The following is a 55,706-nucleotide window of genomic DNA, read 5'->3' as shown; positions in this document are numbered from 1 at the left end:
TCACAATTCGAAGCCTACCCGACCGCTTGCCGGCCATCAGCCTCCGGACTTGTCGTACCGTTTTCCACCACATTTTCGCCTCCCTCCGTTGCCTCGTCGCCGCGCAGGAAGTAAGCCCCGACGGCGCCGGCCAGTGTCGCGAAAACCGCCACCGAATACATCGCGAGCAGCACCTGCAGTACGCTCGCGAACGTGTCCGGTGCACGAAGCTCAGCCCCGGTGATAGTGGACATGGCGGCATCCAGCAGGGCCGCTGCGTAGTTCTGGTAGGAACCGACGACGTAGAGCAGCTGGCTGGAAACAAGAATGACGACGCCGGTGACCGCCGCCAGCCAGCCGATCCGGCTGGAGAGCAAGCGCCCGGCCGATCGGGAGCCGCGGATGCCTGCCGAGACGACGCCGCCGAACCGGGCAAACCGGGCGATCCGCCAGAAGCGCAGGGCCTGCAGGGCGCGGAAGAACCGCAGGAACGGCACCAGCAGGAAGATGACCTGCCACCAGTTGCGTTTCCAAAACCGTTTCTGGTCCCGGGCAATATAGGCGCGCAGCGCGAACTCGGCGACGAACACCGCCCAGAAAATCCAACCGGCCACCGTCAACGCCGTGATGAGGGTGGGATCGGTGGCGAGCAGCTGCCCGAGGACGATGAAGAGGAACAGGAAACCCAGAATGCCCATCGGCCGGTCCAGCCGGCGAGCCAGCCGTTCGGCAGCGTTGAGCCGCTCCTCAACGACCGTGGATCCAGGGGTGTCCATACGATATACAGTCGCATATCCACAGGCGGCGAAACAGTCCCGGGCGGAAAGGAAAATCGCCTTAGGATGGGCAGGTGCGTGCAACATCCTCCGCCCGGAACCGGACTCCAGCCTCGACGAGCCGGCAGATCCTGCGGCTGGCGGTGCCGGCATTCGGTGCGCTGATCGCCGAACCGCTGTTCCTGCTGGCCGACTCGGCGATCGTCGGCCATCTCGGCGTTGCCCCGTTGGCGGGACTGGGGCTTGCCTCCACCCTGCTGCAGACCGGCGTCGGGCTTATGGTGTTCCTGGCATATTCGACCACCGCCGCGGTGGCGCGCTACGTCGGTGCCGGGCGGGCGGGCGATGCGCTCGCCGTCGGCAGGGACGGACTCTGGCTGGCGGTGCTGCTCGGGGTGGTGATCGCGTCAGCCGGGTGGATTTTCGCCGAACCAATCGTGCGGCTGATGGGGGCCGACGGCGAGGTGCTGGGTTACGCCGTCGACTATCTGCGCTTCTCCATGCCCGGACTGATCGCCATGCTGCTCGTGCTCGCCGCGACCGGTGTGCTGCGCGGACTGCAGGATACGAAGACGCCGCTGGTGGTGGCGACGGTCGGCTTCGCCGCGAACATCGTGCTGAACTTCGCCCTGGTCTACGGGCTGGACCTTTCGGTGACGGGCGCGGCGCTGGGCACGAGTATTGCCCAGTGGGGGATGGCGGCCGTCTATATACGAATCGTGGTCCGGGCCGCGCGGCAGCATCACATCAGTCTCGCCCCAGACTGGCCCGGCATCCGCTCGGTTTCGCGCGTGGGCAGCTGGCTGATGCTGCGGACACTCAGCCTCCGGCTCGCGATTATCGCCACCGTGTTCGTGGCCACCGCCCAGGGTGCGGTCTCCCTGGCGGCGCACCAGTTGGTGATGACCGTGTTCACCTTCCTGGCCTTTGCCCTGGACGCGCTGGCCATCGCGGCCCAGGCCATGATTGGCAAGGAACTTGGCGCCGGGGTATCGGAAAAGGCGGCCGACGGCGATGCGCCCCAAAGCGCGGCGCAGCAGATTGTGCACGCGCTGACCCGCAAGATGATCAAATGGGGTGCCGGTTTCGGCGTCATCACAGGGGTTCTGCTGGCAGCTGTTGCACCCTTCATCGGCTGGATCTTCACCTCCGACCAGCAGGTCCAGGCCGCATTCGCCGCCGGATTACTGGTGCTCGCTGCCGGACAGCCGATCGCCGGTTATGTGTTTGTGCTCGACGGGGTCCTCATCGGAGCGGGCGACGCGAAGTATTTGGCGATTGCCGGCGTCGTCAATCTGGTTCTCTACCTGCCGTTGCTGTGGTGGGTCTTCAGCGGGGATCTCAGTGGCGGGGCCGGGATCGCCTGGCTGTGGGCGGCATTTGGCGTCGGTTATCTGGCGGCGCGCGCGCTGACTCTGGGGTGGCGGGTGCGCGACGACCGCTGGATGGTTGTCGGTGCGAGCCGCGGCTAAAGTGGATTGGATGATGGAGCGGATCTGGAAACCACTGCTGCTGCGTGCCCTGATCGCGGCCGTTTTCGGTGCCCTGACGATCTTCTGGCAGGAGCCCTCCGCCCTCGTGATGGGCATTTCCGGAGCGTTCTACCTGATCGGAACAGGCGTGGCGATTCATTGGCTGCGGGAAAAACTTCGAAGCGCGCGCGAAATTCCAGACAACCCCCTCACCTTGCGTCTGCTCAGGTTTTCGGCGGGCGTTCTCCTGGGTGGCGGTGTCGCAACTGTGACGTTCACAACCCCGGAGATCTTCTCCATCGTCGTGACCGTCGCCCTGCTGCTGGCCGGCGCCGTCGAAATTTTCCTTGGGCTGAAGCACCGCCGCACCACTGAGATCGGGCGCGACTGGCTCATCACCGGGGTGGTCAACGCCGCTACCGCCCTGATCCTGCCCGCATTGCCGCTCTTCGCCCCACTGGAACCGCACGCGTTGCTGGGTGTTCTCGGCGGCTCGGCCATCATCACCGCCGTCGTGCTGCTGCTGGCCGCGTTGGGCTACCGGCACGAGGCGCAATCGGGCAAGGCGGGTCCGTCACAGGCCGTAAACTAGTAGAGCCCGTTACAGTACTGCCGGCTCCCAGCGGCGGCGCGGGCGGAGTCGATCAACAGGAGTGATGTCAGTGGCCAGGAAACCAGGAGCGCGTTCGCGGACCTCGGTGAAGGCACCTCTGATCTTTTCGGCCGTGCTGGCTGTCATCGCCGGCATAGCGGTCACCATTTTCTCGACCGGCGGCTCCACGCAGGCGCCGCGCGTGGACCTGGGAATCACGGCCGCGGGGATCGTTTTCATCGTGGCGCTGGTGGTCGCGGCGATGCTGTCCATGAGCGAGAAGCCGAACGACCAAGAGCTCGGGCAGGGTTCCGGCATTAACCTGAGTTCGTCGAAGATCCCCGGCGGAGCGCAGAACGCGAATCAGCCGCGCAAGGACGATGGCGGCCGGTTGGCCGGTCGCTATGGCGCTACCGAACAAGTTGATGCGCCGGAAACTGGCCGCGATGCCGAGGGTAGTATGCGCAGGGTCGAGCCCGAACATCACGGCGGCGTGGACAGTGACGACGAGACCCCCGGGCCGCTGCACCCACCAAAAAAGTAAGCGGTAGCTACGCGCTGGCTCCGGCCTTACGGGCCCGGTACGCGGCTACATGGGCGCGGTTGGCGCAGTTTCCGGTGTCGCAATACCGCTTGGACCGGTTCCGGGACAGATCGACGACGACGGCGCTGCAACCTTCCGCTTCACAGATCCGCAGCCGTTCCAGTTCCTTCGAGCGGATGACGTCCACCAGGGCCATCGCGGCTTCAACGGCCATGCGCGTCTGAAGTGGATCTTCCGGGCTGGTGGCGTGCAGGTGCCAGTCCCAATGGTCGTGTTTAACGAGCTGGGGGAGCGCATTCGCCTCGGCCAGCACCTTATTCACGATCTGCACCGCCTCCGACTCGCTTGCCGTCCAGACCTGCCGCAAACGGGGGCGGAGAGCACGGACGGCCTCCAGCTCGGCCTGGTCGTGAGCGCGGCTGCCGGTGTATTCCTCTTGCTGCACGAAGTCTTCAAGCGCGGAGAGGTCCGCAAGTTGATCGCCGTCGTCGTTGAGGGTGTTGACCAACGCCGCAACCGAACGCAGCGAGACTTCTGTGTCATTAGCAAAAAGCAAATTGACTCCTGACGTGTGCTACCTTTGTGTCACTAGTGTAGATAGATTTCACTCCTGACACCAAGTGCGGGAGATCTCTGTGAAGGGAGGGAACATGAGGAACATTCCGGCACGCCTGACTGGTTCAGGACTGGGCGTGGCATTGGTCTCCGCGGCAACTTTCGGGGTGTCTGGACCGTTTGCCAAGTCCCTGTTGGAGAGCGGATGGTCGCCGGGAGCGGCCGTCGGAATCCGGCTCGGCGGCGCCGCATTGGTGCTGGTTGTGCCGATCCTCCTGACCCTCCGCGGACGCTGGTCGGTGCTTCTGCGCGGCTGGCCGATGATCGTCGCCTATGGGCTGGTCCCGATCGCCGCCTGCCAGCTCTTCTACTTCAACGCCGTCCAGCACCTTTCCGTCGGCGTCGCGCTCCTGCTGGAGTACCTGGCGCCGGTGTTAATTGTCGGCTGGTTGTGGCTGCGCACGCAGAGGGCGCCGCGTTCGCTGACCGCAGTGGGTGCCGTCATCGCGATGGCAGGACTGGCGCTGGTGCTTGATCTGTTCGGCGGCTCCGTCACCCTCAGCCCGATCGGCGTGATGTGGGGCTTGCTGGCGGCCGTCTGCCTGGCGGCATTTTTCCTGATGTCCGCGCATTCCGACGACGCGCTGCCGCCAATGGTGTTGGTGGGCGGCGGACTCGTGGTCGGCACGGCGGCAATCTTCCTCGCGGGTTGGATCGGGCTCTTCCCGATGAAGTTCGCGGCGACCCGGGTGGTGCTGGTCGGCGCCGAGGTCTCCTGGCTCGTTCCGGCGCTTGGACTGGTGCTGATCTGCGCCGTGGCGTCCTACCTGACCGGCCTGGTTGCCGTGCGGCGGCTGGGGTCGCAGGTGGCGTCCTTCATTGCGTTGACCGAAGTGCTCTTCGCAGTTCTGGCGGCCTGGCTGATGCTGGGCGAACTGCCCGGTCTGATTCAGCTGGCCGGCGGTTCGTTGATTGTCACCGGCGTCGTGCTGGTCCGGTACGACGAACTGCGCCGGCTGCGTAAGTTCACCACCGGCGCCTCGAAGGAGCCGCTCCGGGAAACGGCATCAGCTTCCACGCGTTGAGATCGATTGCCGTTACTTGCCGAAGCGGCGCAGTCGAAGGCTGTTGCTGACGACCAGCACCGAGCTGAAGGCCATTGCGGCGCCGGCGATCATCGGATTCAGCAACCCGAAGGCCGCAATCGGGATGCCGATCGCATTGTAGAAGAACGCCCAGAACAGGTTGGTCTTGATCGTCCCGAGCGTCCGGCGGGACAACTCGATCGACTCCGCCACTTTACCCAGGTCGTTGCCCATCACGGTCAGGTCGGCCGCCTCGATGGCAACGTCCGTTCCGCTGCCCATCGCGATACCGAGGTCCGCCTGGGCAAGGGCGGGAGCGTCGTTCACGCCGTCGCCGGCCATGGCTACCGTCCGGCCTTCGGCCTGGAGCTTTTTCACGGTCTCGACCTTGCCTGCGGGCAATACCTCCGCCATGACGTCGTCGGCAGCGATGCCGACGGCGGCAGCCACTTGGGCGGCGACGGCCAAGTTGTCGCCGGTCAGCAGGATGGGCCGCAGGCCGAGTTCCTTCAGCCGGGCAACGGCGGCGGCCGATCCATCCTTTACCGTGTCCTTGAGGCTGATAATGCCGGCAACCTGGCCGTCCACGGCGACCCAAATGGCGGTTGCGCCGGCGTCTTGCTGCTTCCGGAGCACGTCCTCATGCCCGGCGGTCAGCTCGATTCCGTTCTCAGTCAGCCAGCCTGCACGGCCCGCCACCACGGTATGTCCATCGACGGTGCCGCGCACCCCGCCACCGGAAGCGCTGTGGAAATCGGAGACGGGGGACAGCCGAATCTCCGCCGGCGGTTCCGATTGCCCGGTGCGGGAGCCGGCGTCGGAATCGTCGGGGAGTTCACCGTTGCGGGCGGCGTCAGCGATGGCCTGCGCGATGGGGTGTTCGCTGGCGTTTTCCACCGAGCCGGCCAGATGCAGGACCTTTTCGACAGGCAGTGGGCCAAGCGGAACGACGTCGGTCACGGAGAGCTCTCCGCTGGTGACGGTTCCTGTCTTGTCCAGCACGAGCGTGTCCACCGAGCGGGTATCTTCGAGGATCTGGGGTCCCTTGATCAGGATGCCCAGCTGAGCTCCGCGGCCGGTTCCGGTCAGCAGCGCCGTCGGTGTTGCCAAGCCCAACGCGCACGGGCACGCGATAACCAATACTGCCACGGCGGCGGTGAAGGCGGCCTGCACGTCGCCTGATTCCAGTCCCGGAGCGGCGGCGAGCAACCACAGACCGAAGGTCAAGACCGCGATGGCAAGCACTATGGGTACGAAGACGGCGCTGATCCGGTCGGCAAGCCGCGCGATGGGAGCCTTGCCGCTCTGCGCTTGGCTGACCAGTTTGGCCATTTGCGCCAGTGTGGTGTCGCTTCCAACACGCGTGGCCCGGACGTGCAGGCGTCCGCTGGTGTTGATGGTCGCGCCGGTCACGGTGTCGCCGGGGGCGACGTCGACGGGCAGCGATTCGCCTGTGATCAGGGAAGTGTCGACGGCGCTGTTTCCGTCCGTGACAACGCCGTCGGTGGCGATCTTCTCGCCGGGACGGACAACGAACGTATCGCCGGCAGCCAGCTGGCCCGACGGGATCTTGACCTCGACGCCGTCGCGGAGCACGGACGCGTCCTTGGCGCCCAGGTTCAGCAGGGCCTTGAGGGCTTCGCCGCTGCGGTGCTTGGCGTTGGCCTCGAGATAGCGCCCCAGCAGCAGGAAGGTGGTGACGACGGAGGCGACCTCGAAGTAGAGTCCGTGGGCCGACATCGGCATACCTGTATGCGCGGTCACCATTGGATTGCTGATCAGCACGTAGGCGGAGAACAGGAAGGCCGCCGCGACGCCGATCGAGACGAGCGTGTCCATAGTGGAGGAGAAGTGCCGGGCGTTGACGGCGGCCGCACGGTGGAACGGCCAGGCTGACCACGTCACGACCGGCAGGCTTAGGATGGCCGCAACCCAACCCCAGTGTGGAAATTGGGCGGCCGGAATCATCGAAATGACGAAGATCGGCACGGTGAGCAGTGCGGCGGTAATGAGCCTGGGTTTCAGCGTCGATGCCGGAACGTCGCGGTGCCCACCGTCGTCGTGCTCAGGTTCAGGCTGATGCAGTGTGGCGGAATAGCCGGCTGCATGCACGACGTCGATCAGCTGTTGGTCGCTGATGTCGCCGGAGACCGTGACCTGGGCGGATTCCAGCGGGAGATTGACCGACGCCTGTACGCCCTCGAGCTTGCCGAGTTTACGTTCGACCCGGCCGACGCAGGAGGCACAAGTCATCCCCTCGATATCCAGCTCCACCACGCGGGCGTTTTTGGACAGGGCAGTGTCGGTGTCAATCGCCATGGATATTTACGCTTCGTTCGCCACTACGAGGTAGCCGGCTTCCGCGACGGCTTCGCCGATTTCGGCGTCGGACAGCTTCTTGCTCGAGGTGATGGTGGTGGTGGAGATTCCAGACTTGTTCAAGTCGATTTCGACGTTCTCGACGCCGTCGATTTCCTTCAGCTCTTCCGTTACCGAGGCGACGCAGTGGCCGCAGGTCATGCCGGAAATGTTGACGATGGTGTTCATTGTTAGCTCCTTAGCAGGCGTGAAATGGCGTCCGAGGCTTCCTTGACCTTGGCGTCGATGTTTGCGAATTCTCCGGTGGTCTGTGATTCGGTGGCCGCACCGACTACGCAGTGGGCAATGTGCTCCTCGAGTAGTCCGATGCTGACGGCATGCAGCGCCTTGTTGATGGCGGAAACCTGCGTGAGGATATCGATGCAGTACTTGTCCTCATCGATCATCCGCGCAATGCCTCGAACCTGGCCTTCGATCCGCTTGAGCCGGCGCAGGTACGCGTCTTTGTCCGACGTGTAACCGTGATTTTCCTGGGCGTCCCCGGTGACGGGGTTGATGCCTGCATGGCTGTCCAATTCCGCCTCGGTGAAGGTTTCGGCAGGGCTTTGGTCAGTGGCGCTCATGGTGTCCTCTTTCGCTGATGCTTCTTTCACGGTATACCCCCACAGGGTATAGGTCAAGTACCCCCAAGGGGTATGTGGATAAGCATAACGAAATTGTAACTTCGCAGCGTTTCTGCTTAGTCTGGGGCAGCACCGCCTGTAGGGGTGCAGCCGGTCCGTACACCGAACCCTGTCAGCGGACCGGTCCCGTTCATAGTTATGGCAGGGGCGGAGGAACCACCAGCGGCAGCATCGCAACTGCCTGGGGGTGAAGCCGCAGTGGCATCGCAACCGGTACGGCCACCGTTCGGCCGTACCGCCGCCGCAGCGGCCGGGTCTCCTCGACCCGAATCCGACAGCTAACTTCGCAGGTGTTTGAGAGAGGACCAGTTTGATGCGCAGTAAACCCACCGGCCGCCGTGCGGCTGCTCCCGGCACTTCCTCCGCACGCGCGGCATTCGTTCCGCGCTCCAACCACTCCCCACTGCCTGGACATCGCTGGGCAGCCGCGCCGGTTCCCGCCGCGGCTGGAACCAGCCCGTGGGTCCGCAACGGCTCACTTGCGCTCGCCGTGACCGGCATCGTCGTCGCCGTCGCGCTATCGCAGATTCAGCCGCCAACAGCCGATGGAACGACGCAGGCACAGAACGTCGGCGAATCGCCCACCGCCTCCACCGCAGCAAATGTAACTTTCCATTCCGATTGGCTGACCACCGACGCTGTCATCCACGGCTACCTCGGCGGGGATGAGGTTGACGGCGGCTCCGGTGACGGACTCTTCGCCAGCAAGGCCAGCAGCGGCGAAGCGCTTTTCGCCAGCAATGACGGCACTGTCATCAACGGCAACTCCGGCGCCGACAACATTGTTGCTGCCGATGGTTCCGGAAGCGTCGTCGCCAGCGGTGCTGCTGGCAATGCCCCGGCCGCAGGCAGTTTGAAGGCCGCAGGGGGAAGTACTGCAGAATTTCAATCCACGCAACGGCCGGTAGGCGATTTAACTACGCAGGCGGCGCTGGATTCAGCCGGAGCACCAGCACCGGAACCAGCGGAGCCAAGCGGTCCAGTATCGTCGGATGAGTCCGATGGCGACGGCATCGAGGCGCAGAACAGTACCCCGGGTGATGCGTCGGCCTCGGCCTCTGGCTCAGAAACACAGACGGAAGCGACGCCGGCTCCGGCCAGCGCTAAGGGTGACGGGACTACTGCGGCTGCGACCCCCAGCGGGAGTGCTGAAACTACGCCGGCTGCCGCTCCCACTGAGAGTGGCGAATCTTCGCAGGCGACGGCTCCTGCCGAGGCTGCCGGGACATCGCAGGCATCGACGGCGGAGCCCACCAGCCCCAGCCCGGAGCCCACCAGCCCCAGCCCGGAGCCCACTGGTCCGAGCCCGGCGCCGACCACCTCCAGTCCGAGCCCGGCGCCGACCACCGCTAGTCCGAACCCGGCTCCGACCACCACCTCCACCCCCGAGCCCTCAAGCACCAGCCTGAAAACCGTGGAACCGAGTCCGGAACCCACCACCTCCAGCCCGGAGTCGACGGACGGAACTGATCGGGACAGCTGGGATGGCTACGACGGAGACGGCTGGAGCGACGGCGACAGCGCCGGCTGGGACAACCGCGACGAAACCAACCCGGACAACCGCGGCGGACAAGACTGACCTACCACTACGGGAACAACTAACTAGACGCCCACCTATGGCCTGTTCCGGAAAATCTCCTGTTTCGACACGCCTCCTGTGCCGTGAGACTCGCCACAAACCGGGTAACGAAATTGTAACTACGACTTTCATCTGTTTAGTCTTGTCTATCGCCGTTTTTGTCCGGCGCCCCTGGTCCGTCCACCGAATCCTGTCAGCGGACCAGTTCCGTTCGTATTGATGACAGGGGTGGAGGAACCACCATCGGCAGTCTGACTGCCTTGGGGTTAAGCCCGCCAGCGGCATCGCAATCGGTTTGGCTTTCTACAGCTGACCGCTGCCGCGCAGGGCCGAGTTTGGTCTCAACTCGAATCCGACAGCTAACTTCACAGGTGTCTGAGAGGACCTTTTTGTTTCGCAATAAATCAGCGGGCCGCCGCGCAGCGGATCCCGCAACTTCCCCTATGTCCGAATCAGCTCCCAGCAGCCGTTCGGGGCAGCCCGGCCGCCATAGCGCGGCATCAGCAGCACCTAAGTCTTCGCAATCCTGGGTCCATAAGGGCGCCTTGGCGCTCGCCGTAACCGGCATGATCGCCGCGGTTACCTTTCCCCAGGCCCAATCGCAGGCAAGTCAGGATCAGCTGGAAGCAGTTTCGAGCGTCGCCAGTTCCGTCACCGCTTCGACAGGTGCAAGCCTCGACTTCACACCGAACAGCCTCAAACCTGGAGCTATGGCGGACGACGACGAGGAAAAGGGTTCCAGCGTGAAGCCGGCCTCGAGCGGTTCTGACGACAAGGCTTCCGGATCCACGTTGGCGGGCAAGGATTCCGACAAGGAAAAGGCGAAGAAGGACGAAAAGCAGAAGTCCTCTTCCAAGTCCGAGGACCTGGGGGCCCCGCTGGCGTACCTCAAGCCGACATCGTCCTTCGGCTACCGCGTCAGCCCCATCACCGGTGCTGCCAGCGAGTTCCATTCCGGCCAGGACTACGCCGCGACTTGCGGCACCCCGGTCAAGAGTTCAGCTGACGGCAAGGTCGTCCAGGCCGGTTGGCACCCGTATGGTGGCGGCAACCGCGTCACGGTCAAGCACGACGACGGTCTGAAGACGACCTACAACCACATGGCGGCGATCAAGGTTAGCGCGGGCGAGTCAGTTAAGGCGGGCGAGTCCGTAGGCAATGTCGGTTCGACCGGCGCCTCCACCGGTTGCCACCTGCACTTCGAGGTGGTCGAGGGCGGCCAGACGGTAAACCCTCTCGGCTTCCTGTAACAAAACCCGGCTGCCGCACTGGCAGCGAAGCGGTCTCCGCAGTCATTACGACGACGGCGGGGGCCGCTTTCGTATGTCGGCACGTATTGAGGTAATCACCCGGTTGTGTCATTATCTGCATATGGATGCAGATAAGCAGGTATGCGGCGCCGACGTCGATAGTCAGTACGTTGAGCTGGCCGTCGAGGTTTTCTCGATGCTTGCCGATGCAACCCGGGTCCGCATTATTCTTGCGTTGCGCGATGAGGAGTTGTCGGTGAATCATCTCGCCGACATCGTCGAAAAACCGTCTGCAGCCGTGTCCCAGCACCTGGCTAAACTCCGGCTGGCGAGGATGGTCGCGACCCGACAGGTGGGAACACGGGTGTTCTACAGGCTGGAAAACGAGCATGCCCGGAAACTCGTCACCGACGCGATCTTCCAGGCCGAGCATTCGCTGGGCGGCGTTCCGCGGCATCATCACGGCGACCAGGCGGTGGGAGCATGAATCGATTGCCCGCCAACGAGCGTGTCCACGATCACGAGCACGAACATGACCACGTGCATCCGACCGGCCTGAAGGGTTTTTTCCACGGTCTTTTCGTTCCGCACAGCCATGACGTCAGCGACTCGATCGACGACGCCATGGAGTCGAGCGGTCAAGGCATCAGGGCCGTCAAAATCAGTTTGGTGGGATTGGGTGCGACGGCGGTGCTCCAGCTCATCGTCGTCTTCATCAGTGGGTCCGTGGCGCTGCTCGCCGATACGGTGCATAACTTCTCCGACGCGTTGACCGCCGTTCCGCTGTGGATCGCCTTCATCCTCGGGCGCCGTGCCGCCAACCGCCGTTACACCTACGGCTACGGAAGGGCGGAGGACCTCGCCGGACTGTTCATCGTCGCGATGATCGCACTGTCCGCCATCGTCGCCGGCTGGCACTCCATAGCCCGACTGGTCGATCCCCAGCCGCTGACCAATCTCGGATGGGTCCTCGCCGCGGGCTTGATCGGATTTGCCGGTAACGAACTGGTTGCCATCTACCGGATCCGGATCGGCCGGCGCATCGGTTCTGCAGCCTTGGTCGCCGATGGGATCCATGCCCGGACGGACGGGTTCACCTCACTGGCCGTCGTGCTTGGCGTCATCGGAGTCTGGCTCGGCTTCCCGCTGGCCGATCCCATCATCGGCCTGGTCATTACCGCCGCTATAGTCGTTCTCCTTTGGGGAACGGCCCGCGATATCGGCCGCAGGCTTCTGGATGGTGTTGATCCGGACCTGGTGGACCGGGCCGAGCGGAGCGTCAGGGCTGTCGAAGGGATCCAGGGCGTGGACCACATCCGGCTGCGCTGGACAGGCCACCAACTGCAGGTTTCGGCGTCGGTTCTCCTGTCACAGGAAACCAGCCTGCAGGAGTACGAGGACATCCGGTCACGAGTGGACCTCGCCATGCGTACTGATCTGCCGAATGTTGGCCATGTCCTTGTGGCGCCCGGCATACGGCGCTAACGGACCGGCAAGTGGTTCAGCGCCCTTAACGGTTCAGTGGGTGGGCGGTAACTTGATCACTGCAGGTTCACCGGGACGATGGCGGAAGTCCTCAATGTAAGGCAACACCACGAATACTGTGGCGGCAATGAACACCAGCTGCACCACAGAGCGTGGCAGCAGCGCCGCAGCCGGACCGTCGTCGAACGTAATATCTGCGACGGCGGCATAAACATTCGCCGGAAATATCGCCACCAGCAGGCAGCCGAGTCCCGCCGCTGCCCAAGGCGCCGTCCGGTGGTAGAGCAGGCCGGCCGCCCCGAGCAGTTCCAGAATGCCGGTCAATGTCACCAGCAGTTCCGGGAAGGGGAGCACCGGAGGCACCATCGCGACGAAATCTTCACGCAATTCACCAAAGTGCGATACTCCGGTCACAGCGAACATTGCCGCCAGCCCGCCGCGGACGCTAACATGCCAGGACTGCAGCCGTTTCACGCCGAAGAAACCCAGCAGGCGCAACAAAAGGGTAACGCCAATCAAAATCAGCAGCGGTATCATCAGGGTTCCTTTTATCCCAGCGAGGAAATCAGCTTGTCACAAGCCTTTTCACAGCGGCGGCACTGTTCGGCGCAGAATTTGCAGTGGCCCTGCTTCCCGCTGTGCTGCTCGCATTCGTCGGCGCAAGCCTTGCAGGCCGTGCGGCATGCCTCCAGGACGGCAAGCGTTATGTTGGCGTCATAGCCGGTATGCCGCGACAGCACCTTCCCGGTGGCCAGGCAGATGTCCGAGCAATCCAGATTCGTGCGGATGCACTTCGCCATCTCAGCGACCATGTCTTCACTGAGGCAGGCGTCGGCGCAAGCGGTGCAGGTCTGGGCACATTCAAAACAGGCGGCAATGCAGTTGGTCAGCTTCTTCCGGTTGATGTCGCCGAGGTCCTTTGGATAAGCATCCAGCATCTCTTTTACGTGGGTCACGACTGTTACTCCCGTCCCTGATAGGAAAGAGGCGGCACGGCGAACTGCCAGCCGTCACAGTTCCACAGTAGGCTTATCAGTTTTCAGATTCCAGCCCTTATTCAGTTTGCGGAGCGAGACCCGGTTAGAGGGTTTCGAGCAACTGCTGCATCTTCCCGATCTCAGCCTTCTGGGCGGAAACGATGTCCTCCGCAAGTTCCACCGCCGCCGGGTTCGACCCCTGCTGGATTTCCTGTTTGGCCATCGCGATGGCGCCCTTGTGGTGCTCGATCATCTGCTTCAGGAACAGCCGTTCCGCCTCGGTCCCCTGGACGGCTTCGAGTTCCTCGAGCTGCTCTGCCGAGAGCATGCCTTCCATGGCCTTGCCGTCCCCGCCCATATCGTGGCCCATGCCGTGGCCGCCGACCGGAACCGGTTCGTCCCAAGCTTTCAGCCAATTGGACATCCGCTGGATCTCCGGCCCCTGGGCAGCCTTGATCTGTCCGGCCAGCTCGCGGATTTCCGGGCTTATGCTCTCCTTTTCCAGTATCATTCCGCTCATCATGACTGCCTGCTCATGATGGGGAATCATCATGGTGGCGAACATGGCGTCGGCTGCGTTGTGTTGTTCGCCATCCAGCTGATCCTGCGCCGATTGTTCGTGCCCGGAGTGTGGGCTGGCCATCGCCGAGGAGCTTGCAGAGCTGCTGCTTCCGGAAGTGCCGTGCTCCATGCCGGACATGTCGTCCGAAGGTGAGCCACAGCCAGCCAGCGCGACGACGATGGTGGCAGCGGCAAGGGTAAGGGGAATGCGTTTCATGAGTGATTGTCCTTTAATAATGGTTTTCGTTCACTGCCGGTCCAGAGATGCATGCCAACGATGCCGGTCATCAGGGCCAGCATCGTCAGCAGCAAGGGAGCTGAGCGGAACCACGCCGGTATCAACGTCCGGAACTTAGCCATTCAACACCTTTTCGGGATCCAGCTGGAGCCTGCGCAACAGCTGTGCGTTGAAGGCGACGACGACGGTGGAGGCCGACATCAGGATCGCACCTGCGGCGGGCGAGAGGACAAAACCGGCGAAGGCCAGCACGCCGGCGGCAAGCGGTACGGCGACAATGTTGTAGCCGGTGGCCCAGACGAGATTTTGCCACATCTTCCGGTAGCTCGCCCGGGACAGTTCCACCATGGACAGCACAGCCCGCGGGTCGTTACCCGCCAGGACCACGCCGGCGGATTCCATCGCTACGTCGGTGCCGGCGCCGATCGCGATACCGACTTCGGCACGCGCGAGTGCGGGGGAGTCGTTCACGCCGTCTCCAACCATGGCGACCTTGAGTCCGCGCTTCTGCAGCTCGGTGACTTTCGCGTCCTTGTCTTTGGGCAGCACCTCGGCGAAGACCTCGTCAATGTTGAGTTTCCGCGCCACTGTGTCCGCCACCTGCTGGGCATCGCCGGTGATCATGGCAACCTTGATGCCCCGCTCCTGCAGCGCCTGGACGGCTTGGCGGGATTCCTCCCGGACCTCGTCCTCCAGGGCGACGGCGCCAATAATCTGGCCGCCGCGGATCACGTGCAGATTGGCGGCGCCCCGGTCCTTCCAGCCGGAGGTGGTTCCGGCCAGTTCGGCCGGCTCCCTAATTTCCAACTCCTTCAGCAGCGCCGGGCCACCGACGGCGATGGTCTCACCGTCCACGTGCGCCTGGACTCCCTTGCCCGTGATGGAGGAGAAGTCCGTGGCCTTATAGGTCTGCTTGCCGGCGGCCCGCACAATCGCCCGCGCCACGGGGTGCTCGCTGTCGGATTCAGCCGCCGCCGCAAGTGCCAGCAGCTCCTCCTCGCTGACGCCGCTCGCCGCGACTTCCGTGACGGCCGGTTCGCCCTTGGTCAGGGTCCCGGTCTTGTCGAAGAGCACGACGTCAATGCGGCGCATCCGCTCCAGCGCGATCCGGTTCTTGATCAGTACGCCAGCCTTCGCGGCCCGCTCGGTGGAGATCGCAATCACCAGCGGAATCGCCAGCCCGAGGGCGTGAGGACAGGCGATGACCAGCACCGTCACGGTACGGATGACGGCGTCGTCAGGGCTGCCGAGCAGGCTCCAGGCGATGAAGGTGATGACACCGGCGATGGCTGCAAAGTAGAAGAGGAACGCCGCCGCCCTGTCCGCCAGGGCCTGCGCCCGCGAGGACGAGGACTGCGCTTCGGCGACGAGGCGCTGGATCCCGGCCAGTGCCGTGTCTTCGCCGATGGCGGTGACCCTGACCCGCAGGGTGTTGTCGGTGGCGACGGTTCCGGCCACTACCGTATCGCCTACGGTGCGGGGAACAGCTTTGGATTCTCCGGTGATCATTGATTCGTCGACGTCGGCACGGCCGTCAACGACCTCACCGTCCGCCGGCAGCCGGGCACCCGGGCGGACAAGTACGACGTCGTCAATCGCCAGATCGCTGATTTTGACAGTTTCCGTACCGTCATCGGTGACCCGGTCCGCCTCATCCGGGAGCAGCTCCGCCAGTGCATTGAGTGCGCCTTGTGCGGAACCGAGGGCGCGCATTTCTATCCAGTGCCCCAGCAGCATGATCGCCACCAGCAGGGCCAGCTCCCACCAGAAATCCAGATCGAATCCGCCGATGCCGAGGCTTGTCACCAGGGAGGCAATAAATGCCACGGTGATTGCCATCGAGATCAGCAGCATCATGCCCGGCTGGCGGCGTTTCAGCTCGCTGATGCCGCCGGACAGGAATGGCTGGCCGCCGTAGAAGAAGATGACGGAGCCGAGGACGGGTGGAATCCAAGTGGATCCCGGAAACTCCGGAGGCATGTACCCAAGCAGGTGGGCAAACATTGGGCTGAAGAAAACGACCGGAATGGACAGCGCGAACGTTATCCAGAACCGCTCGCGGAACTGGGCCGCGTGATCGCCATGCCCGCCGTGTCCACCATGGGAACCGTGGTCTCCATGGCCACTGTGGCTCGAATGCTCCATTCCGTGGCCTGAATGTTGACCGTGGGCGGCCGTGTCCTCGTGCTCAGCGAGGTTGGCGCCGGAAGTTCTGCTGTGGCTTTCCATGATTGGCTCCTGGAAGGATGGAAAACGAATATTGGAAGCGGTCCTGTTGGACCGGTGATGACCTTCGAGGCGTATGGGGCTTTGTGCCCGGGACGCTGACTTCCGGTGGCTATGGGTCGAACCTATACCCCCCGGGGGTATACTGTCAAGTCTCAACCTGGGCTGGCTTGGAACGGGATGGGGTGGGAACAGTACATCGAAACGTGTACGGTTGGTGGTATGCCGTTGGTGATGAATGCTTCCGTGTTGGCCCGCTTCGGCTATGCCCTTTCGGACGAGACCAGGGCGAAGATCATGCTTGAGCTGGCCGGCGGGCCGGCATACCCGTCCGAACTGGCAAGCGCGCTTGGTGTCTCACGGCAAAGCGTGTCGAATCACCTGGCCTGTCTGCGCGGTTGCGGGCTCGTGGTGGCCGTGCCGGAAGGGCGGCGCACCCAGTACGAGCTGGCTGATCAGAAGTTGGGCCACGCAATTCATGACCTGCTCGGCGTCGTACTGTCGGTTGACCCGGCCTGCTGTGCTGCTGATGTTGCCGAGGAGTGCTGTTCATGACTTCTACTGCCAACCCGACGACGACGATAGGTGGCCGCCGCTCGGTGCTGGCCCGCCGGATTCGAATCTTTGTCGCGCTGACTATCAGCTACAACGTGATCGAAGCGGTGGTGGCGCTATGGGCGGGAGCGGCAGCGTCGTCGTCGGCCCTGATTGGCTTTGGCCTCGATTCGGTGATCGAGGTTTCCTCCGCGGCGGCCGTGGCCTGGCAGTTCGCCGGTCCCGACCCGGAAGCGCGCGAGAAGGTCACTCTGCGGATCATCGCGTTCTCGTTCTTCGGACTGGCGGCGTTCGTCAGTTTCAATGCCGTGATGTCGCTGCTGACCGGGCGGCAGGCCGAACACTCCACCGCAGGGTTGGTCATTGCCGGGCTCAGCCTGGTGATCATGCCGACCCTGTCCTGGCTGCAGCGCCGGGCCGGCCGGGAACTAGGGTCGGTATCCGCCGTCGCGGACTCCAAACAGACGTTGCTGTGTGCCTACTTGTCGGGCGTCTTGCTCGCCGGCCTGCTGCTCAACAGTCTGTTCGGGTGGTCCTGGGCGGATCCAATTGCCGCACTGGTTATTGCCGGAATCGCGGTGAAAGAAGGCATCAACGCCTGGAAGGGCGACGCCTGCTGCGCGATGCCCGCCTCCGTCGTCACCGGTTCAGCGGACGAGCAGGACGACTGCTGTGGCCCGGACTGCGACTGCTGCCACTAGCGTCCTTCCAGCCGCGAGCGGCCGCTTAGTCGAGCAGGGCTGCGCGAATCTCATTGGCCCGTCGGAGCAGCCACTCCCGGCGCCGAAGGATGACGTCGCCAACGCCTTCGTCCCACATTCTGGCCCAGCCGCCTCCGGCATGGATGGCGTTGAATTCCATTCGCTTCCACGTCAGGCTGGCGCGGTTGGCACCAAACTCCGGGAGCCGGCGTCGTTCATCTGCTGTCCAACCATAGGCGTCGGCAAAGACCCGCAACCGTTCCAGCTGGTCGACGCCGGCCCACGCCCTGGGCAAATCCGACGGATCCTTCAGCTTCACCCAGTGCATCGCCGTGTTGAACGAATCGATGTACCGCGTTGAAGGGCCGGCGAGATCGAAATCTATCAGCCCGGCGGCCTGCCCGTGCCTGACGACGACGTTCTCGGGCGTGACATCCAGATGGGTGACGAGCTCGAACGGGTCCTGCTGCACGGGCCGGGGCAGAAATGGCTCGCCGGAGGGGTCGTAACCGGCCGATGCCTCATGCAGCGACCGGAGCAGCCGGCCGACGGAAGCGAGCAGTTCCGGGGACAGCGCCCACGGTTCGGGCTCCTTGGCAGGCACTGCTCCTTCGATGAAGGTTAGGACGTCCCGACCGGCCATGTCACGGCCAAGGAAGCGCGGGCTGGCGGCAAAACCGGCATCGTCAAGATGGTCGAGATAAGCGGCAACGGCGAACGACGACGGCTGGTGCGGACGGCGGACCGTGGCACCGACGCGCACCACGCCTTCGGTGACATCGCCGGCTGGAAGGATGATTTCGGCCTGGGCGGGTCCATCCTCAGGTAGGGCATAGCGGCGCTCGCGGACAGGGGCGCGGGTGCTCTCCCGACGCGGTTGACGGGCGCGGGCGCGTTCGGTCATGACGAGGATTTGTCGCTGAGCAGGTCCAGGAATTCGTCGGCGCGTTCCAGGTTGAGTACCAGTTTTTCACGCTGCTGACGGGCGGCGTCGATATAGCCGTTTAGTTGCTCCTGCAGATCCGCGCGTTCCACCTCGCCGGGAGCTTCCGCCAGCCCGTCGATCACGTCCAGCAGCCGGCCCATTTCCTCGAGCGAGAAGCCAAGCGGTTTCATCCGCCGGATCACCATTAACCGTTCCAGGTCTGCTGCCGAGTAAACCCGGAAGCCGCCTTCGGTACGGGAGGCTGGAAGCAGTCCGACGTCGTCGTAATGGCGAATGGTGCGCAGGGACAGGCCGGTGCGCTCGGCCAGCTCGCCAATATGCATACTGGACCCGCTCGACTCTGCACTCATGCTGCTCCGGCTCAATTCCTTGCTCAATTTCACGGCAACCCTAACGTCACGGTAGAGTTGACGCGTTGGGCGGCGGTGACGCATCCCGCCACCAGCCCCTCAGCTTACGTCCCTGGACGATTCCGGCGCACAGCAGCGTCTTCCCCTATCCCCATACGGTCCTTCCCCGGAAGACCAGCGCCTGAACAATTCCGAACGGAGCCCCATGGCCACCGCCACCACCGAGAAGCATGCTCCCAGTCCCGAGGAACAAGGTTCCGTCCTGCATGCGCTCAAATCTCCGCGCCGGCTGAAGACGGAGGTGCTGGGTGGACTCGTCGTCGCGATGGCACTCATTCCCGAAGCGATCGCGTTCTCCATCATCGCCGGCGTTGATCCGCGGGTCGGGTTGTTCGCTTCCTTCACGATGGCGGTCACCATCTCGTTCCTCGGCGGGCGTCCGGCGATGATCTCCGCGGCCACGGGCGCCGTCGCGCTCGTGATTGCACCGCTGGTGGCCAGCCATGGCCTGGATTACCTGGTCGCCGCGATCATTTTGGCGGGGATCATTCAGGTCCTCTTTGGCGTGCTGGGCGTGGCCAAACTGATGCGCTTCGTGCCGCGTTCGGTGATGGTCGGTTTCGTGAACGCGCTGGCGATCCTGATTTTCATGGCGCAGGTTCCGGAGTTGATCGACGTTCCCTGGGCCGTTTACCCCTTGGTTGGCCTGGGTCTGCTCATCATCTTCCTGTTGCCGCGCATCACTAAAGTGGTTCCTGCGCCGCTGGTGGCAATCATTATTATCACCGCCATCACCGTTACTGCGGCGATCACCGTGCCGACCGTCGGCGACAAGGGAAAGCTGCCGGACAGCCTGCCTGAACTGTTTTTCCCGGACGTGCCGTTCACGCTGGAAACCTTGCAGATTGTCGGCCCGTACGCGCTCGCAGTGGCGCTGGTCGGCTTGCTCGAATCCCTGTTGACGGCAAAACTGGTCGACGACATTACCGACACCGGTTCCAACAAGAGCCGCGAGTCCTGGGGCCAGGGCGGCGCGAACATCGTCACCGGTTTCTTTGGCGGCATGGGCGGCTGCGCGATGATCGGCCAGACCATGATCAACGTCAAAGCCTCCGGAGCCCGCACCCGCATTTCCACCTTCCTCGCGGGTGTTTTCCTGCTCATTCTGGTGGTCTCGCTCGGCGACTTGGTGGCGATCATCCCGATGGCGGCGCTCGTCGCGGTGATGATCTTCGTTTCCTGGGCCACGTTCGACTGGCACAGCATCCGGCCGTCGACCCTCAAGCGGATGCCCAAGTCCGAAACGGCGGTCATGGTGAGCACCGTCGTCGTGGTTGTTGCCACGCATAACCTGGCGATCGGCGTCGGCGTCGGCGTACTGGTGGCCATGGTGGCCTTCGCCCGCCGGGTCGCGCACTTCGTCACCGTGGAGCGCAGCGTCAAGACCGACGACGACGGCGAGGTCGCCACCTACCTCGTCGACGGAGAGCTGTTCTTCGCCTCCAGCAACGACCTGTACACACAGTTCCGGTATGCCGAGGATCCCGGGCGGGTGGTCATCGACATGCACGCCTCGCACCTCTGGGACGCCTCCACCATCGCGGCTCTCGATGCGGTGACCGAGAAGTACCATCGGCACGGCAAGGACGTGAAGGTCATTGGACTGAACGAGGCCAGCACTGCGATGCGCGAACGGCTCGGCGGGAAGCTTGGCGCCTCACACTGACGCCGAAGCGGCGAAGCACCTCTACCCAAGTCCGCGCCGTTGTGGCACGATTGCGAGCATGCCGATAGCAACCAGCGGGTACGCTCACGTTCGTCTAACCGTCACCGACATCGAACGGTCACGTGCCTTTTACGAGGACGTCTTTGGGTGGCCCGTGGCGATCGAAATGCCCGCGGATGCGGACGACGCCACGCGCGAGCAGCTCTCGTTCCTCTTCGGAGGCGTGCTGTACCAAGTCGGCGACTCGCTGTTCGGGCTGCGGCCGATAGGAGACGACGCTTTCAACGAAGACCGGGTTGGGCTCGACCACCTCAGCTTCGCTGTCGACAGCAAGGAAGAGTTGGACAGTGCTGCGAAGCTGCTGGACGAGCGCGGTATCGGCCACGAGGACGTGAAGGACATCGGAGCGGCCTACATCCTTGAGTTCCGCGATCCGGACAATATTGCCTTGGAGCTTTTCGCGGCGAAGTAGTAGCACTTCGTTCCCGCTACAACCGGGCGTCGGTGGAGAGCATTGCCATCAGCACCTCGTCGTGCCACTGCCCGTCCCAGAGCAAAGCGTCGCGGGCAATTCCTTCACGGACGAACCCGACCTTCTCGTAGACACGCTGTGCCCGGGGATTGAAGGAATAAACGCCAAGGCTCAACCGGTGCAGTCCGACGACGTCGAACGCGTATGCGACCGCCGCCCGGGTTGCTTCGGTTCCGTATCCTTGCCCCCGCCCACCGTCTCCCGCCAGGCCGATCCGGAAATTCATTGACCGGTTGTCGTCGTCCAAGTCGTTGAGTACAACCTCGCCGATGTGGGCGCCATCGCCTGTCCGGATCACCGCCCAGTCGGCGCGCTCACCGCTGCCCGGCAGACCGGCGAGGAACTTACGCACCGCGTCTTCGGTGAAGTCCCGATGCGTGCCAGTCAGCCGCCTGCCTTCCTCGTCCTGAAGGTACTGCCGCGTACTGTCGAAGTGTTGCGGCCCGAGCTGCTCCAGCCGCAACCGGCCGGTGTGGAGGACGGCCTGTTCTGCAAGGGCTGATGTATTGAGCATCCGCTCATTCTGCACCGGCCCTGTGCCGCCGGCAACCTGGCCGTTGGAGGGGCCCCTCGGAGTTTGCGGCCGAGAACGGTGCTTAGCGGCCAGAACGGCGTTGGTCAGCACCGGTTTCGACGCGCAGAACCGTTCTCGTTCCTGGGCAGGATCGGTTTCGACGTCCGGAACCGTTATCGTTCGCTGTGGCTACGGGGTGTCTCCCGAGCGGCCATGTTCTGTTCCCGTCGCGAAGCCTACGGCGACCGGCTCAGGCCCCAAGGCCCCTGCAGTTCCGCAGCACGCAGCGCCGGCAGCGGCTTCCACTGCCTCCGACTGCTCCGGCACAGAGGTGGAGCAGACGCCTGTTTGCGGCAGGTCGAGCTCCACCCGTTCCGCGGCCGCCAGGTCTCCGGCCAACGCAGCCGCGACCGAGCGGACCTGCTCGTAACCGGTTGCCAGCAGGAAGGTGGGCGCCCGCCCGTAGCTCTTCATGCCGACAATGTAGAAGTCCTTCTCGGGATGGGCCAGCGCCCGGGCTCCATGCGCGGGTACGGTTCCGCAACTGTGGAATTCGGGGTCGATCAGCGGGCCGAGTTCTCGCGGCGCCTCCACCGCCGGATCGAGTTCAAGCCGCAGTTCGGAGAGCAGGCCAAGGTCGGGCCGGAATCCGGTGGTGGGTACGACGACGTCGACAGTCATCTCCCGCGGTCCGTCCGGCGTCCGCCCCTGCACCGTCAAGCCGGTGGAAGTATCGGGTGCGGAGGCACGGGCGGCAGGGGCGAATCCGGTAATGGTGAACGAGGTCGTTAGGTCGATCCTGCCGTCGTCGACCATCCTGCGCAGCCGGGCGCCGAGCATGCCGCGGGCGGGCAGTTGGTCAAGAGGCCCGCCGCCGTAAAGCCGCTGCACCGAGGCGCCGCGGACCGCCCAGCTGATCCGCGTGTCCGGGTCTCCACGCTGAACCTCGGTGAGCGCGAGCAGTGTGTTGGCGGCGGAGTGGCCCGAGCCAACCACCAGGACGTGCTTGCCGGCAAAGCGTTCGCGGTCCCGGCCGGTGACGTCGGGCAGCGGTCCGGTGATCGCCGGAACTGAGTGGGCTATGGATGGCAGCGTGCTGGTGCCGGTGTTCATCGATTCTGCGAGATGCTGCGGATCAAGAATTCCGCGTGCCTCCGCTTCGCCTGGGGCCGGCAGACCCGCCTGGCCCAGCGGAGCCGGCTGGTGCCAGGTGCCGGAGGCATCGAGAACCGCCCGTGCAAGGTGATCAGTGATGGACCCGTCTTCGGACTCGACCCGGACCAGGAAGGGTCGGAGATCCCGGTCTTTCGAATGGCTCTTGTCCATCCCCTCCCGACTCACGGCGACGACCCGCGATCCGGTGCGCAGCGCCGTCGAAATTGCCGGCACTGCCGCCAGCGGCTCAAGATAGCGCTCCACCAGTTCGCGTCCGTAGGGCAGCGCGGTCGGGCGCGGTTCTTTCCAGCCGGTCGGCTCCAGCAGGCGGCGGGCGGCGGCGTCGATGTTGTACCGCCAGGGCGAGAAGAGCCGGATGTGGCCCCACTCGGACACGGCGGCGCCTGCGGACGGACCGGATTCGAAGATCAGCGGCTGCAGCCCTTGTTCCAGCAGGTGGGCGGCCGCGGCCAGGCCCACCGGCCCGGCACCAATTACGACGACGGGTAGTTCAGATTTTTCACGCATGGGACTCTTCCTCCACAACAGCGGTGGCGATGCTGGCTGCATCGTCGAGTGCGGCGAGATACCGCTCGGCATCCAGGGCGGCTGAGCAGCCGGTTCCCGCGGCGGTGATGGCCTGCCGGTAGCGGTGGTCCACCGCGTCGCCGCAGGCGAAGACGCCGGTCAGGTTCGTGACGGTGGTGGGGGAGTCGACCTTGATGTAGCCGTCGTCGTCGAGGTCCACCTGGCCCTTGACGAGTTCTGTGCGCGGCAAGTGGCCGATCGCGACGAATACTCCAGTGGCGGCTTGTTCGCGGGTTTCGCCGGTCATCGTGTCCCGCAGCGTCACGCCGGTGACCTTCCCGTCGCCGTGGATGGCCGTGACGGCGCTGTTCCAGGCGAAGCGGATCTTATCGTTGTCGTGCGCCCGCTGAGCCATGATCTTCGACGCACGCAGGTCCCCGCGCCGGACGACGACGGTGACGGACCGGGCGAACCGGGTCAGGAAGGTGGCTTCCTCCATGGCGGAATCGCCTCCGCCGACCACGATGATGTCCTGTTCACGGAAGAAAAAGCCGTCGCAGGTGGCGCACCAGGAGATGCCGTGGCCGGACAGTTTCTGTTCCTCGGGCAGACCGAGCTCCTTGTAAGCGGAGCCGGTGGCGAGGATGACGGCCGTGGCCTCGTAGGTTTTGCCGCCGCCGGTGACCACCCGCTTGGTGTTCCCCTTCAGTATCGCGCTCACGGCGTCGTCGTACTTCACGACTGCGCCAAACCGCTGGGCCTGCTCCAACAGGTCGTCCATTAGCTGCGGTCCCTGGATGCCGGACGGAAAGCCCGGATAATTCTCCACCTCGGTGGTATTCATCAGGGCGCCGCCGGCGGTGACGGAACCGGCCAGGACCAGCGGTTCGAGTCCCGCGCGGGCAGCGTAGATCGCGGCGGTGTAGCCGGCGGGGCCGGAGCCGATGATGATAAGCGACCGGCGTGCCGCTTCGCCGTCCGGACCTTCGCCGTCCGGACCTTCGCCGTCCGGACCGGAATCGCTGGATCCGTCACCGCCGTCCTTGCCGAGCTGGTCGAAATTGTCTGGCAGTTCAATCATGTCTGTCTCCTGGAGGAGTGCCGATTGGGTTTGGGCTGGCCGGGCGTCGCTGGGGCCTTCGGGGCAGTTCTACGCCGACTTATCCGGCGTCGGGATGCAGGGCCGGGAACAGTTCGATCATCAGGTTCTGCACGCGCCCCTTGATCTCATCGCGGATCGGCCGGACGGCCTCGAGGCCTTGGCCCGCCGGGTCGTCGAGCTTCCAGTCGTAGTATTTCTTGCCCGGAAAGTACGGACACTCGTCGCCACAACCCATGGTGATGACGACGTCGGACTCCTGCACCGTCTCCGCCGTCAGGACTTTGGGCTGTTCGGCGGAGAGGTCCATGCCAACCTCGTTCATCGCCTCCACGACGGCGGGATTCACCGCGTCGGCAGGCGCGGTTCCGGCGGAACGGACCTCGACCTGCCCGGCGGACATGTGCGCGAGATAGGCCGCGGCCATCTGCGAGCGGCCGGCGTTGTGGACGCAAACGAACAGGACGCTGGGCTTGCCGGCGGTATCGGACATTTCAGGCTCCTTTGGAGGGTGTCGAGGCATATGCACGCGTTCCGGCCGCTGACGGCTCGGGAAAGAATTTGCGCCGTGCCCATAAGGCTACGTAGACGAGCGCGACCAGTACAGGGACTTCGATCAATGGCCCGACGACGCCGGCAAGTGCTTGGCCGGATGTCACCCCGTAGGTGCCAATGGCGACGGCGATGGCCAGCTCGAAATTGTTGCCCGCAGCGGTGAAGGCGAGCGTGGTGGTTTTGGCATAACCGAGCCGGAGCAGCTTGCCGAGGACCATCCCGGCGCCGAAAACGACGACGAAGTAGACCAGCAGCGGCACGGCGATCCGGGCGACGTCGAGCGGGTTGGCCAGGATTTCCTGTCCCTGCAATGCGAACAGGATCACGATCGTGAACAGAAGGCCGTAGAGCGCCCAAGGGCCAAGCTTCGGCAGGAATTTGTCTTCGTACCAGGTCCTGTCCTTGGTGCGCTCGCCGATGGTGCGGGTCAAGAAACCGGCGAGCAGCGGAATGCCGAGGAAGACGAGCACGCTGATGGTGATGGCCCAGAAGGAGAAGTCGGCGCTGGTGGTGGGCAGGCCGAGCCAGGAGGGGAGCAGCTGCAGGTAGAACCAGCCGAGTGCCCCGAACGCGAGCACCTGGAAGACGGAGTTGATGAACACCAGCACGGCGGCGGCTTCGCGGTCACCGCAGGCCAAATCATTCCAGATCAGCACCATGGCGATGCAGCGGGCGAGGCCGACGATGATCAATCCAGTGCGGTATTCCGGCAGGTCGGGGACGAAGATCCAGGCCAGTGCGAACATGAACGCAGGGGCGGCCAGCCAGTTGAGCACCAGCGAGCTGACCATCAGTTTCCGGTCGCGGATAACGTGGCTGGTCTCGTTGTAGCGGACCTTCGCCAGCACCGGGTACATCATCACCAGCAGGCCAACGGCAATAGGGAGCGATATCGAGCCGATCTTCACCGCATTCAGCGCGTCATTCATCCCCGGAACGAAACGGCCGAGCACTATCCCGGCGGCCATGGCGGCAATGATCCAGACTGGCAGGAAGCGGTCCAACGTGGAAAGTTTCCCGACGACGGCTTCCTCCTGCCGGCTGACGGTTGCTGTCGAGGTGCTCACTCGGCTCCTTCATTTTCTCTTGTTCCGGGAGGAACTGCCTAGGTGGTTCCTCCATCGAAGTCTATCGATGAAGCGAGTATGCTCGGACACATCGACGGATGTCAATGTGATGTGCATAATGGAACCATGAACACCGCAACCACCGTCGACGCCGGGACACAGCGCGATTCCTGCTGCACCCCGGTGGGAGGCGTGGCCATGAGCGAGCAGCGGGCCAACGCCGTCGCGCATCAGCTCAAGGCGATTGCCGATCCGACCCGCCTCAGGCTGATCTCGCTGATTTCCTCCAGCGAAAACTCCGAGGCCTGTGTCTGCGACCTGACGGAGCCCGTTGGCCTAGGCCAGCCGACCGTTTCGCACCACCTGAAGATCCTGGTCGACGCTGGCCTCCTCAGCAGGGAGAAGCGTGGAATCTGGTCTTACTACTCGCTGGTCCCCGGTGCGCTGGAGTCTCTCGCTGGCGTCATCACGCCCTGATTGGATCCTGCCTCTAGCAATTCTGCTCATAGGCTGCTGTCCAGCACGCCGAAGGTCTTGTTTCGAAGCACGCGGCGTGTCTACCGTGGGTGGACAGGCCAACGATCCGAGGAGACTGAACTCATGGAAATCAATCCCATCGAGACGTGGTGGCCCCGGGTGTCGACCCCGGCCAAGGAGTGGCTGCGTGAGAATCTGCGCAGCGCCGTTCTGCCCGATCACGTCGTCAAGGCGATCAGGGATGCGGGCGGCCCCTCAGCACAGCAGCAGGATAGTTCAGATCTGCTCGGCATCGGGGACTGGCAGTTCATCGAGACTCAGTCCGAGTTCGTCGACTGAGCGGCCGGTCAACTTGGAACGATGACCTGCCAGGCGTCGCAATGGATTTCCCACCGCCGGTAACTGAACGGGCCGTGCAGTTCGCCGTCGTTGCTTGCCATGAATGTCTCGTCGCCGGCTCCCTCCACTTCAACCACTTGCCCGCAGCCGGTGCTGACATCGGACCGTGAGGCATGGTTCCCGCTCTTGAGCCCCAGCGCATAAGCAACCCGGGCGATTGCACCTACAGATTCCCAGACGACGACGTCGATGAGGCCGTCGTGCGGATCGGCGTCGGGTATCAGCCGGGCGCCGCCGCCGACGGTGCCGCCCAGGCCCATCGCGGCCATCAAAACGGGAGTCGAATCATCGTGGATCTGCTGCCCATCGACCCGCACAGTCAACCGCCAACCGCTTTCGCTAAAACCAGCGGCAACTGCCCCGAGCGGATAGCCCAGCTTGCCGAGTTTGATCTTCTTCAGGGTTTTCTTGACCGATGCCCCGCGCGCCGCCGCGGCAGCGCCGATGCCGACATGCACTGCATTAACGGCCACGTCGCCGTCATCGCTGACCAGCAATTCCATCCCGCGGCCGTGCCCCGATATCACGGTTCTGGCTGCCTGCGCCGGATCGAGGGGGATTCCGAGCGAGCCCGCCAGATCGTTTCCGGTGCCGAGAGGAATCAGGCCAACCGGTCCAGTCTCTTTGAGCTTTCCGCTCCGGTAAAGGCACTGCACGGCGGCGTGGATGGACCCGTCTCCACCGAGCAACACTAAGCGTCGCCCGTTCAGCCCATGCAGCGATTCCGCCAACTCGTCCAGATTACGGGTGGCGGCCAGTTCAAGCTCACTGCCTGCCTCCTTGGCGGCAGCGCGCAAGACGGTCAGCGCAGCGTTGACGCCCCGCTCGTGCGCGGTCCCGGCGGCGGCGTTCACCACCACCAGCAGATCCGACTCTGACATGCGTCCTCCGACAGTTACAGAAAGAACGCCCTGATGGAGCGTCCTGATGGAATAACTTTAGTCCGCGCCGCTGGGTATCCGCTCTGTAATTTTTGCTCACATGAGACGCGCGTCACGCTCATATGATAAATTCAGGTAACCGTGTCTCTCAAAGGAGAAATCGATGCAGACTCCCATCCAGCTAAACACGCAGGCGCTGCCCGGGCTTCCGGACAACCTGGCCACCCCCGGCTATGACCGTTCCGCGCTGAGCGTCGGCATTGTCCATTTCGGTGTCGGCGGCTTCCACCGCGCGCATCAGGCGATGTTCCTGGACCGGTTGATGAACGAGGGCAAGGCGCTGGACTGGGCGATCTGCGGCGTTGGTGTCCTCCCCGGGGACAAACGGATGCGCGACGTTCTGCAGGACCAGGATTGCCTGTATACCCTCGTCACCAAGCATGCCGATGGAGCGCGTGAAGGGCGGGTCATCGGTTCGATGGCGGAGTACCTTTACGCGCCTGAGGACCCCGAAGCGGTGATCGAGAAAATGGCGTCCGAGCAGGTCCGCATCGTCTCCCTGACGGTCACGGAAGGCGGCTACAACTTCCATCACGTGACAGGAGAGTTCGACGCCGAAAACCCGGATGTGGTGGCCGATTTACAGCCGGATGCCAGCCCGAGGACCACCTTCGGTCTCGTCACCGAAGCCCTGTCCCGCCGTCGTTCCCGTGGTTTGAAGCCGTTCACCGTGATGTCCTGCGACAACATCCAGGGCAACGGCGAGGTTGCGCACAAAATGTTCACCGCCTTCGCCCGGCTTAAGGACGCCGGACTGGGGGAGTGGGTCGAGCAGAACGTGCCGTTCCCGAACTCCATGGTCGACCGGATTACGCCCGTCACGACCGACGACGACCGGTCGGCCATTGCCGAAGAATTCGGCGTCGCGGACGGCTGGCCCGTGGTCAGCGAACCGTTTGTCCAGTGGGTTCTGGAGGACAAGTTCAGCCTCGGCCGTCCACCTTTCGAAGACGTGGGGGTGCAGATTGTCGACGACGTCGAGCCGTACGAGCTGATGAAGCTGCGGTTGCTCAATGCGAGCCACCAGGGCCTGTGCTATTTCGGCTATTTGGCCGGCTACCGCTATGCGCACGAGGTGTGCCAGGACCAGCTGTTCGCCCGTTTCCTGCTGGAGTACATGACCCATGAGGGCCAGCCGACGCTCGCACCAGTGCCCGGGATCGACCTCGAGGACTACAAGCAGACCCTGATCGAGCGGTTCTCGAATCCCCATATCCGCGACACACTGGCCCGTCTTTGCGCCGAGAGTTCGGACCGGATCCCTAAATGGCTGGTCCCGGTGATCCGGATCAATTTGGACAACGACGGCGACATCTCCCGTTCCGCGGGCATCGTCGCCAGCTGGGCGAGGTACGCCGAGGGTGTGGACGAGTCCGGTGAGCTAATCGAGGTGGTCGACCGGCTGAAGGAACCCCTGATGGCCGCGGCAGCCAAGCAGCGCCAGGACCCGTTGGCTTTTTTGGCGAACAGGGAAGTTTTCGGCGATCTGGTCGACAACGAGCGCTTCGTCGCCGCCTACACGGAAGCACTGTCCAACCTGCACGCGCGTGGCTCAAGGTCCGCCGTCGAAGCGCTGGTGTCCGACGCTGGGTGAATCCGTGTAAGGTTACGGTCCTTCGGGCAGCCCGGTTTCGGGCAGCCGGACCGTCATCGTGGTTCCCTCTCCTTCGACGGACTGGACTCTCAATTCGCCACTGTGCTGCTCCACGACGCCCTTGACGATCGATAGTCCAAGTCCCGTGCCGGGAACGGCCGCGGCGGTGGCGTTTGAAGCACGGTAGAATCTGGTGAAAAGCCGGGGAATCTCGTCGGCTGGAATCCCCATTCCGGTGTCCTGCACCTGGACGACGACGCTGGCCGGCGTTTCGTCGACCGGCCCGATGCACTCGGCCGATACGTCCACCTTCCCCGTTGCCGGCGTGAACTTCACGGCGTTGGAAACAATGTTCGTAAAGGCCTGTTCAAGCTGGTGGACGTCTCCAAGAACCAACAGCGCCGTTTGGGGCCGCTCATAGTTCAGCTGCACATCCTGCGATACGGCGAGCGGAGACAGCGCCGTCATCACCATCTCCAGCAGGTCACCGACGTCGACCGGGGCGATGGTCTGGATACTGCCGGAGTCCATCCGGGACAGGGTCAGCATGTCCTCGACGAGGCTGCGCAACCGGACGGTGTTCCGTTCGACAATCTCCAGCATCCGCCCGGCGCCATCGGGAACCTCCCCGCCGGCGCCTTCCTGAACCATCTCGAGATAACCCGTGATGGAGGTCAGTGGTGTCCGCAGCTCGTGATTGACCGTGGCCACAAAGTCGTTCTTGGCCCGGTCCAGCTCTTTCAGCCTCTCCACCACTTCCTGCTGGCCGGTGATCAACTGGCCCTGAATCAGGCCGTGCGCCAGGTTTCCCAGAACGTGCTGCGTCAGCGAAAGTTCCGCCTGGGTCCAATTCCGGTCCTCGTCAGCGGAGACCAGGCAAATCAGGCCGAAGGCCATGTCGTTTTCCCCGATCGGGGCGACGACAGACGCACCCGGTCCCAGCTTTGCCGCCCAGTTGGCCAGGTCTTCCCGGCCCTTCGCCGGGGTACGCCCGGACCGGGGGCCAAGCTCGAGCACGGTTGAGTCTTCCCACAGCTCTTTGGCAAGCGGCCGGGCCTGCTCTTCATGTTCGGAGAAGGACGGTGGAATGAGCTCCACCCCCTCGCGGGCCCATTGCCTGGTGATTTTGGGGACGCGTTCATCCTGGAAGGTCGTCAGCAGGACCCGTTGCGCACCGAAGGCCTGCCCCAAACCGTCCACCAGGTGCGCGGCCATCTCTTCAGGCTTGTGGGTGCTGCGGATGGCGGCGGACACCTGACGCATCTGCTCCCGCAATTGCGTGGCCCTGGTCCGCCTGCGGATCTGCCGTTCATTGTGCGTGATGACGACGTCGGCACGATGGACAAGTTCCTCGGCCTTGACCGGTTTCAACACGTAGTCGGATATTGACAGGACCAGTCCGTCGTCGATGCTGAGCTGATCAACACTCGAAACCGTGATAATCACCGGGATGCGTCGTATCCCGCCATGCTGGTGCAGTTTCCGCAGGACGTGGGCCCAGTTACCTTCGGCGACGGCAATGTCGACGACGGCAAGGTCAAACGGATGCTCTTGGGCTTCGGCCAGGGCGCGCTGGCTGTTGTCGGCGCTGGTCACGGCGAAACCGGCCTCGCTCAGATAATGGGCCGTCTGGTTCCGTTCTTCGGGATCGCCAATAGCGAGCAGGGCGGTGCGTTGGAGACGGTCTGCTGCGTTCCGCGCTGAACTCACCGTTGCTCCCTTTCTGGCTGGCACCTGGCGCCGGACGGATTCCCGCGGCGGGTCCCATTCGTACCTTCGTCGCCCTCTACGGAGTCTATACGCGAGGGCACGTTCTATGCTGGGATAATGACGGATCCGCGAGTAACCGGAATCGATGCAACACTCGGCCTGGGCCAGGACGGGATCCTGCGATTGCGCTGGGCCAGGGGAATTGCGATCACGGAGGAAGCCGCACAGACGGCGATGGATAAGGTCAATGAGCTGTGTGCCGGAACGCGGCGGCCGATGCTGGTCGATATGGCCACCACGGCCTCTGTCAGCCGCGGCGCCCGTGCCGTGTTCGGGAAGCCGTGCTCGGCGTCGAAAATTGCCCTCCTCGGTGCTTCTCCCGTGGACCGCGTGATCGCCAACTTCGTCCTGGGCATCAGCCACCTTCCCTGTCCCACCAGGTTTTTCACCTCCGAATCGGAGGCAATCCAATGGTTGAGCGGCGATTAGCATGGAGCAGTTTGTCAGCGACCCGCGGCTGGACAAGCTGGTCGACGGCATTGTGCGGCTCTCCTCCGGCGACCTGACGGCCCGGCTGGAAATTTCGCCGGCACGCGACTCTATCGACGCCGTGATCAGCGGCGTCAACCTGCTCGCCGAAGAACTGAACGTGATGTATCAGGATCTGGAGAAACGCGTTGAGGAACGCACCGCCATGCTGCGCGAGGCCCAGGTGGAACTGCAGCGGATGGCGATGACTGACAACCTCACCGGTCTGGCCAACAGGGCGCTGCTCAGCGAGCGGATGAGCCGTGAGGTCCAGGCGGCCGTTGACAGCGGAAAGCCTCCCGCCCTTATATTCCTGGATCTGGACACGTTCAAAGACGTGAACGACAGCCTCGGCCATGCTGCCGGCGACCGGGTCCTGGTGGAAGTCGCGCGCAGGCTCAAGGGTGTGGTCCGGACGACTGACACGGTGGCAAGGCTTGGCGGTGACGAGTTTGCCCTTCTGCTCCCGGAAACCGATGAGGCGCAGGCCAGAGCGGTGGCGGAGCGGACACTGGAAGCGCTTCGTCCCGCCATCATCGTGGCGGGTACCCGGATCTGGACGATGGCCAGCATCGGCGTAAGGTGCGGGGAGGACGGCCACAACGCCGAGACGTTGATGCAAGACGCCGATGCAGCCATGTATGCCGCCAAAAGCGGCGGCAAGGGGATCGTCAGGGTATTCGACCCCTCCATCCTTGACGCGGCGCGGCAACGGTCCAGGCTGACCTCTGAATTGCGGCACGGCATTGAGGCGCACCAACTGCTGGTCCACTATCAGCCGGTCGTCGGGCTTGGGAGCGGAAAAATCACCGGCGCGGAGGCGCTGGTCCGGTGGCAACATCCCGAGCGCGGTCTCCTCTATCCTGACGATTTCGTCAGCGTAGCCGAAGAGACCGGCCTGATCGCAGAGCTGGGGCAATGGATGATCCAGACGGCGGTTCACCAGCTCGCAGCCTGGAAGGACATGCTCTCCGGAAGGCCTTTCGCGCTACGGGTAAACCTGTCCGCAATGGAAATGCGTGAACCAGACCTGGCTGGCTTCATTGCGGCAGCGCTCGCGGCGTCCGATGTGCCGCCGTCGAAACTCATTGTGGAAATAACCGAAACGGTTCTGATGACCGGTGATGTCGTCAGCTCCGAAAACCTTCGTCAGCTCAACCGGCTGGGGGTGGGCGTCGAGATCGACGATTTTGGCACCGGCTATTCGTCGATCAGCTACCTCCGCGAGCTCCCGGCGGACACCGTCAAGATGGACCGGTCACTGATCGCCGAGATAGCCAACGACCCGGAACAGAAAATTTTCGTGGCGGCGGTATTGCAATTGATAAGTGCCGCCGGACTGACAGCTGTGGCGGAGGGAATCGAAACCGCCGGGCAGGCGGACCAGTTGCGCCGGCTTGACTGCCTCTATGGCCAGGGCCGGTATTTCAGCCCGCCTGTCACGGCCGACGCGATGACAGGTATGCTCAGCAGCCGCGGCTACTTGCGCACGCCGGGTACAGGAAACGACTAGTGGGTGGACCTGCAGGGCCCCCGGACGTCTATATTGGACGAGTGTCGTCTCTGATCAACAAACTGCTTCTCCTTCCTCGCGTTCTGCGGCTTTCCGCCAAGGTGCCGAAGGACCCCCATATTGCCTGGAACCAGTACTGGGCGGGCGTGGAAGCCACCGGTCCCGGCGGCGACGTGCTGTGGGACGCCGGAGACGAACGCGAGCTGAACGGCTATCTGGAACGACTGCGGCATCACCTGGATCCCGCACTGCCCATTATTGACGTCGGCTGTGGCCACGGGAGTTTCACCCGGTCCCTTGCGCGGTATTTTCCGCAGGCCGTCGGTGTCGACGTGGCCGCCCACGCCGTCGAACGTGCTGGAAATGAATCGGCAGGGGTGTCGAACGTGACCTACCGGGTGCTGGACTGTACGGCCGACGGCTCCGGTGCGGCCCTGAGGGCAGAATTCGGCGAGGCCAACGTCTTTGTCCGTGGTGTTTTCCATGTGCTGGACCGGCGGGCCCGGGCGGCGCTGGCAGCCAACCTGCATCCCGTCGTCGGCGGGCGGGGACGGGTGTTCCTTGCGGAGACGGATTTTCAGGGCAATGGGTTGCAGTACATGGCTCATTTGGGCGCCGTGCCAGGGAAAATACCGGCACCGCTGGAGCGGGCGATCGCGAATCTGCCCCGGCCGGGCCACTTTGGCAGGCCGGAACGGGAGTCAGCCTTCGACGCCGGCGACTGGGCGTTGTGTGAAGACGGCGCGACGTCGATTCAAACCGTGCCGATGACACCGGACGGCAGGGCGGAAGCAATTCCGGGCTACTTCGCCGTCCTGGGCGCCCGCAGCCCGGCTCAGACTCCGTAAACCTGCTGCCGGGCCTCGACATAGCGGGCGCGTACGTCCAGCGCCCAGTCACCGGAACCACCGGAACCACCGGAAGCGCCGGAAGCGCCGGGCCTGCCGGAACCGCTGGGTTCGAAGGACGAGTCGATCTTCCGCGTCCACTGCGGAAATTCGCCCGTGGCCGCCCAGGCCGCCTGGCGGGCAGCTCCGAGCGCAACGTATTCGCCGGCAACCGGAACTTCCACCGGAACGCCCAACATCGCCGCCGCGGCCTGCTGCAGCGCCCGCGATTTCGATCCGCCTCCGATCAACAACACTTTACGGACCGGAACTCCGTGGGCGGTCAGCAGGTCCAGGGCGTCGGCCAACGAGTTCAGCACCCCCAGCACACTCGCCCGGGCGAGGTTCTCCGGCGTCATGTTCGCCCGCCTCAGTCCGGTCAGAGTTCCATGGGCGTCCGGCAGGTTTGGCGTGCGCTCGCCGTCAAGGTACGGCAGCAGCGTCAGTCCGTCGGCATCGGGGTCTGCAGCCAACGCCAATTCATCCAGCCGCGGGAGTCCGACGTCGAGCATTCCGGCGGCCGCCGACAGCACCCGGGCGGAATTAATCATGGCCAGCAGGGGCAGGTGTTTTCCGGTTGCGTCGGCGAAGCCTGCCACGGCGCCGCTCGAGTCGCTGACCGGCTCCGAAGCCGAGGCGAACACCGTGCCTGAGGTTCCGACGGAAATGACCACCTCGCCGGGAACGATGCCCAGTCCCAGTGCCGCGCCTGCATTATCCCCGGTGCCCGCTCCCACGATGCCGTTCCCGCCGGACCACTGGGGCAGCAGGTTCCCACCGGCGTCGGACGATCCAATCACCTGTGGAAGCTCCGGAACGCTGCCGAAATACCTCTCCAGCAGTTCCGGCCGGTACTCGTTGGCGACGGCGGAGAAGTAGGCGGTGCCGGAAGCGTCACTCCGGTCGGTGAAAAAGCGGCCGGTCAACTGGTGGTTCAGCCAGTCGTGCGGCAGCACCACGCGTTCGACTTTCGCCGCCAGTTCCGGCCGGTTCCGCGCCAGCCAGGCGAGCTTGGTGAGGGTGAAGGACGCGACGGGGAGGACATTCACCGCGTCGATCCAGGTGCCATTACCCAGATCGGCGCGCATCTCGGCCGCCTCGGTGGCGCTGCGGGTGTCGTTCCAGAGCAGCGCGTCATGCACCGGTTCGTTGTCGGCGTCCAAGGCCACCATCCCGTGCTGCTGGGCGGATACGCTCGCTCCCACAAGGTTTTCGGTTTGCGCTGCTCCTGCCTGGCTCCAGGCCTGGGTCAGCGCGCCGGTCCAGAGGCGTGGATCGATCGAGGTGCCATCCGGGTGCGGTGCCGTGCCCGAACTTTGGATCTCCCCGGTTTCCATATCGACGGCGAGGACTTTGCAGGACTGGGTTGAGGAATCGATTCCGACGACGGTGTTCATAGGTCTGCTTCCTTCGTGAGAGCGGCGGAAAGGGCGGATACCAGCGGCTCATCGGCGATCAGCGTGGTGATGATGTTTGCTTTGCAGGCGGCGATGACGGCCGCGGCGCGTTCGGAGCCGGGAGCGACGGCGATGATCTCCGGCGTGGCGCGCAGCTGTTCCACCGTGACGGCAATAATCCTTTCGTCCATCGCCGTCAGAACGGCTTGGCCGTCCGCGTCGATCAGCCTGCCCGAGCATTCTGCAACTGCGCCGGCGGCGGTTCCCTCTCTCCGGTCGTTGTTGCCCACTCGTTCCCAGACGGTCGAATGGTTCGGTGCCCAGGCGCCGATCGCGATGACGGCCAGGTCCAGCGTGTCCGCTTTTTCCAACGCATGCGCAATTTCAGGCTGCCGGCGCAACCCCGCCGCCGTGGCGGCGTCGTCGACCACCAACGGAGCGAACAGCGGCCAGGTATTTCCACCGGAGAGGCCACCGAGCCGGTGAATCACCTCGAAGGAATGCCCGCTGCCGGACATGGGGAGGGCGCCTGCAAGCTGGACGATGTCGCACTTGGGGAGTTTTGTGACGAACCGGGCGGTCGTGGCGAGGGTCCGGGACCAGGAGATCCCGACTGTCATGCCGGCCCTTGCGCTTTCCGACAGTTCCGCGGCCGCAGCCTGGGCCATCACTTCCCGGTTCCGCGCGGAATCCGCCGAGCCGGCTGTCATGATGAGCCGGGTGAGGCCGAGTTCTTTTTTGATCAACTCCGTATCAGCAGGCGCGGCCGTTCCCGGCGTGCTGACTTCGATCTTGACGATGCCGACCTCGCGCGCTTCCTCCAGCAGCCGGGCGACGTGGAACCGGGAGATTCCGTAGGTGTTGGCAATTTCCACCTTGGACTTGCCGTCCAGGAAATGCTCCCGGCCGATTTTGGCCAGAAACTGCTCATGGGTCTGTTCCGGCACTTTTTCATCCACTCCTGACAACGGGTGAGCGTTTGCTCTTGCTCAAACGAGCCTATATGACTAGAGTCACATAACAAATGAGCAAGCATGCAATTCTCAACTGAGCAGATGACAAGGACAGCAATGTTCCGACACAAGAATGAAGTTGCCCCGGAGACCCCGCGGCGGCGCGGACGACGCCGGACCTTCTTCGCCGGCCTGATAGCCGCATCGCTGGCGCTGACTGGCTGTGCCGGAGCGGGCGCGATTGGTGCCGGTGAGGGCAAAACCCAGATCGTGGTCGCGATCGTATCGAACCCACAGATGCAGGACGCCATTGCCCTGCAGGACAAGTTCCGGGCCGAGCATCCCAATATCGACGTTCAGTTCGTTTCGCTGCCGGAAAATGAAGCCCGGGCGAAGATCACCGCGTCCGTTGCGACCGGCGGCGGGGAGTTCGACGTCGTCATGATTTCCAATTACGAAACTCCCATGTGGGCCGAAAACGGCTGGATCACCAACCTGCAGGAGTACGCGGAAACAACCGAGGGCTACGATCCGGACGATATTCTGCCGAACATCCGCAAATCGCTCAGCTACGAGGACGACCTCTACTCGGTGCCGTTCTATGGCGAATCCTCGTTCGTGGCCTACCGGGAGGATCTGTTCAAGAAGGCCGGCGTGACCATGCCGGAGGACCCGACCTGGAACGATATCCAGCGCCTGGCGAAGAATCTGCACGATCCGCAAAACGGCGTGGCCGGGATCTGCCTCCGTGGTCTGGCCGGCTGGGGCGAGAACCTGGCGCCATTGAATACCGTCATCAATACCTACGGCGGCCGCTGGTTCGACATGGACTGGAACGCAACCCTCGATTCCCCACAGGTTAAAGCCGCCGTCACGGATTATGTGAGCCTGGTTCGGAACTACGGCCAGCCGGGCGCAGCCACCAGCGGATTCGGCGACTGCCTCACCCGGTACAGCCAGGGCAATGCCGCCATGTGGTATGACGCGACGTCGATGGTTTCCAGCGTCGAAGACCCCGCCTCGTCGCTCGTTTCCGACAAGACGGCCTACGCCGCATCACCGGTGAACAAGACCGAGGCGGCCGGATGGCTCTACAGCTGGTCACTGGCCATCCCCAAGACCAGCGAGCACAAGGACGCCGCATGGGAATTCATGTCCTGGATGACCAGCAAGGACTACATCAAGCTGGTCGGCAACGAATTCGGCTGGGAACGCGTACCACCCGGAAGCCGCCAGTCCACCTACGAGATCCCCGGCTACGAAAAGGTTTCCGAGGCCTATGCGGAGCCGACTCTCTCGGCCATCGCCGGTGCCTCTCAGCAGACATCGATGACGAAACCCGTCCCTTACACCGGACTGCAGTTCGTCGGGATACCGGAATTCCAGGACTTGGGAACCCGCGTGGCACAGCAAATATCCGCAGCGATTGCGGGACAGAAAACCGTCGAAGAGGCGCTGGAACAATCCCAGCGGTATGCCGAAACGGTGGCTGAAACCTACCAGGCAGGAGAAAACTGATGGCCACCCTCGTAGAGCGGCACAACGTCAAACAGCAGCAGCTCCGCACGCACCGTGAGCAGAGCAAGGCAGAGGGCTGGCGCCGTCGGGCACCATTGCTGCCAGCGGTGATCTTCGTCGTCGTCGTCACCCAGATCCCGTTCCTGGTCACCCTCTGGTACTCGCTGCGCTCCTGGAACCTGCTGCGGCCTGACGGCAACATCTTCGTCGGACTCGGCAACTACGCCGACATCTTTACCGACTCAACGTTCCGCGGCGCGGCTCTGAACAGCGTCATCATCACGGTGGGCTGCGTGCTGGCCGCCATGGTGCTGGGTATCGTGTTCGCGCTGCTGCTGGACAGGAAATTCCGCGGACAGGGCTTCATCCGCACCCTCATGATCACACCGTTCTTGATCATGCCGGTGGCCGGGGCGATGCTGTGGGCGGTCTCGATGCTCGATCCCAGCTACGGCTTGGTGAACTGGTTCATCGGCCTCTTCGGCATTCCAGCCGTGGCCTGGACGTCAACCTTCCCGGTGTTCTCGATCCTGATCGCCCTCGTCTGGCAGTGGACGCCCTTCATGATGCTGCTGGTGCTGGCCGGTCTGCAGGCACAGCCCAAGGACGTGCTCGAGGCAGCCCAGATGGACGGTGCCAGCTGGTGGCAGACCTTCACTTCCGTGACCTTGCCCCAACTGCGCCGCTACATCGAACTCGGCCTGCTGCTCGGTGCGATCTACGTGGTCAATACGTTCGACCACATCTACCTGATGACCGCAGGCGGGCCCGGCACGGCCAGCGCCAACCTTCCCTTTTACATCTACCAGCGGGCGTTCCTCGGCTTCGACATTGGCCAGGCGGCAGCCATGGGCGTCGTCGTCGTGATCGGAACCATCATCATCGCCGTCTTCGCGCTGCGGCTCCTCTTCCGCAGCTTCGACATAAAGGACTAAGCCATGACCACCAAGCTCGAAAGCCCCTCCGCCGGCGATCCGTCCCGCAGCGCAGCCCTTTCGCCGCCGACGGCGAACCAACCCGCCCGGCCGCACTCCCCGGCGTCGAAACGGCGGATGTCCTCGTCCCTGCTGACGGCGCTGACCTGGATTGTGGGTCTGCTGTTCTTCGCCCCGGTGCTGTGGATGGTGATGACGGCGTTCAAGCAGGAATCGGCGGCAGCCTCCACCCCGCCGTCGTTCTTCTTCGAGCCAACGCTGGACCAGTTCCGGGCGGTGCTCGATTCCGGGGCCGGCGTCTACTTCGCCAACTCGATGATCGCCACCGGCGTTTCCACCGTTCTGGTGATTGCGCTGGGCGTTCCCGCTGCCTATGCCCTGAGTATCAGGCCGGTGAAGAAGACCAAGGACGTCCTGTTCTTCTTCATCTCCACCAAAATGCTCCCGGTGGTGGCCGTGATCATGCCGATTTACGTGATCGCCGGGCAGATCGGCGCGCTGGACAACATTTGGACGCTGGTGGTGCTCTACACGGCCATGAACCTGCCCATCGCCGTGTGGATGATGCGCTCGTTCTTCCAGGAAGTTCCGGCCGAGGTCCTGGAAGCCGCGGAGATGGACGGGGCCGGCCTGCTGAAGACTCTGCGGACAGTCCTGATGCCGATGGTGGCTCCCGGTCTCGCCGCGACCGCGCTGATCTGCGTGATTTTCGCCTGGAACGAGTTCTTCTTCGCCTTGAACCTCACCGCCGCCACCGCACCGACCGTGCCGGTGTTCCTGGTCTCGACGATGACCAGTGAGGGATTGTTCCTGGCCAAGCTGTCCGCGGCGTCGGTGCTGGCCTCGCTGCCGGTGGTCATCGCCGGTTGGATCGCACAGAAGCAGCTGGTCCGCGGCCTGTCTATGGGCGCGGTGAAATAACGACGACGACGGCGGGCCTAGAGGAGCGCGGCCAGCCACCTGAATCCGGCATCTGTCACACCGTAGATGGCGTAGAGCGAGACCGGAACCAACAGCGCCCACTCACGGCGCGAGCCGGTGCCGCCGAGGAGTGGAATAGCCAGGCAGCCGCCGGGTTTCCAGATGTCGCGCAGACCTGAAATCCGGGCGAGGCGGCGGGGCCGCTTGAGCCGCAGCGGCCACAGCAGCATGATCGCTCCGGTGGTGATCAGGTCGCCGGCCAGGTGGGCCAGTACTCCAAGTCCGACGGCGATGGGCAGCCAGTCGTGTTGCTGCGGCGCGTTTACGGCAATGAAACAGCTCAGACTGAGTGCCAGCAGCCAGCTTTGCACCGGGCCGCCCGCGAGTTTCAGCGACTTCAGCGCGAATCCCATCAGCAGAACGGACAGGACGCCGGCGCCCACCGCGATTTCACCGAATCCCGGAACGTCGGCCGTTGCGAGCCCCAGCCAGATTGCCATCAGGATAAATGCGGCCGCGCCCAGCAGCGAATGGGTACCGCGCCGGTGACCGCCACTGATCGTTTCGATGCCGCCCGCCAGGACCTTGGTCAGCGGGGGGAGGGCGTTGGCGATGGTGCCGCTGCGGTGGTCCAGGTCAGGCAGCAGAGCCGCACCCGCCGTCACCAGAGCGCCCGTAAGCACCCCGAGCGGACTGACCGGATACCAGCCGAGCGCAAACGGAGCCGTCGATGCCAGAGCCACCCAGGCGGCGGCGCCGCAGGCGGCATGGTGTCCACCCATCATGGCGGCACCTCCTGTCATTTTGTCGCTTCACCTGGTCACTTTTTAGACCTTCCGCCAACGCCTCTATGCGTGCACACTGGAATCAGGCAAACATCTGCAAGGAGACATCAATGTGCCGGAATATCCGTACACTGCACAACTATGAACCGGCTGCAACGACCGCAGAGGTAGAGGCAGCTGCTCTGCAGTACGTCCGTAAAGTCAGTGGCAGCACCAAGCCGTCAAAGGCCAACGAGGAAGCGTTCAACAGGGCCGTCCATGAAATAGGCCATGTCACGCAGCACCTCCTCGATGTCTTGGTGACGACGGCGCCGCCCAAGGACCGGGAGGTCGAAGCCGCGAAGGCCAAGGCACGTTCTGCTGAGCGGTTCGGCGCGGCGGTCTGAGTCCTGGCCCGGCCGGTGTGGCTGGCTTGCTACTTCAGGTGATCGACCAACTCGGCCGCGATGCCCGTGTAGCTGCCTGGGGTCAGCCGCATCAGCCGGTTCTGTGCTTCGCTGGAAAGCCCCAGACCGGAGACGAATTCCTGCATCCGTTCCTGGTTGACGCGCTGCCCGCGGGTCAGCTCCTTGAGCCGCTCGTACGGCTCATCCATGCCTTCGACGCCGGCGATCGCTTCGGCGCGCATGACCATCTGGATCGCCTCGCCGAGCACCTCCCAGTTCGTGTCCAGATCGTGCGCGAGCACATCGCTGGCGACGTCGAGGGCGGCCAGTCCACGCTGGACATTGGAGATGGCAAGCAGGGAATGCCCGAACGCGACGCCGATATTTCGCTGTGAGGAGGAGTCTGTCAGGTCGCGCTGCCAGCGGCTGGTAATCAGCGTCTCCCCGAGGGTGTCCAGCAACGAGCAGGAGATCTCCAGGTTTGCTTCGGCGTTCTCGAAGCGGATCGGGTTGACCTTGTGCGGCATGGTTGAGGAGCCCGTCGCCCCCGCCACCGGCACCTGCGCGAAGTAGCCAATGGAAATGTAGCTCCACACATCCGTGCAGAAGTTGTGCAGGATGCGGTTGAACCGTGCGACGTCGGCGTAGAGCTCCGCCTGCCAATCGTGGGATTCGATCTGTGTGGTCAGTGGGTTCCAGGTCAGGCCCAGCCCCTCCACGAAGGTCCGCGATACCTGCTGCCAGTCCGCCTCCGGGACGGAAGCGTAGTGCGCACTATAGGTTCCGGTTGCGCCATTGATCTTGCCTAGATACTCGGTATTGCGGATCCGTGTGAGCTGCCGTCCCAGGCGGTGGGCGACGACGGCGAGTTCCTTGCCCAACGTAGTGGGCGTGGCTGGTTGGCCGTGCGTGCGGGACAGCATCGGGATCTCCCGGGTAGCTTCCGCAAGTTCGACGACGTCGTCGAGCAGCGTCTGCGCCGCCGGCAGCCACACTTCCTCCACAGCGCTCTTGATGCCAAGGGCGTAGGAGAGGTTATTGATGTCCTCACTGGTGCAGCCGAAATGGACGAGCTCGCCCAGGTGGTCCAGCCCGATGATCGGCAACCGGCGCTTGATGAAGTATTCAATGGCCTTGACGTCGTGAACCGTCACGCGCTCGATCTCGCCGAGTTCGGCGATGGATTCGGCGTCGAAATTAACCACCAGGTCCCGCAGTTTTTCCTGCTGCTCCGCATACAACGGCGATGTACCCGGAAGCACCGAGTTGTCGGTCAGGTGGATGAACCACTCGACCTCCACAGCCAAACGGTCACGGTTGAGCGCGGCCTCGGAAAGGTGGTTTACGAGCGTTTCGACTGCGCCTTTGTAGCGGCCATCGAGTGGCCCCAAGGCGATCGAAGGGGTAATGGTGCTCAGGTCGACACGGTTGCGTACAGCAGTTTCAGGCATGGCCCTCATTCTTCCACGATCAGACAGGCCTCGTCGTTCATTACTTGTCCTCCACAGGCACCCATGCGTGTACCGGGTTGTCCACATCCCAGGTGCAGGCGATGGCGGACATGTTGTCGGCTCTCTAGCGTGAATTACGACGACGGCAAGAGGGCGGAAGGACGGACCGGATGTATACAACAGGGGCGGGACCACTAGTCTGCGGCCCGGGTTACTCGTACTACCTGATCGAAGAACGGTTGCGGGGCTGTGCCACGCGGGTCGATGAGCTGACCGGACGTATCCAATCGATCCAGGGCATTGATTGGCAGTCGCCTGCCGGGCAGGCCTTCCGCCAGTGCCTGTACGAACATCGCCGGACCATGACTGAATTGCATGAGCAGATTGCTTATGCGGCGGTAACACTGCGCCGGCTGGCGGACAATGTTGCAGCTGTGGCGGCCGCTGAGGCGAGCGGTGCGGGCGGATGAGCTTGTCTATCGAGGATGCCCTGCCGGAGCATTCCTGGTGGGTGGATGTACAGCCTGGCGGCTACATTGTCAGCGGCGGCGTTGGAGGCATCTCGTTCTCCTGGACTGAATTACTGCGCGGCGCTAAGGAGCTGGAGGTGTTGGCGGACGAACTCCACAGGGTGGAATCTGAACTGAACGAGTTCGCCTGGCAATTAACCTCGTTCCCGGCCGAGCCGCAACTTCGTGCTGAGGCAACCGCGGCCCAGATTCAGGTGGCCAACGTGGCTCGAGAGGCGTCTGCGCATGTGACAAGGTTCCAGGACTTGGCAAACCACCTGAACGCCGCATTCGAGACGTACGCTGACGTCGAAGGCTCACTCATAAACCAATACCGGAACTTCGAGATGAGCGCCCGGCGCGGCTATGACGCCTTGGGAAACAGGTCCATGCAGCCATTTGTCTCCCAAGAGGAGTATTGGTTCCATCCAGGTGATGAGCTGGCGGCGATCCTTCGGTGGGGAGGCCACATCTTGGGTGGCGCATTTATCGCCCGTCCGATTACAACCACACTCGTTCCGGACAGAGACGGCGATCGTGAAGTGACAAACTACGACGCTTCCCTCTCCGGCTTGGTGGAACGAACCGGAATGAGATGGGTTGACGGCGACGGCGTGGAGAACGTCATCGAAGTAGCGGTCATCGAAACCGAAGGTGGGCCGGCCCGGTATGCCGTCACCATCCCGGGCACTAAGGAGTGGAATCCCTGGGACACTGATAACCCGCTTGACCTCACCGGGGATCTGGCAGCTATGACTGGATCACCGCATATGGCAAATGCGGTAACGGAGGCTCTAAAGGAGGCAGGGGCACCGTCCGGAGCACCGGTGATGCTTATCGGGCACAGCGGTGGGGGACTGCATGCGCGCGCCGTAGTCTCCGATCCTGCTTTCCTGGCCGAATTCGACGCAAAGCATGTGATCACAGCTGGTTCACCGGTCGGGGGAATACCGTTGCCGGACGGAACCAGCGGTCTCAATCTGCAACAACGGGGTGAATTTGTCGCCAATTTCGATCTTAAAAAACCACCGGACACGAAGAACAATGTAACCGTGACGTTCCAAACAGACCCGCCGTACGACCCGTACACCGGTGAAAAAATGGACGGACATTCTGTAGGCAACTATGTCCACAAGGCCGAACTGCTTGAAGCCAGCAATCACCCCTCCGTCTCGACCACCGTGGCGGGGATAGCGGCCTTCGTGCCAATGGGCGCCAAGGTGTCGTCTTACAAGTTCAGCCTGGAACGCCAACCGCTAACGCCACCCAAACAACGACCCCCGGCCAGCCGCAACTATAAAGTGCCACGCAACTGGTAGGCGAGTGCCGCTACTTTCGCTTACCGGGGGTAATGGCGCCGACAAGCAGCGAAACAACGCTGATGATGATCGCACCGAGAATGGCGGACCAGAAAAAGGAGTCCACCCTGAACTCGATCGGGGTAAGGGAACTCAGCCACGAGGTGAGCATCAGCATTCCCGCATTAATGATGATGGTGAACAACCCGAGAGTGAGGATGGTGAGCGGCAACGACAACAGGCTGACGATGGGTTTGACCAGTGAGTTGACCAGACCAAAGATGAGGCCGATAAATAGGTAGCCAAGAATGAGGGCGACTGTGTTGTTCCCTTGTGCAAGGCCCTCGGCCCCGGAAGCTGAAATGGAAATGCCGGACAGGATCCAACTGGCCACCCACAGCGCCAGAGCATTGATCAAAACCCGGACTAGGAATATACCCATACAACTATGCTGACACAACGATCTGGGAAACAGCAGGGAATTCCCGGCTTCGCGCGGCCCCTCACCGCCGGATTGGCCATTTTGGCGATTCACTGCTCCGGGACCTGCTCCCTTAAGCTGGACGGTATGACTTCACTACAGAACCGCACCACCGCTGCTGAGGTTCAGCCCCGGGGGGTGCTCGGCAAGCTTCCCCGCTACGCGGCAGGTAAGCCGCCGGTCGCCGTCGAGGGGCTTGAGAGCTTTAAGCTGTCCTCCAACGAAAACCCACTGCCGCCGATTCCAGCGGTATTGGAAGCCATTGCGGATACGACGGCGGTCAACCGTTATCCCGATCCGGTTGCCAATGCCCTGCGCGCCGAACTGGCCGAGTTCCTTGACGTACAGATGGAGGACATCGTCACCGGAACAGGCAGCCTGGGTGCACTGAACCAGATCCTGGCCACTTTCGCCGGGCAGAACGACGACGGCGTGCCTGACGAGGTTGTATATCCCTGGCGTTCCTTCGAGGCTTACCCCATCTCGGTTGGCCTGTCGGGAGCGAACAGCGTGCAGATTCCCGTCAAGGACGACGGAACCCACGACCTGGAGGCGATGGCTGCCGCCGTCAACGAACGAACGAAGATCGTCCTGCTCTGCACGCCGAACAATCCAACCGGCCCCAGCCTGACCAGGACGGAAGTTGAGTGGTTTATCGGGCAGGTTCCTTCCGACGTCATCGTCATCATTGACGAGGCCTACCAGGAATTCGTCCGTGACCCCGAGGTGGTCAACGGTATCGAGATGTATCAAAAATACCGCAATGTGATTTCCCTGCGGACCTTCTCCAAGGCGCATGGCCTGGCAAACCTGCGGGTCGGTTATTCCGTCTCCAATCCGGAGCTGACCCAGTACCTCCGTGTCAGCGCTGTGCCCTTCGGCGTTTCTTCGGTGGCCGAGCATGCCGCAATCGCCTCGCTGCGGAACTTTGATCAGGTACTCGAACGTGTCCAGAGCCTGGTTGATGAGCGGGACCGTGTAACCAGTGGCTTGAAGGAACTGGGCTGGTTTGTTCCCGAGGCGCAAGGCAATTTTGTTTGGTTGAACTTGGGTGAAAACACACAGGAGTTTGCAGCCCTGGCCGGAGAACAGGCTCTGTCCCTGCGCGCGTTTGGCAACGAGGGCATCCGGGTCAGCATCGGTGAGCCTGAAGCCAATACCCGCTTCCTGGAGTTGTGTGCGGTCTATCCGAAGCGCCCGGCGTTCCCGCAGAACGCCTGAGCACCGTCAGCAGTAAGGCAACTAAGGGAGAGGGCCGCCGTCGGACAAAGTTCCGGGGGCGGCCCTCTCTGCAGTGAGCGGCTCTGAAGTAGCCAGCCCTCATGGTCCTTACCGCGCGTCGATGGCTTCCTGCAGCACCGGCGCCAAGCGGCGCACGCCTTCGGCGATGTCGTCGCCACCGACGGCACTGAAGGCAAGCCGCAGATTATTGTTTGGCTCGTCGGAGGGGGTGAAGGCTGCTCCGGGAATGAACACCACGCCGGCGTCAATCGCTTTCTGCAGCAGCGGGTACGTGTTGACACCATCCGGCAGAGTCACCCAGACGAAAAACCCACCTGCCGGTCGCGTCCAGCTGACACCTTCTGGCATGTATTTCTCCAGGGCTTCGAGCATTGCCTCACAGCGTTCCCGGTACAGCGCGCGGTAGGTGTCGATCTGGGCGCGCCAGTCGTAGTCCCGGAAGTAGGCCGAGAGCAGCATCTGGTTCAAGGTCGGCGGGCACAGGATGACCGCTTCGGCCGCCAGGTAGAACTTGCGCTGAAGATGAGTAGGCACCAGAGCCCAGCCGATCCGCAATCCGGGACCGAAGATTTTCGAGAATGAGCCGGTATAGATGACGTCGTCCGGGTTGTCCGCGCGCAAAGGCCTGAACACTTCGTCGTCAAACCGCAGAAGTCCGTATGGATTGTCCTCGAGGATGAGGATCTTGTGGGCTTTGCAGATATCGGCAATGCGCTGCCGTCGATCCGAAGCCAGCGTGATGCCGGAGGGATTGTTGAAGCTCGGGATGGTGTAGAGCATCTTGATGTTTCCGCCGTCGGCCCGAACTTCCGCGATCCTGCGCTCCAACTCTTCCGGGATCAGCCCATCTTCGTCCATGGGCACTGTTTGCGCGTCCACCTGATAAGCCTCGAAGGTGTTGAGCGCACCCACATAAGTCGGGTCTTCCACCAGTATCACGTCGCCGGGATTGCAGAAGATCTTCGCTGCGACATCCTGTGCGGACTGCGAACCGGCGGTGACGACGACATTCTCCGGGACAGCATCGGTGATGCCCTCGGCCGCCATTACTTCGCAGATCTGGCGGCGAAGTTCTTCGGTTCCCTGGCCCCCGCCGTACTGCAGCGCTTCGAGTCCATGCTCGGAGATGATTTTCGACGCCGTTTCCCCCAACCGGTCAAGGGGCAGCGACTTGAGGTAAGGGTTTCCTCCTGCCAGCGACACCAAGCCTGGCCGCATGGAGACATCGAAGACGTCGCGCACCGCCGATTGTTTGATATTTGCCGCCCGCGCGGAGAGCAAATGCTCGTGGAACTCCGAGGCGGAGGCACGCTCAAGGGCCACTTCGGTTTCAGCCGGCAACGTCTCTGGGCTAACTGTTTTGTGGGAAGTCATCAGATAAGGATAACGCCCACTGGCGCGAGGCCGATCAGCGGCTTGAGAGGACTTCGGGCAGCGGTTTTCCGTTGAGGGTGATGTCCGAAGAATCTGCGCCGGCGGCGGTCTCCGCGGCTTGGCTTAGCTGCGCCTCGATCCTCGGCGCATCACAAACCCCGGACTGTCTGATTGTTCCCTTGAGATTTACCGTCACGGTGCCGTCGGAGACGTTTCCGCTTGTAAACGTTAGGTCGGATTTATAGAGGGCGTTGTACAGACCCGAGCCGCCGTGATGCATGTTGTCGTCAGCAAGCAGGCGGTCCATTGTTGCTTTGAGTTGGTCCTTGAACGCCACTGGTTCTGTGAAGGCGGCTACGAGACTGTCACCGCAACCGACCTCTTCACCCGTCGCGCCGCCGTCGTTGAGGGCTATGTAATACACAGTGAGCGGAATGGCGGCTCCGGCTTGCGGAGCGGTCACTTGCGGTTCTGGAGTCGGTGAGACAGTTGGAGCCTCTGTGGTCCTGGGTGATTGGGATGCCTGCTGAGACCCGGAGGGATTGGTCGAATCCGAATCACTATCCGGAGTGCCGGCACATGCCGACACGATTATTGATGCGGCAGTGACGGCGGGCAGTAACCGAAAAGGGCGCCGGACCGAGTTATCCGTCCGGCGCCCTCTGTCGGGAATCTTAGCCCGCGTGATACCCATTCGGGGTCCATAGTGGCGGGACCGCATGGGCGGCATACTCAACACAGCGTGTACAGAAATAGCTGGCTTCGCCCAATTTGGTTAGTTCGCCGTCGTCATTAATCTCCGGTGGAATGAATTCCTCAATGTAGATGTAGGAACTCGTTTTGCAACGGGCACAGGCCGGAGCTGTTACCAACTCGTAGTTTTTGTGCTGGCTCCAAGGGCGGACTGCAGCGTCGGCGTGCGGGTTGTGCAAGGTGCTCCCGGGCGGAGCTTGCGAATGTACGGGTGCATTGCGGGTAATCGTCATGATCCAGCCTCTTTTCGGTAACCATGGACCCCGGTTTCAGCGGTCCGTGGCATCCAATTACAGACATCCAGCGGCCACTGCTTGACCTTGAAATAACCGTATAACGCTTTGATCACGAACTCAATCGTTCGAGGCTGTGAATAAGCTGATAGTGGCGTGGTCACTTCTGCTTATCGTCATGAAGTGCTATGAGGTGCAGTACCTTGAAAACCCCTCCCGGCCGTCAGTAATGTCGTAAGCAGGCTTTGTAATATCTCTGCCGCCGACAGGGCGGTGTGAATTACCGAGGATCGATGGGAGAACAAGATGGCTGAAGACCAGTACACGTTCCAGGACCCAACAAAACGGTTCCCGAGCATCAGTCCGCCGGAGGAACAAGACCAGCCGGAACCTGGCCTGGATGAATGGCTGAACCCCCATACTGACCGGGGTCAGGAATCATACCGTGGGACGGGTCGGCTTGAAGGGCGCCGGGCGCTGATCACCGGGGCGGATTCAGGAATCGGTGCCGCCGTTGCCATTTCCTTTGCGAGGGAGGGGGCCGACGTCGCTCTCTCGTATTTGCCTGTGGAGGAAGAGGATGCGCAGGACATAATTAAGATCATTGAAGAAAGTGGCCGGAAGGCCGTTGCCCTGCCCGGCGACATCAGCGACGCATCAAAGGCAAAAGACATGGTCGCGAAGGCTGTGGAAGGCCTCGGCGGACTGGACATCCTGGTTAATAATGCCGGTAAACAGATCAGTTGCGGGAAGCTGGAGGATCTGTCGGACGAGCAATTCGACGAGACGATGAAGACGAACGTCTACGCGATGTTCTGGATTACAAAATCCGCATTGCCTCACATGGAGGCTGGATCCAGCATCATCAACACAACCTCCATCCAGGCGTACAATCCGTCCCCGGACAAAATCGACTACGCCACTACGAAGGCAGCGATTAATAACTTCAGCAAGGGACTGGCGCAGCAGTTGGCACCGCGCGGAATCCGGGTCAACACTGTGGCGCCGGGACCGTTTTGGACACCGTTGCAGGTCTCCGACGGTCAGCCAAAGGAGAAGCTTCCGCAGTTCGGCAAGTCAACGCCGCTGGGACGTGCCGGCCAGCCGACAGAACTGGGCCCGGCATATGTTTTCCTGGCCTCGCCGGAGTCCAGCTACGTGGTTGGCGAAACGCTGAACGTCAATGGGGGGCAGCCAACTCCTTAGCGCAGGCTGGAGTGGCGGCTGCGTCATTGGACTAGATCCAGCCGGCCTCGCGCGCTTTGATTGCGGCTTGGAACCTGCTGGTGGCACCCAGTTCTTCAAGCATCCACGCAATATGCCGCCGGCAGGTACGAACATTGATATCGAGCCGACGCGCGATCGGTTCATCGCCATAGCCTGCGGCGAGACCCTTGAGGATGGATTGTTGAATATTATTCAACTTTGACGGCGGTTGATCCTGACCAGCGGGAAACGGTTGCCCGACCTCCCAGCCGATGTGGAATAGTTCGGTAAAGATCCGGATGAGATTGGTGTCGCGGATGACCAGTGCCGCATGGTCGTCCGGGTAAAGCTGGCGGGAAACTATGGCGAGTTTCTGATCAAAGACCATCATCCTGAGCGGCACCAGAGGCAAGGTTCTGTATTCACCGCCGGCGGGAGTCAATGCTGCTACGGCCTTACGCGTCGGCATGTGGTCCCGCGTGCTGTGATGCAGTATGTTCATACGTTTCACGCCACTTGCGAGAAGCGCTAGATCTTTCTTGACGCTTTCCTCGTGGACATCGGCCGAGGACCCCTGTCCAGGCTGTGCAATGAGAACTTGTTCTGTGACATCCCTGCCGTAATCAATGAGGAGCCGGCGTACTACCTTGCGATCCTCAATCACCTCGACGGTATCGTCCAGCGCTAGCTTCTTCCTTGCCTCATTATAGAAAGGGATGAGGCTGGAGAATTCCCTTCGCCGTCCCGTAATGGAGGCGCGCAGGTCTTGCAAGATTCGTTCATCTTCGTCCACCAGTTCCGACAGGGCTACTTCTGGGGACATCGCAACATAGCGCTCAGTCTCGGCAGTTGGGCGTTGGAGCAATCTCCTTTGACTGAGCTCCGAGATGGCATCATCGATTTCACGGATCGTATAACCGAGAGCGTCTGACGCCTCCTGTTTAGACCATCCAGGTTGCGCAACCGCGAACTGGTAGACATCGAATGAAACCGTGTCCAGCACAAGCGCTCCCTTCTCGGCAACTCCTAGAATAATCAACAATGTCACCTTATCGAGTAAGGACGGCGAAAGCCGGTTTTTTGCGATGAAGTCTTGTTGCAAGCAACTACTTCCGCTAAAAAACAGGACATGGCATTAAGCGGACAACTTACTGTCGGCGCTTGGACTAGTTGCCGCAGCAGCCGAAAACCCCGGAATTTCGCGGAAGTTGCAATAACGGCGACGCAGTTCTGCCTCACTTTAAGAGTGCTCAAGTCCGCTTGTGGCAATGTCCTGATGCTGATGTCTGGATAGGTGGACACCTAATCCGGTACAAGGGATTCTTGAATTGTCGGGGCGCCAAAGCCCCGGACGAGGCGAATGCCAGGTTCCACCTGAAGGGGAGATCTCATGTCAAAGAGCGTTGCGCGGTTTACCGCCGTATTGTTCATTGCTGCTGGGGCAGCGTCAATATCTGCACCGGCAGTTGCTGCAACTTCGACGACGGCCGACGAGCCCGCAGTGGTTGAAATTCAGGCCAAGAACACCTATCAACCCGCTGTCTGGGACTGGAAGAACTAGAACGAAAGTCCAGGCTCTAATCAATATGGCGGCCAGCGTGGGCCGCCGAATAACCGAGGAGGCAAGCCGCTATGACCCAGGTAGCCACACTGCGAGAGGGTACGGGAACTCTTGGTTCCCCACTTTGGTGGACTGTATCCGTCTACACAGGTGACCTGGCCGTGGCGGACGCCGTCGTAGGTAATTTGGTTGCCCCGCTGGCAGCGCAGGCACGGGTGCTTGGCGCCGACCGTTGGTTCTTCAACCGAAGCGTGGACCAGATGGGTCCTCACATCAAGGTTCGTTTCCTTGGGAGCCGCACAACGCTTGAACGGTTGCAGCGGTTCCATGGAGCACTCCAGGACCGGCTGGACAGTCGAATAGTCAATCTGGATATCGAACAGCAATATGTCGCCGGCATCAGCCGGCACCATCACAGAGGCACTCCACATGGCGAACTTCCTGCCCGTTATGAGGCGGAGCTGGCCAAGTATGGAGGAGTCGAAGCATTACAACTGGCTCAAGAGGTTTTTGAGCTTTCCTCAGATCTAGCAGTTTGGGCCAACCAGCGGTTCAGTAAGTCACAGAACCGTTCGGCTTTGGCGGCCCTGCTGCTCTCAGACTCGGCGCGGGCTATGTTGCGAGGTCCGCGCTCGGGACAGTGGCCGGATCGACGTCGCCTTTCTTGGGATTACTACTGGGATAGTCACCTCAAATGGCGCACCGCAGACTTGGGGCAGAACGGGCCCCGGGCACGTACCGCCATGGTGGAGCAAGTCTCCACCAAGGTTCAACCGATGCATTGTCTGATGGCAGCAACGGCATCGGATGCTGCGGTGCAGACTTGGCGGCGGCGTTGGTCCGGCTCTATTGATAATTACTTGTACCGGGCGGACAAAGCCCGTGCCAGCCGAAGTGCTCAGCACCTTACGCTCCACCAGGCGCAGATGATGTTGAACCGGCTCGGCTTCACATCCCGTGAGGAAGCCGCCCTTGGTCTCTATGCACGGACATGGACAAAAGAGACAGAATCCCAACTAGTGGAAGTGCGTCGATGATGACAACTGAAGCAGACGTCAACTGGACCGCAGATGCCCAAGACCTAAGCGCAGTACTTGGATGCTCGGTCGATGTTGTCGAAAGGATGAGAAACCTCGGATTCTTATCCCCCCATGGAGATTTATCCAATCTGGCACCATCCAGGGACTATGTCCGGGATGCAGCCTGGGCCGCTCAGGTTTGGGGCTGATGGATTGCACTGACATTAAAGCCGGCGATCGCCCTGCCTCCCCCCAGTAGGGCGATCGCCAAAAAAGCTGGTGGTCGCTCCGCCCTCCCCCCAGTGGAGCGACCACCAATAGACGGTGATCGCCTTGCCTCCCCCCAGTAGGGTGGTCACCTACCATATTGCTCTCCCCGCCGTTCCACTGGAACAGCGGGGAGAGTGGTTTAAGCACCAGATCCGGGTTACTGGCGGGAGCGCGTCGAAGTCCGCCGGGATTGGAGGAAAAGTGCGACGGCCAGGGTTATGGGATCAAGTCATTTGGCGGAAATGGTCCCGGTTTTTCGTTGTCGCCTGAGGAGCGTGACGGCAAAGGCGCTTAACAACACAAGTGCCGCCTATCGAAGGACGCCCCGGCTCACGTATGGTTTTTTCATGGACTCAGTACGAAATCAACGCGCCGCATCCCTTCCCGCCAAACTTTCACGCTCATGGTTGCTCGAGTCAGCGGGCGAGGGCGCCAACTTCCCTGCGGCCCTTGCCTCGGAAGCGGACTCGGTGATTTTCGACATCGAAGATGCTGTCCCGGCCGATGAGAAGAAAGCTGCGCGCGACCGGGTGGTAAAAGCCCTTAGTGAAGGTTTGACTGCGTGGGTGCGGATCAACGCCATCGATACCGACTTCTGGGCCGATGACCTTTCAGCCCTGACCCAGGTTCCGGGTTTGCGCGGAGTGATGCTGGCAAAGACGGAAAAGCCGGAACACGTCTCTCAAACCGCACTGCGGCTTCGGGCTGGGACGCCGGTGTTGGCATTAATAGAATCGGCGGTCGGCATTGAAAATGCGACAGCCATTGCCAAGGCCCCCGGTACGTTCCGACTGGCGTTCGGAGTGGGTGATTTCCGCCGGGACACTGGTGCCAGTGATGATCCAATGGCGCTGGCCTATGCACGGGCAAAGCTTGTCGTCGCCAGCCGTGTCGGCGAGCTGCCCGGGCCGATTGACGGTCCAACGCTCGGAACCGATGAAGAGGGGCTGCGGAAGGCATGTGCGGTGACGGCCTCCATGGGAATGACTGGCAAGCTGTGCCTGAAGACGGAGCAGACTGAAACGATCAACTACGGTTTGAGTCCCAGCCACAGCGAGGTGCAGTGGGCCCACGAGCTGCTGGAGAAACACAGTTCGGGAGAGGTGGAAGGCGACGGAAGCTATCTCCCCCGGTTGGCGCGCGCACAGAAGATCAACGATCTCGCAGATTCCTACGGGTTGTGGAACAGCTAGCGAACCAGCGATTAGACTGGCTGGATCATGATGACGTTAATCCGTAAATACCGTGTGCCCATTGCCTGGCTGGCGATTGTCGCCATGACGCTTTCCGTTGCCTACGGGCTCTTCACCGGCTTGCTGGCAGGATAGATCTCCGCTAGGGCTGGAAGCCCTGCAGCTCGTTATGGGTGAATTTTCCGCCGACCATGGTGGCGAGGACTTTGATCCCGGAAATCTGGTCGGTCGGAACGTCCATCGGATTCTCGGCCAGTACGGCAAAGTCGGCCAATTTTCCCCGAGTAATGCTGCCGCGCGTGCCCGCCAGCCCGGTGGCCTCGGCGGCGACAGTAGTGTACGCGGCGAGGGCTTCCGCAGCCGTGATGGATTCGCCTGGATCGCCAAAGGTTTGCCCGGAATCCGTTTGCCGGTCCACGAAAGCCTGCATGCCCCGGAGCGGCTGCCCGTCGGCCACAGGCCGGTCCGACGAGCCAGCCATCCGGATGCCGGCGTCGATGAACGACCGCGCCCGGTAGGCCCAGTTGGACCTTTCTTCCCCGAGCTCCCGGGTGATCTGGTCTCCCATTGAGAAGAAGAATGATGCCTGCGGTGTGACGGCGATTCCGGCATCCGCCAACGGTTTCATTTGGTCCGGCCTGGTCAACGAGCAGTGTTCAATCCGGTTTGGTACCACGGGGGCACCGTAACGCTCCCTGCATTCAGTGAGAACATCGATGGCCAGTCCGACGGCGCGGTCACCTATTGCGTGAGCGGCGATAGCCCAGCCGGACCGATAGGCGTCCAGGATCTGTTCCCACATGGCCAGCGGGTCGGCTTGGAAGTAGCCCCGCCCGGCGCCGGGATGACTGCAGTAGTCCTCACTCATCGCCGCAGTCTCACCGATCAGTGAACCATCGAGGAAGACTTTGGCCGGGCCAAGTGACAGGTAGTCGTTGCCAAAGCCGGACGCGATCCCCAGGTCGAGCCCATTTCCGAAGACATCCGACTCCGCGGTGTTGATCGAGTGCAGTACGTCGATGGTTGGCATCAACTGCGCCCGCGCATGCAACTGTCCTGTCTGCTGGGCAAAGAAGTAGGCGCTGAACTCGGCAGGGCTGTGCCCGATCCAGCCACCTCCAATTCCGGCCTCCGTGAAGCTGGTGATACCTTCGCGGGCATATTGGGCGGTTGCGCGCTCGAGTGCGGCGACAATCGCGTCGCGCGGGTAGGGCCGGATGAGGTCCTGAATCAGATTCTGCGCCGTCTCCTGCACCAAGCCTGTCGGGTTGCCGTCGTTGTCGCGTACGATGACACCGCCGTCGGGATCCGGGAAGCCGGCGATATCCGCGCCAGCCAGCCTCAGCGCGGTGGAGTTGACCACCGCCATGTGGCCCGAGGTATGTCGAATAAATAGTGGCCGTCCAGCCGTGACGGCGTCCAGTTGTGCGATGTCGGGGAATTCGCCGAAGTGGTCTTTTTGGTTGAATCCAGTGGCCATGATCCAGCCGTCGGTGCTGCCGTCGTCGCTCGCGATAGCCGCGGCCTCGGCGAGCAACGAATAGATGGAGTCCACTCCTCTGACTTTGGAAACGTCGACCTCGGCCAGCCCCAGCCCGAACCATGTGGTGTGGCAATGCGCATCGATGAATCCGGGTGTTACACAAGCGCCGCGCAGGTCCACTTCCTCCCGCGCGGTCAGCCCGGCGATGTCGGCATCCATGCCCATGATTCGCCCGCCCAGCACTCCGATACTCGTTGCCTTGGGCCGCGACGGATCCAGGGTCTGCACATTTGCGTTGTGCAGTAAGAGATCCAGTTGAAAACCACCAGTTTGGCCGGGTTGTCCAGGAGCGGCAGCGGGCATGGGGGAGACCTTTCCGTCGGCGTCATGTATATCGTCGCAGGAGCCAGTCAGTACCGGAAATGTGTCCGCTGTGGAGGTGCGTTCCACCCACAAAATCGAAGGAGTCGCCTATACCTAACTATCGTTTTCGTCAATGGTTTGAGCTGATCTTGAGGGAATCTTGTGGGGACTCTTGACTTTGGCGTGGATCCGGTGGTGGGTATACCCCATTTGGGGCGGTGCGGTACCCCTACAAGTAGGGCTGTGAATCACATCACAAAGTGGGAAGTATTGGGGG

Annotated in this window: 57 protein-coding genes and 2 riboswitches (1 of these 59 running past the window's edge); of the genes, 29 read left to right on the top strand and 28 right to left on the bottom strand. The window is 62.7% G+C overall.

The genetic code is table 11. The features are described 5' to 3' along the window. Both ribA and ACX80B_RS04985 read right to left on the bottom strand, forming a co-directional pair. On the bottom strand, positions 1-4 hold the start of the coding sequence (gene ribA / locus ACX80B_RS04990; RefSeq protein ID WP_459293707.1) for a GTP cyclohydrolase II. The gene continues 1,427 nt to the left of window position 1, outside the view; the window shows 4 of its 1,431 coding nt (coding positions 1-4); its start codon is at positions 2-4; its stop codon lies beyond the left edge, outside the window. A gap of 10 nt (positions 5-14) precedes the next feature. Continuing rightward, on the bottom strand, positions 15-755 hold the full coding sequence (locus ACX80B_RS04985) for an ion transporter (protein ID WP_459293705.1): 741 nt from the start codon (positions 753-755) through the stop codon (positions 15-17). 74 nt (positions 756-829) lie between these two features. On the opposite strand from ACX80B_RS04985, the gene ACX80B_RS04980 reads away from it, so the two are divergent. From ACX80B_RS04980 to ACX80B_RS04970, 3 genes are all read left to right on the top strand, one after another. After that, on the top strand, positions 830-2,227 hold the full coding sequence (locus ACX80B_RS04980) for an MATE family efflux transporter (RefSeq protein WP_459293703.1): 1,398 nt from the start codon (positions 830-832) through the stop codon (positions 2,225-2,227). A gap of 10 nt (positions 2,228-2,237) precedes the next feature. Beyond that, complete coding sequence (locus ACX80B_RS04975; protein ID WP_459293701.1) at positions 2,238-2,819, top strand: DUF308 domain-containing protein; 582 nt, start codon at positions 2,238-2,240, stop codon at positions 2,817-2,819. Positions 2,820-2,889: 70 nt separating this feature from the next. Next, positions 2,890-3,363: a hypothetical protein gene (locus ACX80B_RS04970; RefSeq protein WP_459293699.1), complete on the top strand. Its 474-nt coding sequence runs from the start codon at positions 2,890-2,892 to the stop codon at positions 3,361-3,363. 7 nt (positions 3,364-3,370) lie between these two features. On the opposite strand, the gene ACX80B_RS04965 is transcribed toward ACX80B_RS04970, so the two are convergent. Beyond that, entirely contained in the window at positions 3,371-3,919 is a 549-nt protein-coding gene (locus ACX80B_RS04965; RefSeq protein WP_459293697.1) for a CGNR zinc finger domain-containing protein, read from the bottom strand. Between the two features lie 94 nt (positions 3,920-4,013). On the opposite strand from ACX80B_RS04965, the gene ACX80B_RS04960 reads away from it, so the two are divergent. Continuing rightward, positions 4,014-5,003, top strand: coding sequence for an EamA family transporter (locus ACX80B_RS04960; protein ID WP_459293695.1), 990 nt, complete (start codon positions 4,014-4,016; stop codon positions 5,001-5,003). 12 nt (positions 5,004-5,015) lie between these two features. Here ACX80B_RS04960 and ACX80B_RS04955 read toward each other — a convergent pair whose 3' ends face one another. Genes ACX80B_RS04955 through ACX80B_RS04945 form a run of 3 tightly spaced genes read right to left on the bottom strand, consistent with a single transcriptional unit; the run spans position 5,016 to position 7,945 of the window. Continuing rightward, positions 5,016-7,322 carry a heavy metal translocating P-type ATPase gene (locus ACX80B_RS04955; RefSeq protein WP_459293693.1) on the bottom strand — a complete coding sequence of 769 codons (2,307 nt, stop codon included), beginning with the start codon at positions 7,320-7,322 and terminating at the stop codon, positions 5,016-5,018. Positions 7,323-7,328: 6 nt separating this feature from the next. Further along, entirely contained in the window at positions 7,329-7,550 is a 222-nt protein-coding gene (locus tag ACX80B_RS04950; protein WP_459293691.1) for a heavy-metal-associated domain-containing protein, read from the bottom strand. Between the two features lie 2 nt (positions 7,551-7,552). Beyond that, positions 7,553-7,945 carry a metal-sensitive transcriptional regulator gene (locus ACX80B_RS04945; protein ID WP_459293689.1) on the bottom strand — a complete coding sequence of 131 codons (393 nt, stop codon included), beginning with the start codon at positions 7,943-7,945 and terminating at the stop codon, positions 7,553-7,555. Positions 7,946-8,113: 168 nt separating this feature from the next. Then, positions 8,114-8,313, top strand: a riboswitch (cyclic di-AMP (ydaO/yuaA leader). 5 nt (positions 8,314-8,318) lie between these two features. Here ACX80B_RS04945 and ACX80B_RS04940 point away from each other — a divergent pair. The 4 genes from ACX80B_RS04940 (at position 8,319) to ACX80B_RS04925 (ending at position 12,319) form a co-directional block, all read left to right on the top strand. After that, positions 8,319-9,584 (top strand): hypothetical protein, encoded by a 1,266-nt coding sequence (locus ACX80B_RS04940; protein ID WP_459293687.1) that lies wholly within the window; start codon positions 8,319-8,321, stop codon positions 9,582-9,584. Positions 9,585-9,773: 189 nt separating this feature from the next. Next, positions 9,774-9,973, top strand: a riboswitch (cyclic di-AMP (ydaO/yuaA leader). Positions 9,974-10,027: 54 nt separating this feature from the next. After that, positions 10,028-10,834 (top strand): M23 family metallopeptidase, encoded by an 807-nt coding sequence (locus ACX80B_RS04935; RefSeq protein ID WP_459293685.1) that lies wholly within the window; start codon positions 10,028-10,030, stop codon positions 10,832-10,834. A 121-nt stretch (positions 10,835-10,955) separates the two neighbouring features. After that, positions 10,956-11,321: an ArsR/SmtB family transcription factor gene (locus tag ACX80B_RS04930; protein ID WP_459293683.1), complete on the top strand. Its 366-nt coding sequence runs from the start codon at positions 10,956-10,958 to the stop codon at positions 11,319-11,321. Then, complete coding sequence (locus tag ACX80B_RS04925) at positions 11,318-12,319, top strand: cation diffusion facilitator family transporter (protein WP_459293681.1); 1,002 nt, start codon at positions 11,318-11,320, stop codon at positions 12,317-12,319. Before ACX80B_RS04930 ends, ACX80B_RS04925 begins: the two co-directional genes overlap by 4 nt. 33 nt (positions 12,320-12,352) lie before the next feature. On the opposite strand, the gene ACX80B_RS04920 is transcribed toward ACX80B_RS04925, so the two are convergent. The 4 genes from ACX80B_RS04920 to ACX80B_RS04905 all read right to left on the bottom strand — a co-directional run bounded on the left by ACX80B_RS04920 (position 12,353) and on the right by ACX80B_RS04905 (position 16,324). Next, positions 12,353-12,856 (bottom strand): DoxX family protein, encoded by a 504-nt coding sequence (locus ACX80B_RS04920; RefSeq protein WP_459293679.1) that lies wholly within the window; start codon positions 12,854-12,856, stop codon positions 12,353-12,355. Between the two features lie 11 nt (positions 12,857-12,867). After that, entirely contained in the window at positions 12,868-13,275 is a 408-nt protein-coding gene (locus tag ACX80B_RS04915; protein ID WP_459293677.1) for a four-helix bundle copper-binding protein, read from the bottom strand. A gap of 124 nt (positions 13,276-13,399) precedes the next feature. After that, a complete protein-coding gene (locus ACX80B_RS04910) occupies positions 13,400-14,074 on the bottom strand; it encodes a DUF305 domain-containing protein (protein ID WP_459293675.1) in 675 nt (224 codons plus the stop codon). Positions 14,075-14,209: 135 nt separating this feature from the next. Beyond that, entirely contained in the window at positions 14,210-16,324 is a 2,115-nt protein-coding gene (locus tag ACX80B_RS04905; RefSeq protein ID WP_459293673.1) for a copper-translocating P-type ATPase, read from the bottom strand. 219 nt (positions 16,325-16,543) lie between these two features. Between ACX80B_RS04905 and ACX80B_RS04900 the strand changes: the two genes are divergently transcribed. Further along, positions 16,544-16,876, top strand: a complete 333-nt coding sequence (locus ACX80B_RS04900; RefSeq protein WP_459293671.1) for an ArsR/SmtB family transcription factor — start codon at positions 16,544-16,546, stop codon at positions 16,874-16,876. Then, positions 16,873-17,577: a cation transporter gene (locus ACX80B_RS04895; RefSeq protein WP_459293669.1), complete on the top strand. Its 705-nt coding sequence runs from the start codon at positions 16,873-16,875 to the stop codon at positions 17,575-17,577. Before ACX80B_RS04900 ends, ACX80B_RS04895 begins: the two co-directional genes overlap by 4 nt. 25 nt (positions 17,578-17,602) lie before the next feature. Here ACX80B_RS04895 and ACX80B_RS04890 read toward each other — a convergent pair whose 3' ends face one another. Beyond that, positions 17,603-18,481 carry a phosphotransferase gene (locus ACX80B_RS04890; protein WP_459293667.1) on the bottom strand — a complete coding sequence of 293 codons (879 nt, stop codon included), beginning with the start codon at positions 18,479-18,481 and terminating at the stop codon, positions 17,603-17,605. Continuing rightward, entirely contained in the window at positions 18,478-18,873 is a 396-nt protein-coding gene (locus tag ACX80B_RS04885; protein ID WP_459293665.1) for a MerR family transcriptional regulator, read from the bottom strand. The genes ACX80B_RS04890 and ACX80B_RS04885 overlap by 4 nt, the downstream gene beginning before the upstream one ends. Before the next feature lie 205 nt (positions 18,874-19,078). Here ACX80B_RS04885 and ACX80B_RS04880 point away from each other — a divergent pair, with 205 nt between their 5' ends. Together ACX80B_RS04880 and ACX80B_RS04875 are read left to right on the top strand one after the other, a co-directional pair. Then, positions 19,079-20,599 (top strand): SulP family inorganic anion transporter, encoded by a 1,521-nt coding sequence (locus ACX80B_RS04880; protein WP_459293663.1) that lies wholly within the window; start codon positions 19,079-19,081, stop codon positions 20,597-20,599. 58 nt (positions 20,600-20,657) lie between these two features. Next, entirely contained in the window at positions 20,658-21,071 is a 414-nt protein-coding gene (locus tag ACX80B_RS04875) for a VOC family protein (protein WP_459293661.1), read from the top strand. Positions 21,072-21,087: 16 nt separating this feature from the next. Here the strand turns inward: ACX80B_RS04875 and ACX80B_RS04870 are convergent, their stop codons facing one another. The 5 genes from ACX80B_RS04870 to arsB all read right to left on the bottom strand — a co-directional run bounded on the left by ACX80B_RS04870 (position 21,088) and on the right by arsB (position 26,049). Beyond that, complete coding sequence (locus tag ACX80B_RS04870) at positions 21,088-21,645, bottom strand: GNAT family N-acetyltransferase (protein ID WP_459293659.1); 558 nt, start codon at positions 21,643-21,645, stop codon at positions 21,088-21,090. Positions 21,646-21,834: 189 nt separating this feature from the next. After that, a complete protein-coding gene (locus ACX80B_RS04865; RefSeq protein ID WP_459293657.1) occupies positions 21,835-23,328 on the bottom strand; it encodes an FAD-dependent oxidoreductase in 1,494 nt (497 codons plus the stop codon). After that, complete coding sequence (gene trxB / locus ACX80B_RS04860; protein ID WP_459293655.1) at positions 23,321-24,409, bottom strand: thioredoxin-disulfide reductase; 1,089 nt, start codon at positions 24,407-24,409, stop codon at positions 23,321-23,323. The genes ACX80B_RS04865 and trxB overlap by 8 nt, the downstream gene beginning before the upstream one ends. Positions 24,410-24,488: 79 nt before the next feature. After that, entirely contained in the window at positions 24,489-24,920 is a 432-nt protein-coding gene (locus tag ACX80B_RS04855) for an arsenate reductase ArsC (RefSeq protein WP_459293653.1), read from the bottom strand. 1 nt (position 24,921) lies between these two features. Beyond that, the gene (arsB, locus tag ACX80B_RS04850) at positions 24,922-26,049 is read right to left on the bottom strand and encodes an ACR3 family arsenite efflux transporter (RefSeq protein WP_459293651.1); all 1,128 of its coding nucleotides are present in this window, start codon (positions 26,047-26,049) and stop codon (positions 24,922-24,924) included. 126 nt (positions 26,050-26,175) lie between these two features. Between arsB and ACX80B_RS04845 the strand changes: the two genes are divergently transcribed. Both ACX80B_RS04845 and ACX80B_RS04840 read left to right on the top strand, forming a co-directional pair. Further along, positions 26,176-26,526: an ArsR/SmtB family transcription factor gene (locus ACX80B_RS04845; RefSeq protein WP_459293649.1), complete on the top strand. Its 351-nt coding sequence runs from the start codon at positions 26,176-26,178 to the stop codon at positions 26,524-26,526. 123 nt (positions 26,527-26,649) lie between these two features. After that, positions 26,650-26,865: a hypothetical protein gene (locus ACX80B_RS04840; RefSeq protein ID WP_459293648.1), complete on the top strand. Its 216-nt coding sequence runs from the start codon at positions 26,650-26,652 to the stop codon at positions 26,863-26,865. Positions 26,866-26,873: 8 nt separating this feature from the next. Here the strand turns inward: ACX80B_RS04840 and ACX80B_RS04835 are convergent, their stop codons facing one another. Then, on the bottom strand, positions 26,874-27,806 hold the full coding sequence (locus ACX80B_RS04835; protein ID WP_459293646.1) for a diacylglycerol/lipid kinase family protein: 933 nt from the start codon (positions 27,804-27,806) through the stop codon (positions 26,874-26,876). 163 nt (positions 27,807-27,969) lie between these two features. Between ACX80B_RS04835 and ACX80B_RS04830 the strand changes: the two genes are divergently transcribed. Next, positions 27,970-29,460, top strand: coding sequence for a mannitol dehydrogenase family protein (locus tag ACX80B_RS04830; protein WP_459293644.1), 1,491 nt, complete (start codon positions 27,970-27,972; stop codon positions 29,458-29,460). A gap of 12 nt (positions 29,461-29,472) precedes the next feature. Here ACX80B_RS04830 and ACX80B_RS04825 read toward each other — a convergent pair whose 3' ends face one another. Further along, positions 29,473-31,170, bottom strand: coding sequence for an ATP-binding protein (locus ACX80B_RS04825; protein WP_459293642.1), 1,698 nt, complete (start codon positions 31,168-31,170; stop codon positions 29,473-29,475). A 117-nt stretch (positions 31,171-31,287) separates the two neighbouring features. On the opposite strand from ACX80B_RS04825, the gene ACX80B_RS04820 reads away from it, so the two are divergent. Genes ACX80B_RS04820 through ACX80B_RS04810 form a run of 3 tightly spaced genes read left to right on the top strand, consistent with a single transcriptional unit; the run spans position 31,288 to position 34,059 of the window. Further along, positions 31,288-31,659: a DUF7793 family protein gene (locus ACX80B_RS04820; RefSeq protein WP_459293640.1), complete on the top strand. Its 372-nt coding sequence runs from the start codon at positions 31,288-31,290 to the stop codon at positions 31,657-31,659. 1 nt (position 31,660) lies between these two features. Next, positions 31,661-33,211 (top strand): putative bifunctional diguanylate cyclase/phosphodiesterase, encoded by a 1,551-nt coding sequence (locus ACX80B_RS04815; protein WP_459293638.1) that lies wholly within the window; start codon positions 31,661-31,663, stop codon positions 33,209-33,211. 41 nt (positions 33,212-33,252) lie between these two features. Then, a complete protein-coding gene (locus ACX80B_RS04810; protein ID WP_459293636.1) occupies positions 33,253-34,059 on the top strand; it encodes a class I SAM-dependent methyltransferase in 807 nt (268 codons plus the stop codon). Here the strand turns inward: ACX80B_RS04810 and xylB are convergent. Beyond that, positions 34,047-35,495: a xylulokinase gene (gene xylB / locus ACX80B_RS04805; protein ID WP_459293634.1), complete on the bottom strand. Its 1,449-nt coding sequence runs from the start codon at positions 35,493-35,495 to the stop codon at positions 34,047-34,049. The two genes, ACX80B_RS04810 and xylB, sit on opposite strands and share 13 nt — an antisense overlap. Continuing rightward, on the bottom strand, positions 35,492-36,442 hold the full coding sequence (locus ACX80B_RS04800; RefSeq protein ID WP_459293632.1) for a sugar-binding transcriptional regulator: 951 nt from the start codon (positions 36,440-36,442) through the stop codon (positions 35,492-35,494). Before ACX80B_RS04800 ends, xylB begins: the two co-directional genes overlap by 4 nt. Positions 36,443-36,550: 108 nt before the next feature. Between ACX80B_RS04800 and ACX80B_RS04795 the strand changes: the two genes are divergently transcribed. The 3 genes from ACX80B_RS04795 to ACX80B_RS04785 are packed head-to-tail and all read left to right on the top strand — an operon-like array spanning position 36,551 to position 39,822. Beyond that, positions 36,551-37,966: an ABC transporter substrate-binding protein gene (locus ACX80B_RS04795; RefSeq protein WP_459293630.1), complete on the top strand. Its 1,416-nt coding sequence runs from the start codon at positions 36,551-36,553 to the stop codon at positions 37,964-37,966. Then, complete coding sequence (locus ACX80B_RS04790) at positions 37,966-38,901, top strand: carbohydrate ABC transporter permease (RefSeq protein WP_459293628.1); 936 nt, start codon at positions 37,966-37,968, stop codon at positions 38,899-38,901. The genes ACX80B_RS04795 and ACX80B_RS04790 overlap by 1 nt, the downstream gene beginning before the upstream one ends. 3 nt (positions 38,902-38,904) lie before the next feature. Further along, positions 38,905-39,822 carry a carbohydrate ABC transporter permease gene (locus ACX80B_RS04785; protein WP_459293626.1) on the top strand — a complete coding sequence of 306 codons (918 nt, stop codon included), beginning with the start codon at positions 38,905-38,907 and terminating at the stop codon, positions 39,820-39,822. Positions 39,823-39,839: 17 nt separating this feature from the next. Here the strand turns inward: ACX80B_RS04785 and ACX80B_RS04780 are convergent, their stop codons facing one another. Next, positions 39,840-40,607, bottom strand: coding sequence for a metal-dependent hydrolase (locus ACX80B_RS04780; protein WP_459293625.1), 768 nt, complete (start codon positions 40,605-40,607; stop codon positions 39,840-39,842). Positions 40,608-40,717: 110 nt separating this feature from the next. Between ACX80B_RS04780 and ACX80B_RS04775 the strand changes: the two genes are divergently transcribed. Next, a complete protein-coding gene (locus ACX80B_RS04775) occupies positions 40,718-40,993 on the top strand; it encodes a DUF2277 domain-containing protein (RefSeq protein WP_459293623.1) in 276 nt (91 codons plus the stop codon). A gap of 29 nt (positions 40,994-41,022) precedes the next feature. Here the strand turns inward: ACX80B_RS04775 and purB are convergent, their stop codons facing one another. After that, positions 41,023-42,444, bottom strand: a complete 1,422-nt coding sequence (gene purB, locus ACX80B_RS04770; protein ID WP_459293621.1) for an adenylosuccinate lyase — start codon at positions 42,442-42,444, stop codon at positions 41,023-41,025. A 170-nt stretch (positions 42,445-42,614) separates the two neighbouring features. On the opposite strand from purB, the gene ACX80B_RS04765 reads away from it, so the two are divergent. Both ACX80B_RS04765 and ACX80B_RS04760 read left to right on the top strand, forming a co-directional pair. After that, positions 42,615-42,914 carry a WXG100 family type VII secretion target gene (locus ACX80B_RS04765; protein WP_459293619.1) on the top strand — a complete coding sequence of 100 codons (300 nt, stop codon included), beginning with the start codon at positions 42,615-42,617 and terminating at the stop codon, positions 42,912-42,914. Beyond that, the gene (locus tag ACX80B_RS04760) at positions 42,911-44,272 is read left to right on the top strand and encodes a PGAP1-like alpha/beta domain-containing protein (RefSeq protein ID WP_459293617.1); all 1,362 of its coding nucleotides are present in this window, start codon (positions 42,911-42,913) and stop codon (positions 44,270-44,272) included. Before ACX80B_RS04765 ends, ACX80B_RS04760 begins: the two co-directional genes overlap by 4 nt. A gap of 10 nt (positions 44,273-44,282) precedes the next feature. On the opposite strand, the gene ACX80B_RS04755 is transcribed toward ACX80B_RS04760, so the two are convergent. After that, positions 44,283-44,693 (bottom strand): phage holin family protein, encoded by a 411-nt coding sequence (locus tag ACX80B_RS04755; protein WP_459293615.1) that lies wholly within the window; start codon positions 44,691-44,693, stop codon positions 44,283-44,285. 126 nt (positions 44,694-44,819) lie between these two features. On the opposite strand from ACX80B_RS04755, the gene ACX80B_RS04750 reads away from it, so the two are divergent. Next, positions 44,820-45,953, top strand: a complete 1,134-nt coding sequence (locus ACX80B_RS04750; protein WP_459293613.1) for a histidinol-phosphate transaminase — start codon at positions 44,820-44,822, stop codon at positions 45,951-45,953. Positions 45,954-46,061: 108 nt separating this feature from the next. Here ACX80B_RS04750 and ACX80B_RS04745 read toward each other — a convergent pair whose 3' ends face one another. Together ACX80B_RS04745 and ACX80B_RS04740 are read right to left on the bottom strand one after the other, a co-directional pair. After that, positions 46,062-47,348 carry an aminotransferase-like domain-containing protein gene (locus ACX80B_RS04745; protein ID WP_459293611.1) on the bottom strand — a complete coding sequence of 429 codons (1,287 nt, stop codon included), beginning with the start codon at positions 47,346-47,348 and terminating at the stop codon, positions 46,062-46,064. A gap of 34 nt (positions 47,349-47,382) precedes the next feature. After that, positions 47,383-47,811 (bottom strand): GerMN domain-containing protein, encoded by a 429-nt coding sequence (locus ACX80B_RS04740; protein ID WP_459293609.1) that lies wholly within the window; start codon positions 47,809-47,811, stop codon positions 47,383-47,385. 829 nt (positions 47,812-48,640) lie between these two features. Between ACX80B_RS04740 and ACX80B_RS04735 the strand changes: the two genes are divergently transcribed. After that, the gene (locus ACX80B_RS04735) at positions 48,641-49,540 is read left to right on the top strand and encodes an SDR family oxidoreductase (protein WP_459293607.1); all 900 of its coding nucleotides are present in this window, start codon (positions 48,641-48,643) and stop codon (positions 49,538-49,540) included. Between the two features lie 31 nt (positions 49,541-49,571). Here ACX80B_RS04735 and ACX80B_RS04730 read toward each other — a convergent pair whose 3' ends face one another. Continuing rightward, complete coding sequence (locus ACX80B_RS04730; RefSeq protein WP_459293605.1) at positions 49,572-50,642, bottom strand: LuxR C-terminal-related transcriptional regulator; 1,071 nt, start codon at positions 50,640-50,642, stop codon at positions 49,572-49,574. Positions 50,643-50,930: 288 nt separating this feature from the next. On the opposite strand from ACX80B_RS04730, the gene ACX80B_RS04725 reads away from it, so the two are divergent. From ACX80B_RS04725 to ACX80B_RS04715, 3 genes are all read left to right on the top strand, one after another. Next, complete coding sequence (locus tag ACX80B_RS04725; RefSeq protein ID WP_459293603.1) at positions 50,931-51,101, top strand: hypothetical protein; 171 nt, start codon at positions 50,931-50,933, stop codon at positions 51,099-51,101. A 71-nt stretch (positions 51,102-51,172) separates the two neighbouring features. After that, complete coding sequence (locus ACX80B_RS04720; RefSeq protein ID WP_459293601.1) at positions 51,173-52,138, top strand: lantibiotic dehydratase C-terminal domain-containing protein; 966 nt, start codon at positions 51,173-51,175, stop codon at positions 52,136-52,138. Between the two features lie 599 nt (positions 52,139-52,737). Then, positions 52,738-53,583 carry an HpcH/HpaI aldolase/citrate lyase family protein gene (locus ACX80B_RS04715; protein WP_459293599.1) on the top strand — a complete coding sequence of 282 codons (846 nt, stop codon included), beginning with the start codon at positions 52,738-52,740 and terminating at the stop codon, positions 53,581-53,583. A gap of 142 nt (positions 53,584-53,725) precedes the next feature. Here the strand turns inward: ACX80B_RS04715 and ACX80B_RS04710 are convergent, their stop codons facing one another. Further along, on the bottom strand, positions 53,726-55,516 hold the full coding sequence (locus ACX80B_RS04710) for an amidohydrolase (protein WP_459293597.1): 1,791 nt from the start codon (positions 55,514-55,516) through the stop codon (positions 53,726-53,728). Positions 55,517-55,706: the final 190 nt, after the last annotated feature.

This window comes from Arthrobacter monumenti, from assembly GCF_054511255.1.
This window is presented reverse-complemented; position numbering and strand designations above follow the sequence as displayed.

Coding starts and splice junctions, on each gene's coding strand:
- ACX80B_RS04820 (WP_459293640.1), top strand. CDS start 31,288: ATGACGGATCCGCGAGTAACCGGAATCGATGCAACACTCGGCCTGGGC.
- ACX80B_RS04775 (WP_459293623.1), top strand. CDS start 40,718: ATGTGCCGGAATATCCGTACACTGCACAACTATGAACCGGCTGCAACG.
- ACX80B_RS04890 (WP_459293667.1), bottom strand. CDS start 18,481: ATGACCGAACGCGCCCGCGCCCGTCAACCGCGTCGGGAGAGCACCCGC.
- ACX80B_RS04750 (WP_459293613.1), top strand. CDS start 44,820: ATGACTTCACTACAGAACCGCACCACCGCTGCTGAGGTTCAGCCCCGG.
- ACX80B_RS04985 (WP_459293705.1), bottom strand. CDS start 755: ATGGACACCCCTGGATCCACGGTCGTTGAGGAGCGGCTCAACGCTGCC.
- ACX80B_RS04855 (WP_459293653.1), bottom strand. CDS start 24,920: ATGTCCGATACCGCCGGCAAGCCCAGCGTCCTGTTCGTTTGCGTCCAC.
- ACX80B_RS04745 (WP_459293611.1), bottom strand. CDS start 47,348: ATGACTTCCCACAAAACAGTTAGCCCAGAGACGTTGCCGGCTGAAACC.
- ACX80B_RS04790 (WP_459293628.1), top strand. CDS start 37,966: ATGGCCACCCTCGTAGAGCGGCACAACGTCAAACAGCAGCAGCTCCGC.
- ACX80B_RS04765 (WP_459293619.1), top strand. CDS start 42,615: ATGTATACAACAGGGGCGGGACCACTAGTCTGCGGCCCGGGTTACTCG.
- xylB (WP_459293634.1), bottom strand. CDS start 35,495: ATGAACACCGTCGTCGGAATCGATTCCTCAACCCAGTCCTGCAAAGTC.
- ACX80B_RS04930 (WP_459293683.1), top strand. CDS start 10,956: ATGGATGCAGATAAGCAGGTATGCGGCGCCGACGTCGATAGTCAGTAC.
- ACX80B_RS04935 (WP_459293685.1), top strand. CDS start 10,028: ATGTCCGAATCAGCTCCCAGCAGCCGTTCGGGGCAGCCCGGCCGCCAT.
- ACX80B_RS04785 (WP_459293626.1), top strand. CDS start 38,905: ATGACCACCAAGCTCGAAAGCCCCTCCGCCGGCGATCCGTCCCGCAGC.
- ACX80B_RS04950 (WP_459293691.1), bottom strand. CDS start 7,550: ATGAACACCATCGTCAACATTTCCGGCATGACCTGCGGCCACTGCGTC.
- ACX80B_RS04960 (WP_459293695.1), top strand. CDS start 4,014: ATGAGGAACATTCCGGCACGCCTGACTGGTTCAGGACTGGGCGTGGCA.
- ACX80B_RS04905 (WP_459293673.1), bottom strand. CDS start 16,324: ATGGAAAGCCACAGCAGAACTTCCGGCGCCAACCTCGCTGAGCACGAG.
- ACX80B_RS04815 (WP_459293638.1), top strand. CDS start 31,661: ATGGAGCAGTTTGTCAGCGACCCGCGGCTGGACAAGCTGGTCGACGGC.
- ACX80B_RS04925 (WP_459293681.1), top strand. CDS start 11,318: ATGAATCGATTGCCCGCCAACGAGCGTGTCCACGATCACGAGCACGAA.
- ACX80B_RS04900 (WP_459293671.1), top strand. CDS start 16,544: ATGCCGTTGGTGATGAATGCTTCCGTGTTGGCCCGCTTCGGCTATGCC.
- ACX80B_RS04830 (WP_459293644.1), top strand. CDS start 27,970: ATGCAGACTCCCATCCAGCTAAACACGCAGGCGCTGCCCGGGCTTCCG.
- ACX80B_RS04725 (WP_459293603.1), top strand. CDS start 50,931: ATGTCAAAGAGCGTTGCGCGGTTTACCGCCGTATTGTTCATTGCTGCT.
- ACX80B_RS04975 (WP_459293701.1), top strand. CDS start 2,238: ATGATGGAGCGGATCTGGAAACCACTGCTGCTGCGTGCCCTGATCGCG.
- ACX80B_RS04865 (WP_459293657.1), bottom strand. CDS start 23,328: ATGCGTGAAAAATCTGAACTACCCGTCGTCGTAATTGGTGCCGGGCCG.
- ACX80B_RS04845 (WP_459293649.1), top strand. CDS start 26,176: ATGAACACCGCAACCACCGTCGACGCCGGGACACAGCGCGATTCCTGC.
- ACX80B_RS04755 (WP_459293615.1), bottom strand. CDS start 44,693: ATGGGTATATTCCTAGTCCGGGTTTTGATCAATGCTCTGGCGCTGTGG.
- ACX80B_RS04715 (WP_459293599.1), top strand. CDS start 52,738: ATGGACTCAGTACGAAATCAACGCGCCGCATCCCTTCCCGCCAAACTT.
- ACX80B_RS04945 (WP_459293689.1), bottom strand. CDS start 7,945: ATGAGCGCCACTGACCAAAGCCCTGCCGAAACCTTCACCGAGGCGGAA.
- ACX80B_RS04920 (WP_459293679.1), bottom strand. CDS start 12,856: ATGATACCGCTGCTGATTTTGATTGGCGTTACCCTTTTGTTGCGCCTG.
- ACX80B_RS04875 (WP_459293661.1), top strand. CDS start 20,658: ATGCCGATAGCAACCAGCGGGTACGCTCACGTTCGTCTAACCGTCACC.
- ACX80B_RS04955 (WP_459293693.1), bottom strand. CDS start 7,322: ATGGCGATTGACACCGACACTGCCCTGTCCAAAAACGCCCGCGTGGTG.
- ACX80B_RS04940 (WP_459293687.1), top strand. CDS start 8,319: ATGCGCAGTAAACCCACCGGCCGCCGTGCGGCTGCTCCCGGCACTTCC.
- ACX80B_RS04885 (WP_459293665.1), bottom strand. CDS start 18,873: ATGAGTGCAGAGTCGAGCGGGTCCAGTATGCATATTGGCGAGCTGGCC.
- ACX80B_RS04880 (WP_459293663.1), top strand. CDS start 19,079: ATGGCCACCGCCACCACCGAGAAGCATGCTCCCAGTCCCGAGGAACAA.
- ACX80B_RS04760 (WP_459293617.1), top strand. CDS start 42,911: ATGAGCTTGTCTATCGAGGATGCCCTGCCGGAGCATTCCTGGTGGGTG.
- ACX80B_RS04735 (WP_459293607.1), top strand. CDS start 48,641: ATGGCTGAAGACCAGTACACGTTCCAGGACCCAACAAAACGGTTCCCG.
- ACX80B_RS04780 (WP_459293625.1), bottom strand. CDS start 40,607: ATGATGGGTGGACACCATGCCGCCTGCGGCGCCGCCGCCTGGGTGGCT.
- ACX80B_RS04720 (WP_459293601.1), top strand. CDS start 51,173: ATGACCCAGGTAGCCACACTGCGAGAGGGTACGGGAACTCTTGGTTCC.
- purB (WP_459293621.1), bottom strand. CDS start 42,444: ATGCCTGAAACTGCTGTACGCAACCGTGTCGACCTGAGCACCATTACC.
- ACX80B_RS04795 (WP_459293630.1), top strand. CDS start 36,551: ATGACAAGGACAGCAATGTTCCGACACAAGAATGAAGTTGCCCCGGAG.
- ACX80B_RS04910 (WP_459293675.1), bottom strand. CDS start 14,074: ATGAAACGCATTCCCCTTACCCTTGCCGCTGCCACCATCGTCGTCGCG.
- ACX80B_RS04870 (WP_459293659.1), bottom strand. CDS start 21,645: ATGCTCAATACATCAGCCCTTGCAGAACAGGCCGTCCTCCACACCGGC.
- ACX80B_RS04840 (WP_459293648.1), top strand. CDS start 26,650: ATGGAAATCAATCCCATCGAGACGTGGTGGCCCCGGGTGTCGACCCCG.
- ACX80B_RS04895 (WP_459293669.1), top strand. CDS start 16,873: ATGACTTCTACTGCCAACCCGACGACGACGATAGGTGGCCGCCGCTCG.
- trxB (WP_459293655.1), bottom strand. CDS start 24,409: ATGATTGAACTGCCAGACAATTTCGACCAGCTCGGCAAGGACGGCGGT.
- ACX80B_RS04835 (WP_459293646.1), bottom strand. CDS start 27,806: ATGTCAGAGTCGGATCTGCTGGTGGTGGTGAACGCCGCCGCCGGGACC.